This is a genomic window from Curtobacterium sp. 179-B 9B NHS, from assembly GCF_045370965.1.
Taxonomy (GTDB): domain Bacteria; phylum Actinomycetota; class Actinomycetes; order Actinomycetales; family Microbacteriaceae; genus Curtobacterium.
This window is the reverse complement of sequence record NZ_JBIQDQ010000016.1, coordinates 1-56,782: the sequence shown is the minus strand read 5'-3', so window position 1 is coordinate 56,782 and position 56,782 is coordinate 1. Positions and strand designations below refer to the sequence as shown.

52 protein-coding genes (1 of these 52 cut by a window edge) are annotated in these 56,782 nt (G+C 73.0%); 38 read left to right on the top strand and 14 right to left on the bottom strand.

All coding sequences use genetic code 11. From position 1 onward, the window contains the following. From ACH0A8_RS13165 to ACH0A8_RS13150, 4 genes are all read left to right on the top strand, one after another. Window positions 1-230: the 3' portion of a bifunctional 3'-5' exonuclease/DNA polymerase gene (locus ACH0A8_RS13165; protein WP_066657263.1), read on the top strand. The gene continues 1,456 nt to the left of window position 1, outside the view; the window shows 230 of its 1,686 coding nt (coding positions 1,457-1,686); its start codon lies off the left edge, out of view; its stop codon occupies window positions 228-230. Window positions 231-368: 138 nt separating this feature from the next. Continuing rightward, window positions 369-1,253, top strand: coding sequence for a phosphatase PAP2 family protein (locus ACH0A8_RS13160; RefSeq protein ID WP_400340101.1), 885 nt, complete (start codon window positions 369-371; stop codon window positions 1,251-1,253). A 10-nt stretch (window positions 1,254-1,263) separates the two neighbouring features. Next, window positions 1,264-2,976, top strand: coding sequence for a serine/threonine-protein kinase (locus ACH0A8_RS13155; protein ID WP_406907344.1), 1,713 nt, complete (start codon window positions 1,264-1,266; stop codon window positions 2,974-2,976). A gap of 78 nt (window positions 2,977-3,054) precedes the next feature. Further along, window positions 3,055-3,246 carry a hypothetical protein gene (locus ACH0A8_RS13150; protein ID WP_406907343.1) on the top strand — a complete coding sequence of 64 codons (192 nt, stop codon included), beginning with the start codon at window positions 3,055-3,057 and terminating at the stop codon, window positions 3,244-3,246. A gap of 128 nt (window positions 3,247-3,374) precedes the next feature. Here the strand turns inward: ACH0A8_RS13150 and ACH0A8_RS13145 are convergent, their stop codons facing one another. Genes ACH0A8_RS13145 through ACH0A8_RS13135 form a run of 3 tightly spaced genes read right to left on the bottom strand, consistent with a single transcriptional unit; the run spans window position 3,375 to window position 7,320 of the window. Continuing rightward, window positions 3,375-5,237, bottom strand: a complete 1,863-nt coding sequence (locus ACH0A8_RS13145) for a methyltransferase domain-containing protein (protein WP_406907342.1) — start codon at window positions 5,235-5,237, stop codon at window positions 3,375-3,377. Then, a complete protein-coding gene (locus ACH0A8_RS13140; protein ID WP_406907341.1) occupies window positions 5,234-6,136 on the bottom strand; it encodes a hypothetical protein in 903 nt (300 codons plus the stop codon). Before ACH0A8_RS13140 ends, ACH0A8_RS13145 begins: the two co-directional genes overlap by 4 nt. Next, entirely contained in the window at window positions 6,133-7,320 is a 1,188-nt protein-coding gene (locus tag ACH0A8_RS13135; RefSeq protein WP_406907355.1) for an ABC transporter ATP-binding protein, read from the bottom strand. The genes ACH0A8_RS13140 and ACH0A8_RS13135 overlap by 4 nt, the downstream gene beginning before the upstream one ends. A 232-nt stretch (window positions 7,321-7,552) precedes the next feature. On the opposite strand from ACH0A8_RS13135, the gene ACH0A8_RS13130 reads away from it, so the two are divergent. Continuing rightward, window positions 7,553-7,756, top strand: coding sequence for a hypothetical protein (locus ACH0A8_RS13130; protein WP_066657251.1), 204 nt, complete (start codon window positions 7,553-7,555; stop codon window positions 7,754-7,756). A gap of 224 nt (window positions 7,757-7,980) precedes the next feature. Here ACH0A8_RS13130 and ACH0A8_RS13125 read toward each other — a convergent pair whose 3' ends face one another. The 5 genes from ACH0A8_RS13125 to ACH0A8_RS13105 form a co-directional block, all read right to left on the bottom strand. Then, a complete protein-coding gene (locus ACH0A8_RS13125) occupies window positions 7,981-8,919 on the bottom strand; it encodes an aldo/keto reductase family oxidoreductase (protein ID WP_209684849.1) in 939 nt (312 codons plus the stop codon). Window positions 8,920-9,063: 144 nt separating this feature from the next. Continuing rightward, on the bottom strand, window positions 9,064-12,417 hold the full coding sequence (gene car / locus ACH0A8_RS13120) for a carboxylic acid reductase (RefSeq protein WP_406907340.1): 3,354 nt from the start codon (window positions 12,415-12,417) through the stop codon (window positions 9,064-9,066). A gap of 47 nt (window positions 12,418-12,464) precedes the next feature. Further along, window positions 12,465-13,124 (bottom strand): 4'-phosphopantetheinyl transferase, encoded by a 660-nt coding sequence (locus ACH0A8_RS13115; protein ID WP_406907339.1) that lies wholly within the window; start codon window positions 13,122-13,124, stop codon window positions 12,465-12,467. 73 nt (window positions 13,125-13,197) lie between these two features. Continuing rightward, entirely contained in the window at window positions 13,198-13,809 is a 612-nt protein-coding gene (locus tag ACH0A8_RS13110) for a CG0192-related protein (protein ID WP_066657243.1), read from the bottom strand. A gap of 110 nt (window positions 13,810-13,919) precedes the next feature. Further along, window positions 13,920-14,675, bottom strand: a complete 756-nt coding sequence (locus ACH0A8_RS13105) for an SDR family NAD(P)-dependent oxidoreductase (protein WP_400428695.1) — start codon at window positions 14,673-14,675, stop codon at window positions 13,920-13,922. A gap of 34 nt (window positions 14,676-14,709) precedes the next feature. Between ACH0A8_RS13105 and ACH0A8_RS13100 the strand changes: the two genes are divergently transcribed. Beyond that, a complete protein-coding gene (locus ACH0A8_RS13100) occupies window positions 14,710-15,585 on the top strand; it encodes a putative RNA methyltransferase (RefSeq protein WP_406907338.1) in 876 nt (291 codons plus the stop codon). A gap of 38 nt (window positions 15,586-15,623) precedes the next feature. On the opposite strand, the gene ACH0A8_RS13095 is transcribed toward ACH0A8_RS13100, so the two are convergent. Next, the gene (locus ACH0A8_RS13095; RefSeq protein WP_066657230.1) at window positions 15,624-16,043 is read right to left on the bottom strand and encodes a VOC family protein; all 420 of its coding nucleotides are present in this window, start codon (window positions 16,041-16,043) and stop codon (window positions 15,624-15,626) included. A 62-nt stretch (window positions 16,044-16,105) separates the two neighbouring features. Between ACH0A8_RS13095 and ACH0A8_RS13090 the strand changes: the two genes are divergently transcribed. Then, window positions 16,106-17,053 (top strand): helix-turn-helix transcriptional regulator, encoded by a 948-nt coding sequence (locus ACH0A8_RS13090; RefSeq protein ID WP_406907337.1) that lies wholly within the window; start codon window positions 16,106-16,108, stop codon window positions 17,051-17,053. On the opposite strand, the gene ACH0A8_RS13085 is transcribed toward ACH0A8_RS13090, so the two are convergent. Then, window positions 17,043-18,047 carry an Abi family protein gene (locus ACH0A8_RS13085; protein WP_406907336.1) on the bottom strand — a complete coding sequence of 335 codons (1,005 nt, stop codon included), beginning with the start codon at window positions 18,045-18,047 and terminating at the stop codon, window positions 17,043-17,045. The two genes, ACH0A8_RS13090 and ACH0A8_RS13085, sit on opposite strands and share 11 nt — an antisense overlap. 359 nt (window positions 18,048-18,406) lie before the next feature. Here ACH0A8_RS13085 and ACH0A8_RS13080 point away from each other — a divergent pair, with 359 nt between their 5' ends. The 14 genes from ACH0A8_RS13080 to ACH0A8_RS13015 all read left to right on the top strand — a co-directional run bounded on the left by ACH0A8_RS13080 (window position 18,407) and on the right by ACH0A8_RS13015 (window position 34,324). After that, window positions 18,407-18,496 carry a potassium-transporting ATPase subunit F gene (locus ACH0A8_RS13080; RefSeq protein WP_058729515.1) on the top strand — a complete coding sequence of 30 codons (90 nt, stop codon included), beginning with the start codon at window positions 18,407-18,409 and terminating at the stop codon, window positions 18,494-18,496. Continuing rightward, window positions 18,496-20,178: a potassium-transporting ATPase subunit KdpA gene (kdpA, locus tag ACH0A8_RS13075; protein WP_311205597.1), complete on the top strand. Its 1,683-nt coding sequence runs from the start codon at window positions 18,496-18,498 to the stop codon at window positions 20,176-20,178. The genes ACH0A8_RS13080 and kdpA overlap by 1 nt, the downstream gene beginning before the upstream one ends. Further along, window positions 20,178-22,307 (top strand): potassium-transporting ATPase subunit KdpB, encoded by a 2,130-nt coding sequence (gene kdpB, locus ACH0A8_RS13070; RefSeq protein WP_406907335.1) that lies wholly within the window; start codon window positions 20,178-20,180, stop codon window positions 22,305-22,307. The genes kdpA and kdpB overlap by 1 nt, the downstream gene beginning before the upstream one ends. 3 nt (window positions 22,308-22,310) lie before the next feature. Beyond that, complete coding sequence (gene kdpC / locus ACH0A8_RS13065) at window positions 22,311-22,916, top strand: potassium-transporting ATPase subunit KdpC (protein ID WP_209684858.1); 606 nt, start codon at window positions 22,311-22,313, stop codon at window positions 22,914-22,916. Window positions 22,917-23,117: 201 nt separating this feature from the next. Then, window positions 23,118-25,610: an ATP-binding protein gene (locus tag ACH0A8_RS13060; protein WP_271826571.1), complete on the top strand. Its 2,493-nt coding sequence runs from the start codon at window positions 23,118-23,120 to the stop codon at window positions 25,608-25,610. Next, window positions 25,607-26,308, top strand: a complete 702-nt coding sequence (locus tag ACH0A8_RS13055; RefSeq protein WP_066657220.1) for a response regulator — start codon at window positions 25,607-25,609, stop codon at window positions 26,306-26,308. The genes ACH0A8_RS13060 and ACH0A8_RS13055 overlap by 4 nt, the downstream gene beginning before the upstream one ends. A 46-nt stretch (window positions 26,309-26,354) precedes the next feature. Next, window positions 26,355-27,032 carry a response regulator transcription factor gene (locus tag ACH0A8_RS13050; RefSeq protein ID WP_066657217.1) on the top strand — a complete coding sequence of 226 codons (678 nt, stop codon included), beginning with the start codon at window positions 26,355-26,357 and terminating at the stop codon, window positions 27,030-27,032. Next, on the top strand, window positions 27,025-28,362 hold the full coding sequence (locus tag ACH0A8_RS13045; protein WP_251155163.1) for a HAMP domain-containing sensor histidine kinase: 1,338 nt from the start codon (window positions 27,025-27,027) through the stop codon (window positions 28,360-28,362). The genes ACH0A8_RS13050 and ACH0A8_RS13045 overlap by 8 nt, the downstream gene beginning before the upstream one ends. 89 nt (window positions 28,363-28,451) lie before the next feature. Continuing rightward, window positions 28,452-29,102 (top strand): PepSY domain-containing protein, encoded by a 651-nt coding sequence (locus tag ACH0A8_RS13040; RefSeq protein WP_406907334.1) that lies wholly within the window; start codon window positions 28,452-28,454, stop codon window positions 29,100-29,102. Between the two features lie 101 nt (window positions 29,103-29,203). After that, on the top strand, window positions 29,204-29,725 hold the full coding sequence (locus ACH0A8_RS13035; protein ID WP_209684861.1) for a helix-turn-helix domain-containing protein: 522 nt from the start codon (window positions 29,204-29,206) through the stop codon (window positions 29,723-29,725). Beyond that, the gene (locus tag ACH0A8_RS13030; protein ID WP_209684862.1) at window positions 29,712-30,197 is read left to right on the top strand and encodes a GNAT family N-acetyltransferase; all 486 of its coding nucleotides are present in this window, start codon (window positions 29,712-29,714) and stop codon (window positions 30,195-30,197) included. The genes ACH0A8_RS13035 and ACH0A8_RS13030 overlap by 14 nt, the downstream gene beginning before the upstream one ends. Before the next feature lie 56 nt (window positions 30,198-30,253). After that, the gene (locus tag ACH0A8_RS13025; RefSeq protein ID WP_406907333.1) at window positions 30,254-32,413 is read left to right on the top strand and encodes an ArnT family glycosyltransferase; all 2,160 of its coding nucleotides are present in this window, start codon (window positions 30,254-30,256) and stop codon (window positions 32,411-32,413) included. Window positions 32,414-32,474: 61 nt separating this feature from the next. After that, on the top strand, window positions 32,475-33,605 hold the full coding sequence (locus ACH0A8_RS13020) for a bifunctional GNAT family N-acetyltransferase/class I SAM-dependent methyltransferase (protein WP_311205592.1): 1,131 nt from the start codon (window positions 32,475-32,477) through the stop codon (window positions 33,603-33,605). Further along, complete coding sequence (locus ACH0A8_RS13015) at window positions 33,602-34,324, top strand: alpha/beta hydrolase (protein ID WP_209684865.1); 723 nt, start codon at window positions 33,602-33,604, stop codon at window positions 34,322-34,324. Before ACH0A8_RS13020 ends, ACH0A8_RS13015 begins: the two co-directional genes overlap by 4 nt. A 76-nt stretch (window positions 34,325-34,400) precedes the next feature. On the opposite strand, the gene ACH0A8_RS13010 is transcribed toward ACH0A8_RS13015, so the two are convergent. Further along, complete coding sequence (locus ACH0A8_RS13010; protein WP_406907332.1) at window positions 34,401-35,750, bottom strand: APC family permease; 1,350 nt, start codon at window positions 35,748-35,750, stop codon at window positions 34,401-34,403. Window positions 35,751-35,915: 165 nt separating this feature from the next. Here ACH0A8_RS13010 and ACH0A8_RS13005 point away from each other — a divergent pair, with 165 nt between their 5' ends. The 3 genes from ACH0A8_RS13005 (at window position 35,916) to ACH0A8_RS12995 (ending at window position 40,238) form a co-directional block, all read left to right on the top strand. Further along, window positions 35,916-36,677, top strand: coding sequence for an HAD family hydrolase (locus ACH0A8_RS13005; protein WP_406907331.1), 762 nt, complete (start codon window positions 35,916-35,918; stop codon window positions 36,675-36,677). 85 nt (window positions 36,678-36,762) lie between these two features. Beyond that, window positions 36,763-39,273 (top strand): glycoside hydrolase family 65 protein, encoded by a 2,511-nt coding sequence (locus tag ACH0A8_RS13000; protein WP_066657193.1) that lies wholly within the window; start codon window positions 36,763-36,765, stop codon window positions 39,271-39,273. Window positions 39,274-39,470: 197 nt separating this feature from the next. Beyond that, window positions 39,471-40,238, top strand: coding sequence for an SDR family NAD(P)-dependent oxidoreductase (locus ACH0A8_RS12995; protein WP_066657191.1), 768 nt, complete (start codon window positions 39,471-39,473; stop codon window positions 40,236-40,238). Between the two features lie 16 nt (window positions 40,239-40,254). On the opposite strand, the gene ACH0A8_RS12990 is transcribed toward ACH0A8_RS12995, so the two are convergent. After that, window positions 40,255-40,770 carry a DUF1697 domain-containing protein gene (locus tag ACH0A8_RS12990; RefSeq protein ID WP_406907330.1) on the bottom strand — a complete coding sequence of 172 codons (516 nt, stop codon included), beginning with the start codon at window positions 40,768-40,770 and terminating at the stop codon, window positions 40,255-40,257. Window positions 40,771-40,881: 111 nt separating this feature from the next. Here ACH0A8_RS12990 and ACH0A8_RS12985 point away from each other — a divergent pair, with 111 nt between their 5' ends. The 3 genes from ACH0A8_RS12985 to ACH0A8_RS12975 all read left to right on the top strand — a co-directional run bounded on the left by ACH0A8_RS12985 (window position 40,882) and on the right by ACH0A8_RS12975 (window position 43,435). Then, complete coding sequence (locus tag ACH0A8_RS12985) at window positions 40,882-41,454, top strand: transcriptional regulator (RefSeq protein ID WP_066657186.1); 573 nt, start codon at window positions 40,882-40,884, stop codon at window positions 41,452-41,454. Further along, window positions 41,451-42,719, top strand: coding sequence for an MFS transporter (locus ACH0A8_RS12980; RefSeq protein ID WP_406907329.1), 1,269 nt, complete (start codon window positions 41,451-41,453; stop codon window positions 42,717-42,719). The genes ACH0A8_RS12985 and ACH0A8_RS12980 overlap by 4 nt, the downstream gene beginning before the upstream one ends. 236 nt (window positions 42,720-42,955) lie before the next feature. Further along, entirely contained in the window at window positions 42,956-43,435 is a 480-nt protein-coding gene (locus tag ACH0A8_RS12975) for a hypothetical protein (protein WP_406907328.1), read from the top strand. 139 nt (window positions 43,436-43,574) lie between these two features. On the opposite strand, the gene ACH0A8_RS12970 is transcribed toward ACH0A8_RS12975, so the two are convergent. Then, on the bottom strand, window positions 43,575-45,047 hold the full coding sequence (locus tag ACH0A8_RS12970) for an NCS2 family permease (RefSeq protein ID WP_209684873.1): 1,473 nt from the start codon (window positions 45,045-45,047) through the stop codon (window positions 43,575-43,577). A 147-nt stretch (window positions 45,048-45,194) separates the two neighbouring features. Here ACH0A8_RS12970 and folE point away from each other — a divergent pair, with 147 nt between their 5' ends. From folE to ACH0A8_RS12940, 6 genes are all read left to right on the top strand, one after another. Beyond that, on the top strand, window positions 45,195-45,800 hold the full coding sequence (folE, locus tag ACH0A8_RS12965; RefSeq protein ID WP_406907327.1) for a GTP cyclohydrolase I: 606 nt from the start codon (window positions 45,195-45,197) through the stop codon (window positions 45,798-45,800). Next, window positions 45,797-46,735, top strand: coding sequence for a dihydropteroate synthase (gene folP, locus ACH0A8_RS12960; protein WP_066657176.1), 939 nt, complete (start codon window positions 45,797-45,799; stop codon window positions 46,733-46,735). Before folE ends, folP begins: the two co-directional genes overlap by 4 nt. Next, window positions 46,732-47,487, top strand: coding sequence for a pyrimidine reductase family protein (locus ACH0A8_RS12955; RefSeq protein WP_406907326.1), 756 nt, complete (start codon window positions 46,732-46,734; stop codon window positions 47,485-47,487). The genes folP and ACH0A8_RS12955 overlap by 4 nt, the downstream gene beginning before the upstream one ends. A gap of 43 nt (window positions 47,488-47,530) precedes the next feature. After that, the gene (locus ACH0A8_RS12950; protein WP_406907325.1) at window positions 47,531-48,235 is read left to right on the top strand and encodes a hypothetical protein; all 705 of its coding nucleotides are present in this window, start codon (window positions 47,531-47,533) and stop codon (window positions 48,233-48,235) included. A 208-nt stretch (window positions 48,236-48,443) separates the two neighbouring features. After that, window positions 48,444-49,097, top strand: a complete 654-nt coding sequence (locus ACH0A8_RS12945; protein ID WP_406907324.1) for an HAD-IA family hydrolase — start codon at window positions 48,444-48,446, stop codon at window positions 49,095-49,097. A gap of 89 nt (window positions 49,098-49,186) precedes the next feature. Further along, entirely contained in the window at window positions 49,187-49,732 is a 546-nt protein-coding gene (locus ACH0A8_RS12940; protein WP_066657169.1) for a type 1 glutamine amidotransferase domain-containing protein, read from the top strand. Between the two features lie 111 nt (window positions 49,733-49,843). On the opposite strand, the gene ACH0A8_RS12935 is transcribed toward ACH0A8_RS12940, so the two are convergent. Further along, window positions 49,844-50,341 carry a molybdenum cofactor biosysynthesis protein gene (locus ACH0A8_RS12935; protein ID WP_271826596.1) on the bottom strand — a complete coding sequence of 166 codons (498 nt, stop codon included), beginning with the start codon at window positions 50,339-50,341 and terminating at the stop codon, window positions 49,844-49,846. A gap of 371 nt (window positions 50,342-50,712) precedes the next feature. Here ACH0A8_RS12935 and ACH0A8_RS12930 point away from each other — a divergent pair, with 371 nt between their 5' ends. The 5 genes from ACH0A8_RS12930 (at window position 50,713) to ACH0A8_RS12910 (ending at window position 56,626) form a co-directional block, all read left to right on the top strand. Continuing rightward, window positions 50,713-52,257 carry a DNA-3-methyladenine glycosylase 2 family protein gene (locus ACH0A8_RS12930; protein ID WP_251155280.1) on the top strand — a complete coding sequence of 515 codons (1,545 nt, stop codon included), beginning with the start codon at window positions 50,713-50,715 and terminating at the stop codon, window positions 52,255-52,257. Continuing rightward, complete coding sequence (locus ACH0A8_RS12925; RefSeq protein WP_209684879.1) at window positions 52,254-52,772, top strand: methylated-DNA--[protein]-cysteine S-methyltransferase; 519 nt, start codon at window positions 52,254-52,256, stop codon at window positions 52,770-52,772. Before ACH0A8_RS12930 ends, ACH0A8_RS12925 begins: the two co-directional genes overlap by 4 nt. Before the next feature lie 213 nt (window positions 52,773-52,985). After that, the gene (locus ACH0A8_RS12920; protein ID WP_058729653.1) at window positions 52,986-53,843 is read left to right on the top strand and encodes an alpha/beta fold hydrolase; all 858 of its coding nucleotides are present in this window, start codon (window positions 52,986-52,988) and stop codon (window positions 53,841-53,843) included. 82 nt (window positions 53,844-53,925) lie between these two features. Then, on the top strand, window positions 53,926-54,798 hold the full coding sequence (locus tag ACH0A8_RS12915) for a hypothetical protein (protein ID WP_081985143.1): 873 nt from the start codon (window positions 53,926-53,928) through the stop codon (window positions 54,796-54,798). Window positions 54,799-55,150: 352 nt separating this feature from the next. Further along, entirely contained in the window at window positions 55,151-56,626 is a 1,476-nt protein-coding gene (locus ACH0A8_RS12910) for an APC family permease (protein WP_066657154.1), read from the top strand. Window positions 56,627-56,782 lie beyond the last annotated feature (156 nt).

The following is a 56,782-nucleotide window of genomic DNA, read 5'->3' as shown; positions in this document are numbered from 1 at the left end:
GGACCCGGCTCGCGACCCGGTTCCCCGGCCCGCTGACGGCCGGGCCGCACCTGGTGTTCTTCGTGCACGACGAGATCGTGGTGCACACGCCCGTCGAGCACGCCGCGTTCGTGGCGGAGCAGGTCCGGGCCGCGGCGGTCGACGCCGGACGGCTGCTCTTCCGGGACTTCCCGGTGGTCTTCCCCCTGACGGTGTCGACGGTGCGCGACTACGGGGCAGCGAAGGACTGAGCCGGGCCGGCGCGTGCGGGTGCTCGCCCGCCGTGAGGACTGCGTCCGGGCCGGTACGGGCGGGTGCTCGCCCGCGGTGAGGACTGCGTCCGGGCAGGCGCGTGCGCGCTCGCAGCCTGGGACGGGCAGGGTGGGTCGATGGAGCGACACCACGACGAGGACCCCTCGGCTGCTGGTCGGGTCGACCGTGCGGAGCAGGCGGCGGTCGTCGAGGACCGGCGCGTCGGCGACCTCGACCTCACGACGTGGCGGTCCCGGGCCGGCCACACGGTCGCCGAGGGCTGGGCGGCACTCGGCCGTCGCTACGGCGCCCTCCCCCTGCTCGTCCTGACGCTGGCAGTCGGTGTCGGCATCGCCGCGACCGCGACCTGGGCGGCATCGGAGGTGTACGACGCCGTGCGGGCGTCCGACGACGTCGCGGTGCTCGACCGCCCCGTCCTCGACTGGATGCTCACCCTGCGCTCGCCGTTCGCCGACCAGGCGGTCACGTGGTGGACCGACATCGCCGGGACGATCGGGATGCCGATCGTCGCGGTCTGCTTCCTGATCGGCTTCACGGTGCAGCGCCGCGCCTGGACCCCGCTCGTGCTGCTCGTCGCGGCGAGCGGCGGCTCGCTCCTCATGACCATCGCAGGCAAGGACCTGATCGGCCGTGCCCGACCGCCGCTGTCCGACGCGGTGCCGCCGTACGAGCACTCGCCGTCGTTCCCGTCCGGCCACACGCTCAACGCCACGGTCGTCGTCGGCACGATCGTGTACCTGCTCATCCTGCGGCAGTCACGCACGGTCACCCGGGTGTGGACGATCGTCGTCGGCACGCTCTTCGTGCTGTCGATCGGCGTCTCGCGGGTGTTCCTGGGCCACCACTGGACGACGGACGTGCTCGCCGCGTGGGCCCTCGGTCTTGCGTGGCTGGCGCTCGTGATCACGGCGCACCGGCTGTACCTGACCGCCCTCCACCGGGGTGCCGACCCGGTCGTGCGCGGCCGCGGACCGGCACGCCCGGTCAGGTCGTCACGGTAGGTTCACCCGCATGGAAGAACGGGTCTTCGGCGGCAGGTACCGCGTCACCGGCACGCTCGGTCACGGCGGCATGGCCTCCGTCTACCGCGCCGTCGACGAGCAGCTCGGCCGCGAGGTGGCCGTCAAGGTCTTCCGGATCGGCGCGGTCGACCACGGCGAACGTGCGCGCGCCGAGGCCGAGATGCACACGCTGGCCGCGCTCCGCAGCCCCTCGCTCGTCACGCTCTACGACGCCGCACTCGACGACGGCAACGGCGACTCGTACCTCGTGATGGAGCTCGTCCCCGGCAGCGACCTGGACACCCGGCTGCGCGAGGGCCCGCTCGACACCACGACGACCGCGCGCACGGGCGCCCAGGTCGCGGAGGGACTCGCCGCCGTGCACGCGCAGGGCATCGTGCACCGCGACGTGAAGCCCGCGAACGTGCTGCTCGAGAGCGACGGCCAGCACGTCAAGCTCGCCGACTTCGGCATCGCGCTGCTCCGGGACGCCGCCCGCGTGACCGGGACCGGCACCGTCATCGGCACCGCCGCCTACATCTCACCGGAGCAGGTCCTCGGGCGCGAGGTCACCGGTCAGGCCGACGTCTACGCCCTCGGGCTCGTCCTGCTGCAGTGCCTGACGGGTGAACGACCGTTCCCCGGCACCGCCGTCGAGTCCGCCACCGCGCGGCTCACGCGGGGCCCCGACATCGACCAGCACCTTCCCACCGCGTGGCGGACGCTGCTGCACGTGATGACGGCGCAGGACCCGGCCGAGCGCCCGACCGCGGCCGAGGCGGCCCGACGTCTCCGTGCGCTCGAACGCGACGGGACGGCACCGGCGACCCAGCTGCTCCCGGGCGGACCCGGCACGCTCACCCGTGCTGCCGGCGGAGCGGCCGGTGCCGGAGCCGGTCTCGCCGGTGCCGCGCTCGGTGCCGGGGGACCGGACGCAGCCCACGCCGACCAGGCCACCCAGGCCGTGCCGGGCGCTGCGGACGGCGACCAGGCCACGCGGGCGATGCCGACCGCCGGCGGTGCCGACGCCGCGACCCGGGCGTACGACCGGACGGGCGCGCAGGACGACGTCGCGACGACGGTCCTCGGTGCCCAGCGGGGCGCCGGTGGAGCGGGCGCCGCCGCTGCTGCAGGCGGTGGTGCGGTGGCCGGTGGTGCCGCGTCGCGAGGAGCCGGTGGTCCAGCGGGGGCTGCCGGACGGGGCGGTCCCGGTACGGACGGACCGAAGCGACGGCGTGCGGGGATCATCACCGCGGTGGTCGTCGGGATCCTCGTCCTCGCGGGGATCGGCGTCGCGCTGATCGCGCTGGGCGGAGGAGACGACTCGACGCCTGCGCCGACCGACTCCAGCGAGCCCTCGTCGCCGACGGAGAAGCAGACGAGCGAGCCGGAGCAGCAGCCCAGCCAGGAGGAGCAGCAGCCGAGCGAACCCGCGCAGGAGCCGAGCGAGCCGGCGCAGGAGCCCAGTCAGGAGCAGCAGCCGAGCGAGCCCGCGCAGGAGCCGAGCCAGCCCGCCGACGACCCGAGCGTCGGCCCCCAACCGGGCGGTCCGGCGTCCAACCCCGTCGAGGCCCCGCAGGGCGGCGCGGGCAACAACGGCAACGGCAACGGTCCCGGGAGCAACAGCGGCAAGGGCAAGGGATCCGGTGCGGCGGACACGACGGTCGACACCACCGTCGGGTCGCTCACCCAGGGGCCGGCGACGGGCCCCGGCCGCGGCTGACGCGGTCGCTGCCGACCCCGGCGCGGTGGACGGACAGCGTCGAGCCGACGCCCACCGTCGCGGGAGCACGCTCGGAGCATGTCGATGAGCACACCGTTCGATCCGCAGCAGCCCGGCGCCGACCTCCCCGTGGACGGGAGCGGCCAGCCCGAGATCGAGGTCGAGGAGGACCGCGGCGCCGACGTCGGCCCTGACTCGGTCGACCCGAGCACCTCGCCGGCACCGCACCAGGACGAGGACGAGGCCGGCGGCGGCCCGGTCGCCCGGTGACCCGAGACGGCTGACCGATCTCGCCCTGACGGCCCGCAGGGGGACGACGGACGACCCGCTGACGACCGCTGACGCGACGACGGGCTGCCCCCGGACGATCCAGGGGCAGCCCGTCGTGGTGCTGCGGCTCAGACGCCGCCGCGCCGGAGCCAGCGGGTCGACCGCCACGAGCGCGACCGCAGCACCGCGTCGATCGCGTCGCGCAGGATCTGCTCGTCGGTGGCCGGGTCGACGAAGGCCGACGCCCGCACGGGGCCGCTCGTCCCGCGGAGGCGCGAGACGGCCCGGAGCGGAGCGCTCACGCGCCACGACCGCGACTCCAGCAGGGAGATGAGCCGCTGCGCCAGGGCGAAGCGCTCACCGTGGTCGACGGACGACTCCTGCGCCACGGGTGCGGGGAGCGGAGCCGGCTGCTCGGCGAGCTTCACCAGCTCGCGGATGCGCCGCGTCTCGCCGGCCGGCAGCAGGATCGGCAGGGCGTCGATCTTGCGGTCGACGGAGTACTGGTTCAGCAGCCACTCCGCGATGTCGTGGTCGGTGCGCGAGCCGTCCTGCGACACCCACGTGTGGTATATCGCGGTGAGCTGCAGGGAGTCCGCGACACCGACGAGCGACGCGGCACGGAGCAGGTAGTCCCAGTCCTCGGTCGTGGTCAGCGACTCGTCGAAGCGCAGTCCGAGGTTCGTGAAGAGCCCGCGCGGGAACGCCGCCGTCATGAACGGCGTCTGGTTCAGCACGAGGTGCTTCACCATCGAGAACTCGGCGTCGTAGGGCCGGGTGATCGGCCCCTCGGTACGGACGCCCCAGTGGCCGCTCGTGCTGACGACGTCGGCCGCCTGCAGGGACCCGACGCTGCGGAGCACCATCCCCGGGTGCTTGCGGTGTACGTCCCGGAAGGCCGAGACCCAGTGCGCGAAGACCAGGTCGTCGTCGTCCAGGGCCACGACGTACTGCCCGGTCGCCAGTCGGAAGCCCTCGTTGAGGAGCGTGGCGCGCGAGCCGTGGTCGACCTTGACGAAGCGGGTGCGGCCGGCGATCGACGGCGGCTGGCGTTCGATCAACCGCTCGAGCACGATCTGCGTCGCGACGTCGACGTGGTGGCCGATGATGAGCACCTCGAAGTCCTGGTCCGTCTGGCCCGCCAGGCAGGAGAACACCTCGGCGAGCTGCTGCGGACGACGCCCCTGCGTCCGGATCACGACCGTGAGGAACGGGTCGTCCTCGGTCGACGTCCGGGTGACCGCGGCGGCGGGGACCGGCCCGGGCAGGCAGGCCCAGACGAACTGGTTCACGCGGGCGTTCGGCGCGGCCTGGTCACGCAGCGCGTTCATCCACTGGTTGACGGTGGTGCCACGCATGAGCGCCGGGTGGTCGAGCGGGAAGTGCTGGTCGCTCTTGCTCAGCAGGAAGTCCTCGCGGTCCGTGCGGTGCAGACCGGCGGCACGGAGCGTGCGCTCGAGCTCGGGCTCGCTGTAGAGGTGGACGTGGGTGTCGTCGAGCAGCCCGGTGTCGGTGTACTCCCATGCGCCGAACGCCAGCTTGAACCCGACGTCGCGGTGGGTGTTGTTCGGCACGCTGAGCACGAGCGGAGCGCTGTGGTCGCGGAGGAACGTCGACACCTCGGCGAGCACGGCCCGTCCGGCGGGCAGGTGCTCGAGCCCGTCGAGCATGGTGACCCCGAGCACGCGGCGGTCGCCGACGACGTCGCGCAGCAGTACGCGCACCGCCTCGGGATCGCCGACGTCGCCCACGTGGGCCTCGAAGCCGCCCTCGCGCAGCGCCGTCACGGCGTCCGCGTCGACGTCGACCCCGACGTACGTCGCGCCGAGCTGGTCCTCGACCGCCGCGGCGATGGCCCCGTAGCCACAGGCGAGGTCGAGGACGACCGCCGGCTCGCTCGACGTGACCACGGAGCGTCGCAGGAGGCGGAGGACGGCCCCGTAGGTGTTCTCCTCGGAGTAGGCGTTGTCGTAGCGTGCCTCGTCGTTCACAGTCCGTACCGGTGTTCCGCGTAGTTGCCGCCGGTGAATTCGGCGGTCGTGTGGTCGGGGTCGTGGCGGTCCGCGAGCAGACCGGCGTCGCGCCGCCGCCGGTACTCGGCGCACGCACGCGTGGCCTCCGGCTCCGGGTTCGCGTCGAAGAACCGCAGGATGTCCTCGCTGATGTCGGGCCGGGACCACTTGTCGGCGAGCAGCAGGGCGGACTCCACGGAGTAGTACCGTTCGGCGGACGTCGGCTCGAGGACGCCGCTCGTCGACCCGATGCGCTTGTCGTGGAACGCGAGGGCTGCGGGGACGATCGCCACGCCGAAGCCGCGCTCCCGGATGCGCCAGGACAGGTCGACGTCGTCGCAGTACATGAAGAACGACTCGTGGTCGTACCCGCCGAGCTCGTCGAAGAGCGCGGAGCGGACCATGCAGAAGGCCCCGGCGACCCACGAGGTGATGCCGCTCCGGACGTCGTAGTCCTTGGGGTGCTCGAGGGGGAGCTGCTTCGCCTCGACCGCGCCGATCGTGGTGTCGTCCATGCGCTCGACCAACTGGCTGAGCGTGTCCCCGGTGATGATCACGTCGGGGTTCGCCATGATGCGCAGCTCGGAGTCGTCCTCGGCCGCGAGGCGGTTCTGCGCGCCGCCGTGCCCGAGGTTCTCGCCGAAGGACACGTAGTCGAGCGAGGCGAGGTTCGGCGTCGCCCGGCGCCAGCGCTCGAGCAGGGCCGGGTCGACGGTCGCCGCCGGTGAGCAGTCGCCGTAGCGCACGCGGACCCCGGCGACGCGGTCGTCGAACCGTGCCCAGCGTGCGGCGTTGTCGAGGCTCTCGAGTGCGCGCTCCACCCGCTCCGTGTCGGAGTGGTAGAGCACCGACTGGATGGTCACCATCGGTCGGGTCATGCGGTGTGGTCCTCGCTGATCAGGGTCGGGATGCGGTGGGTGCCGAGGTGGGTCGGGTCGTCCTCCATGACGAACCGGGCGGCGTCGCGTCGGAGGGCGATGTACTCACCGCGCTCGTCCGACAGGAAGGCGTGCACGAAGTGCGGTCCGTTCCCGAACACGACGGCGTCCAGGTCGAACCTGACCGTCGCGGAGCCGTCGAGCGGCGAGAGGACCTTCTCCACGCGACCCGTGTCGGTGCCGTACACGAGGTTGCCGAGCGAGTTCTCGATGAGGAACCCGGCGTTCCAGCGGTCGAGCGGCGTCGCGTGCTCGTAGCGGACCGTGATGCGCAGCGGGTCTCCCGGGCGGACGATCTCCTGCGGCTCGCGTCCTGGGACGCGGACGTCGACGTCCGTGACCCTGCCCGGCGTGGGGTCCTGGTCGGGGTCCTCGGCCTCGGCCTCGGCGAGTCGGCGGCCCTCGAGGATCTCGCGGAAGTTCTGCACCGCCTCGCGGGCGGGCCCGTGGTACTTGACCTCGCCGTGGTGGAGGACGACCGCGGTGTCGCAGAGTTCCTGGACCTGGCCGAGCGAGTGCGACACGAGCACGATCGTGCGGCCCTGCGCCTGGAACTCCTTGATCTTGTCGATGCACTTCTTCTGGAACTGCTCGTCGCCGACGGCCAGCACCTCGTCCACCAGCAGCACGTCGGGGTCGGTGTTGATCGCGACGGCGAAGGCGAGCCGGACGTACATGCCCGACGAGTAGAACTTCACCTGCGTGTCGATGAAGTCACCGATGCCGGAGAACTGGAGGATCGCCTCGAACCGGGCGTCGACCTCGTCGCGGGGGATGCCGAGCACCGACGCGTTCAGGTAGACGTTCTCGCGGCCGGTCAGGTCGGGGTGCATCCCGGCGCCGAGCTCGATGAGGGCGGCGAGGCGACCGCGGCGCTCGACGACGCCGGTCGTGGGCTCGAGGATGCCGCCGATCATCTTCAGCAGCGTCGACTTGCCGGAACCGTTCGGTCCGATGAGGCCGACCGTGCTGCCGGCCGGGATCTCGAGGTCGACCCCCTGGAGCGCCCAGAAGTCCTCGCTGTGCCGGCGGCCTGCACGGCCGAAGGTGACCACCCGCTCCTTGAGCGAGTTGTCCTTGCGGATCGTGAACCGCTTCGACACGTCCCGCACGGAGACGACCACGGGTGCGCCGGGGCCGCCCCTGACCTCCTCGGACCGTCCGCGGAGTCCTGCTGCTCGGCTGCCCTGCCGCTCGTCCAATCAGGACTCCTCTGTGTTGCGTTCCGAAACCGAGGAGGATCGTAATGCGGATACGATGAAATGTCAGGCGTGTCCCCCGCTCTGGGGAGGGGGTGCCGGTGCCGCCGACGGCGCTCACGGCGTCCTGTCGGTCGGGGACGGCAAGCTCGTGCGCATGTCGTTCGCGAACGCGTGGGACCCGTCGAAGGGTCGCGCCATCCCAGAGGACCAGGTCACCGAGGACGGACTCGAGCTCGACGAGGACACCGCCGCCGAGCTCGGCATCTCGTTCGACGTCGTCGGCGGCGCGTCGGCCGACCCGTCACGGGTCTCACCCGTCGACGTGCGGGTGCCGAGCGCCCCGACCACCGACGACTGACCGGCCGCCCGCTCCCGACCGAGCCGAGCCGAGCCGAGCCGAGCAGCCTGGGGGCACGACGTGCGTCAGCACAACGGGGAGCACGCGACACCACGGACTTCCGTGGCGCGACGTGCTCCCCGTTGTGCCGAGCCCGGCACGGTCAGGGCCCAGCCCCGGAGCCCGGCACGGTCAGGGCCGACCCCCAGAGCCCCGGAACGGTCAGGCCCAGCCCCGCAGCACGGTCAGGGGACGGTGTGCCCCGCCGCCGTCAGGACGCGGTACCACTCCTCGCGCGAGAGCCGGACGTCGGAACCCGCGGCCGAGTCCCGCACCCGCTGCGGGTTCGTCGTGCCCAGGACGACCTGGAAGTGCGCGGGGTGTCGGGTGATCCACGCGACCGCGATCCCCGTCGGGGTGACGCCGTGTGCCGAGGCGAGCTCCTCGAGCACGTCGTTGAGCTCGGCGTACTGCTCGCGGTCGCCGAGGAAGACGCCGTCGAAGAAGCCCTTCTGGAACGGCGACCAGGCCTGCAGCGTGACGTCGTTCAGGCGGGCGTGGTTGAGGATGTCGTTGTCGCGGTCGATCGACTGGTCGAGCCCGGCCATGTTCGCCGTCAGGCCCTGCGTGATCACGTTGGCGTGCGTGATGCTCAGCTGCACCTGGTTGAACGCGAGCGGCTGCCGCACCGACCGCTTCAGCAGCTCGACCTGACCGGGGGTGTGGTTCGAGACACCGAAGTGGTGCACCTTGCCGGCGGCGTGCAGCTCGTCGAACGCCCGGGCGACCTCCTCGGGCTCGACGAGGGCGTCGGGACGGTGCAGGAGCAGCACGTCCACGTAGTCGGTCCGCAGCGCCTCGAGGGACTCGTGCACGGACTCGATGATGTGCTCGTACGAGAAGTCGAAGTACGCGCCGTCCGGCGTCGGGCGGATGCCGACCTTGGTCTGCAGCTGGATGTCGGCGCGCTCGGACGGCGACAGGGTGACGGCGGAACCGAAGCGCTGCTCGCACCCGTGCCAGACGCCGTACACGGCGGCGTGGTCGAACATCGTGACGCCGGCGTCGCGCGAGGCGGTGTACAGCTCGCGGATGTCCTCGTCGCTCATGTCGTTGATCCGCATGAGGCCGACGACGACGTCGGACGCGGTGAGGTCGGTCTGTGGCAACTCCAGTGTCTTCACGCGCTCGATCCTGCCAGCAGCTCGCCGTGCGCAGAGAGGCCCTGCCGGTGCCCGTCGGGCCGCGCCCGGCAGTCACGCCCGATGCGACCGGGTGACGGACGGGAGGCGCGGTGCCGGACCGGCACCGCGCCTCCCGTCCGGTGCTCAGCGCGTGGGCGACGCGGCCGGGCCGAGCAGACCGAGGAACGTCAGGTCGTCCGCCACCTTGGTGACGAGCGCGTGGTCGAGCGACGGGATGTCCGGTGAGCCGAGCGGACGCACCGAGCGGACCGCGGCCGCGAACGCGTCCGCGGGGATCGCGGACCCGGCGTGCGGCACCTCCGGGGTCGCGAACGCGTGCAGCAGCGGCAGGACCGAGCGTGCACGGTCCTCGTCCGGCAGCGCCTCGAGTGCGGACCGGAAGCGCTCGACCCACTCGGCGTGGTCCGCGACCCGCTCGATCGCGTACCCGTCCTCGACCAGCCAGTCGACGAAGGTGTCCAGCGAGACGCCGTCGTCGTGCGGGTTGACGACGTTGAACGTCCGGTGGCCGTCGACCACCGACGCGCCGATGGCGTCGATCGCGGCGGCCGTGAAGTCGGCGGGCAGGCCGTCGTAGTGCGAGCGCTGCACCCGGCCGTCCGGGGTCCGCTGCACGAAGGACACGGGTGCCAGCCCGGTCGCGAGCACGCTCCAGACCAGACGGGTGAACACGTCGGGCAGGTTCACCTGGCCGCGCCAGCGCGGGTGCGCCAGCACCATGTCGGAGCGGAACACCGCGACGGGGACGCCGTGCTGCTCGTGCGCCTCGCGGAGCAGCACCTCGCTCGCCCACTTGCTCGCGCCGTACCCGTTCGCGTACTCGCCGGCGATCGTCCACTCGGGGATCGTCGACCGGAGGTCCGCTCGCTCGTCGAGTGCCGCGGGGGCGTCGGGGGCGACGTCCTCGGTCGCGCTCGGGCGGGCTCCACCGGCGACGGCGACGCTCGACACGAAGGTGACGGGCACGCTCCCGGCGGCGATCGCGAGCCGGACGACCTCGGCGGTGCCGACGACGTTTGGCCCGAACAGCGCGGTGTACGGCAGGACGTGGTTCACCAGGGCGGCGGCGTGCGTGACGAGGTCGACCCGCGCGGCGAGGTCCTCCCACCGCGGTTCCTCGAGGCCGAGCAGGTGCTCGCTGACGTCCCCGGCGACCACCTCGAGCGACCCCGAGAGCTCGGCGAACCGGTCGGCGAACGCGGGATCGGCCGCGAAGGCCGCGTCCAGTCGACGGCGGGCAGCGGCGTCGTCCGACCCGCGCACGACGCAGACCAGCGTGCCGCCGACCGGTGCGAGCCGCTCGAGCCAGTCCATCGCGGTGAAGCGGCCGAGGTAGCCGTTCGCGCCGGTGAGCAGGACGGTGCGCGGCCCGTCCGCGGTGGGGCGGGGTGCGCGTGCCACCGGCGCGGGGACCGCACCGAGCAGGCGGTCCACCCGCAGGTCCGACGCTCGCAGCACCGTCGGGTCGGCGCCGTGCACGCGGGCGACGGTCGGCCGGTCGTCGGCGGCCGAGCGCTCGACGTACGCGGCCACGGCCGCGAGGTCGTTCGTCGGGTCGGTGATGACACCGACGGGCACCTCGGTCTCGAAGACGTCCTCGAGGACCCCGGAGAACGTCAGGGCCGACAGCGAGTCACCGCCGAGGTCCGAGAACCGGGCGGCCGAGGCGGTCTCGGTGCTGACCTCGGCACCGAGCAGGTCACGGGCGGCACGGACGACGGTGTCGACGGTCGGTTCGTCACCCACGTGCTCGCGCAGGGTCGCGACGAGGGTGCCGCTCTGCTGCTCGGCGACCGCGTCGTAGAGCGCCGCGAACCGGTCCCCGTAGCGGGCGGTGACCCGGGGGCGGAGGAGCTTGCGGGCATCGGAGAGCATGCCGTTGTCGACCGTGAAGGGGTCCGGTTCGACGACGATCGCTCGGGGCACCTCGTACGGCGCGAGCCCGTGGGCGCGGGCGGTGCGCTGGAGGGCGGCGAGCAGGTCGCCCTCCGTGGCCTCCGGGTCGACCGGCACGACGACCGCGACGAGGAACGCGTGCCTGCTGTCCCCGTGCAGGGCGATCTGCCGGACCTCCGGCGTCCCACCGAAGGTCGCCTCGAGGGCCGAGACCGCGACGAACTCGCCCTGCGAGAGCTTGATGACGTTGTTCCGGCGGTCGAGGTACTCGTACGTGTCCGGACCGGTCTGCGCCATCACGTCGCCGGTCCGGTAGAACCCGTCCTCGTCGAACACCGCGGCGGTGACGTCCGGGCGGCGGAAGTACCCGGGGATCACCGCGGTGCTCTTCACGAGCAGCTCGCCGCGCGGGTGCGGTCGGTCGGTGGTGCGGTACCCGAGCTCGGGGACGTCCACCAGCTTGTGCTCGGTGACCGGTGGCTGCTGCACCACGCCGTCGCGCAGGATGCTGCCCGCCTCGGTCGAGCCGTACAGGTCGTGCAGCGGGACGCCGAGGCACTCCTCGAGGTACGTGCGGAGCTCGGGCGTGAGCGGGGCGCTGGCGCAGACGGCCTGCCCGACGCGACCACCGAAGGCACGTGTCCGGAGGTCGTCCTGCACCTGAGCACGCACGGCCGGGGCGTCGGTGGCTCCGGCCGCGAGCCGGCGCTGCTCCTCGCGGGCGCCCTCCTGGCGGACCATCTCGGCGATCCGCGGGACGAGCACGAGCTCGGTCGGTGCGTAGACCCGCAGGTCCTCGAACAGGGCCGACAGGTCGGTCGAGGTCGCGAGCGCCACGGTGCCGCCGCGGCCGAGCGTGGCGAGCAGCGCCGCGCGACCGGTCAGGTGGCTCAGCGGGAGGTAGGCGTAGCCGACGGTCACGGCGTCCGGGTGGTCCGGCGGGAGTGCGTGCCAGAGCCGCTCGACCATGGACCGCGTGTACATCGCGCCCTTCGGGGTCCCGGTGCTGCCCGAGGTGTACAGCAGCAGGGCGAGCGGGTCCTCGTCGGGCGCCGGTCGCCACGGGGTCGGCTGGGGCAGGTCGCGGCCCCGTGCCACGAGGTCGGCGAGCGTCGGCAGCGCCGCCGCACCGTCGGTGCCCTCGGCCCCGGTCGCCCCGCCGGCCGCACCCGTCGTGTCGAGCAGGACGGTGTGCACCTCGGTGGCGGCCGCGTCGGTGACCGCCCGGGCCGTCGCGGCCTGGTCGGCGGTGACGCCCAGCCACACCGGCGTCGTCTCGTCGACGATCGCACGGAGCTGCTCGACGGCCGCGCTGGTCTGCAGCGGCACGCTCACCGCGCCGAGCACCGAGCACGCGAGCTCGAGGGTCACGACGTCGGCGCTCGGCGGACCGAGCACCGCGATCCGGTCACCCGGGGCCACGGACCCGCCGAGCACCGCCGCGAGGGCCCGCGCACGGTCCCGGAGCTCCCGGAAGCTCGTGTCGGTGACGACCTCGCCGTCCCGCTGTCGGATCGCCGTTCGGTCGGCGTACCGGTCGAACACCGCCTCGACGGAGGTGTCCTCGTCCTGCTGCACCATGGTGGTTCCCTTCCTCGTTCGTCCGACGCGCCCCCGCGCGCGGCCTCTCAGCGCGCGGCGAGCACGATGCCCGCACGCGCCGTCCCCCGGTCCACTGCCCACCGTCCCGTCGCCGCGAACGCCGGGCCGCGACGCGCGCTCGCCGTGAAGGTCCCGTCCGGGCGCAGCTCCACGTGGGCACCGTCGATGCCGAACCAGCCGTCGTGCGCGGCCGAGCGGGCCTTGGCGACGGCCTCGGCCGCGGCGAGCAGGACGCTGTCCGGACTCTCAACCCCGGTTCGTCGGAGTGCGGCGAGACCCCGTGCGACACGGTCGTCCGAGACGTCCGCGATGCGTCGGAGCACTCCGGGCGGCAGGGGTCGCGCAGGGGTGGCGTCGATGCCGATGCCGGCGTGGTCGTCGCGCCGGGCGACGGCGCAGGCGCGCAGACCGGGGCAGTGGGTGATCGTACCGACCACGCCCTCGGGCCAGCGGGGAGCCCCGCTCCGACCCACGGGCAGCGCCGTCACCGGGGTGCCGATCGCCGTCAGGGCGCGGCGGGCGAGCAGGCGGCCGGTCCGGAACTCGGCACGCCGCGACGGGACGGCACGGGCGATCGCCACGCGTTCGTCGTCGGCGAGGGGGCCGCTCAGGTCGTGGTCGGCGGCGGCGGTGACCACCGAGGCGGGGAGCAGCCCCACCCAGTCGGTCCCGCCTTGAAGTTGCACATTGCAATCAGACGCCCGGAAGCTCCGAGTCCCCCGGACGGGGCACGTCGCGGAGCGGCCGCGACCGGGTCCGTCAGGCGGGCAGGACCGCGACGACGGCCGAGCGGTCGCGCCAGGTCGCGGTCAGTGTCTCGCCGTCCGGCACGGGCAGCCCGATCACCCGCAGCACGACGAGGTCGCCGTGGTCGGTGCGCACCGTCGTCTCGGTCCCGTCGGTGCTGGCTGTGGCCGACGTCACCGTGGGGGAGTCCGGCGCCGACCCGCTGCCGACCGCCGTGCCCTCCTTGTCGAACCGTCCGGAGCCGTCGGCGCGCTCGAGCTCCGCCTCGTGCCCGCCGGTGGCGATCGCACGACGCAGGACGTCGGCGTACACCGGGTCCGCGACGGCGTCGTACACCCAGCGCTGCCCGAGCACGGAGTGGTGCATCTCGCACACCAGGGAGCCCCGGGCGCCGTCGAGCGGAGCGCCGCGGTAGGTCAGCGGCGTGTGCAGGAGCCGTCCCTCGGGCGTCCGCACGACGATCTCCTCGACACCGACCTCGCCCTCGGGGTCGTCGAACCGGAAGCGGGTGACGATCTCGACGGCGGCACCGGCGGTGAGGCCGCTCCACGGCTGCGCTGGCAGCCAGGCGGCGAGGGCCTCGGCCTTGGACGGTCGGAGTTCTGCGCGGTGGATGACGGCCATGCACCGACGCTACCGAGCAGACCTCGGCTTCCACCGTCGGCCCGCCGCACGGCGGTCAGTGCCCGGCGGTCAGGGCGCGGAGGTCAGGGCGCGGAGGTCAGTGCACGGGGTCAGTGCACCGAGAAGCCGCCGTCGACCGCGATCGACTGGCCCGTGACGTACGCGGACCCCGGTCCGGCCAGGAACACCGCCACGGCCGCGAAGTCCGACGGCTCGCCGTTGCGTCCGACGAGCGTGCGCGCGGCGAGCGCCGCGACCCGCTCGGGGTCGGCGGACAGTCGCCTGTTGAGCGCGGTCTGCACGAAGCCGGGGACCAGGACGTTCGAGGTGACGCCGCTGCCCGACCAGGCCTCCGCCTGGGAGCGTGCCAGTGCCTCCAGGCCGGCCTTCGACACCCCGTACGCGCCGCTCGCGGCGAAGGGGCGGTGGGCCTGCTGCGAACTGATGCCGATGATCCGGCCGTACCCGCGTGCGGCCATGCCGGGCGCGAGCCGCTGGCCGAGCATGAAGGGTGCGTCGAGGTTGACGGCCATCGTCGCGTCCCACGTGCCCTCGTCGAGGTCCGGCATCGGCGGTCGCAGGTTGATGCCGGCCGAGTTGACGAGGACGTCCACCTCGCCGACGGCGTCCGCGAGCGCGTGTGCGCCCGCCCGGGTCGACAGGTCCGCGACGACACCGGCGGCCGATCCGCCGTCGGCGGTGATCGTCGCGACGGTCTCGTCGATCGCCTCCCGCGTGCGCGCGGCGACCAGCACGTGGGCACCCGCGTCCGCGAGGGCGAGCGCGATCGCCCGACCGATGCCGGAGCTGCCCCCGGTGACCAGTGCACGGCGTCCGTCGAGGCCGAAGAGCTGCTCCAGTGCCATCGGGCCAGGCTACCGACGCCCGTACGCTGGGTCGGTGCGCGACGACCTGCTCCCCGTGCTCGCCTGCCCCGTCTGCGCCGAGCCCCTCGCCCGTGTCGACGGCGGGCAGGTCGGCTGCGCCGGCGGCCACCGGTTCGACGAGGCGAAGCAGGGCCACCTCACGCTCCTGCCCGCAAAGCGCCGCGCCCTGACCGCGGACACCCCGGACATGGTCGACGCGCGGATCCGGTTCCTCGGGCGGGGGCACTACGCACCGGTCGAGCGGGCGCTCGCCGCGGTGGTCGCCGCCACGGAGGCGCCGGGCGTCGTCCTCGACGTCGGCTCCGGCCCCGGCACCTACCTCGCGCACGTGCTGGACGCGGACGGACCGGACGAGACTGCGTCGGCCGGGAGGCCCGGCTCGGCCCCGGCAGGCCCCGTCGCTGCCCGCCTCGGGGTCGCGCTGGACCTGTCACCCGTCGCCATCCGGCGGGCGGCACGCGTCCACCCGCGGGCCGGCGCCGTCGTCGGGGACGTGACCGAGCGCCTCCCGGTCGTCGACGACGCGGCGGCCGTCGTGCTGGACGTCTTCGCCCCGCGCAACCAGCGGGAGTACGCGCGGGTGCTCCACCCGGACGGCGTGCTCGTCGTCGTGACGCCACGGACCGGACACCTGGCGGAACTCGCCGAGGCGACCATCGCGGTGGACCCGGAGAAGGAGCGGCGGCTGCGGGAGTCGCTCGAGCCGACGTTCGCGCTGCAGGGGTCCGAGGACCTCACGTGGACGATGGAGCTGTCCGCGGAGGACGTGCACGACGTGGTGCACATGGGCCCGAGCCACCACCACGTCGATCCGGACCGGGTCTTCGCGCCGGCGGCCGTGACGGCTGCCGTGACCGTGAGCACGTGGACGGTCGCCAGGCAGCACTGAGGCGCTGCCGTCGGCCGTCCACGTGCCGGGGTCGGGTGTCAGCCCTGCGGCACCGCCACGTCGAACTGCCACACGACGCCGAACCGGTCGCGCAGCTGCCCGGCGAGCGGGGCCCACGGCGAGGGCGCGAGCGGCTGTCGCACCTCGGCACCCTCGGACAGCGCCTCCCAGTACCGGGTGACCTCGTCGGCGTCGTCGCCGTGCACGAAGACGTAGCAGGCGTTCGTGCCCTGGTCGTACGGCTGGTCCGGCCAGACGTCGAACGCCATGATCCGGAAGCCGGCCTCGGTGTTGACCTGACCGAACACGATGCGGTCCGCCCAGGCGGGGTCCTGGGACGCGCCCATCTGGCCGTAGGTGGCGGCGGTCACGGTGCCGCCGAACGCGGATGCGTAGTGGTCCAGGGCCTCGCGGGCCTGTCCGTCGAAGTTGAGGTGGGTCGTGGTCTCGATGCTCATGGATCGAGTGTCGCGAGCGTTGCGGTCAGATCGTGACCGCTTCTCCGACGAGGATGGACGACGTGTCCGGACCCTCCTCGCGCATGCTCGCGCTGCTCTCCCTGCTGCAGGTGCACCGGGAGTGGACGGGCGACGAGCTCGCCGGTCGCCTGACCGTGAGTCCGCGCACCCTCCGCCGCGACGTCGACCGCCTCCGGGACCTCGGCTACCGCATCGACTCCGTCCGCGGTCCGGCCGGCGGCTACCGACTCGCCGCCGGATCGGACCTGCCGCCGCTGCTGTTCGACGACGACCAGGCGGTGGCGATCGCCCTCGCCCTCGCGGTGGCGCCGGCATCGGGTGCCGACATCGCCGAGGCCGCCACCCGCGCGCTCGCGACGGTGCGACAGGTCATGCCCGAACGGCTCCGGAACCGGGTGGACCTGGTGGATGCCGTCGTGGGATCGTCCGCCCAGCGGGTCGATCCGGACGTGCTGGTGGCCGTCAGCGAGGCCGTGCAGCGCCACGAGGTGTTCCGGTTCGGGTACGGCACGGACGACCGTCCCCGCAGGGTCGAACCGCACGCGGTGGTCGCCCGGCACGGTCGGTGGTACCTGCTGGCGTGGGAGCCCGAGCACGACGACTGGCGGACCTACCGGGTGGACCGGATCACCCCGCGGATGCGGACGCGGCTGCCGTTCGTGCAGCGACCCGTACCCGGTGGGGACGTGGCAGCCTTCGTGGCGGCCCGCTTCAAGGGGTCCGACCGCGACGACGCGTGGCCGTGCACCGGGTCGGTCTCGCTGACCGCTGCCGACGCCGCGCGGGTCGCCCCGTTCCTGCCGGAGGACGCCGTGCTCGAGGATGCCGACGACGACCGTCGACGGCTGACGCTCGGGTCCTGGTCGTGGGACGGTCTCGCCGGCGCGATCGCCGGGCTGACGGTGCCGTTCGTGGTCGAGGGGCCGGAGGAACTGCGTGCTGCTGTCGACGCGCTCGCCACCCGACTGCGCCGATCGTTCAGGGACTGACCGGACCGTCCTCCCTCAGGCGTCGGCTCCAGATCGGCTCGTCGAGCCAGGCGGGGACGAGACCCATCGAACCGACGTCGATCCCGTCGACCGCCGGGAACGCGGACAGGAGTTCTGCGGTACGGACCTTCCAGTCGACGTTCGACGGCACGGAATCGAGCAGGTACGCCAGGACTGCCAGGACCTCGTACACGCCGAAGCGTTTCGGTGCCCGGCCGACCACGAGGTGTGCGAGCGCTGGGACCTGCTCTGCGCTCGCCCGCTTCGGTGCGGCGACGAGCTTGCGGTTGAAGAGTCGCGAATGGTGGGCCGCGACGTTGCGGACGTAGTTGACCGAGGCGAGCCAACTCCGCATCAGCTGCTTCGTCGGGACGGCGAAGGATGCAGCGACCTCCGTCGCGAGGTCGTTCCGCAGTCCTCCGTAGAGGCGTGACACCTGGCCGAGCTCGAGCAGCTCGACGATCACCCAGATGGGCATCCGACCGTCGTAGTGTTCGCGGAAGTGCGCGACGAACGACTCGTCCGACCGGGTCTTCCGGTCCTCCAGACGGTCGAGCCACCGAGCGTGCTCGCTCCTCGGGTCGTCCCCGTTCCGCGGTGCGCAGAAGGCCGTGTTGAAGATCGCTGGATCTTCGTGGGCGAACGGAGACACCGCCCCGAGGACGTGTGCAAGGCACGTCCGGAAGGCGACCTCGAAGCGCTCGACCGCCTCGAGGACGAGCAGGCGCAGCGACCGATCGAAGGTGAGCAGCTCGCAGGCTGCGTCCAGGTCGGCACCGGGACGGTACTGCTCGAGCACGACGGTGGTGTGGCGTCCGCTCTCGTCGATCTCCGTTCCGGAGACACGGAACGGGTGGAGGTAGCCGCTCAGGCGGTAGTAGCCGCTCTCGCGGAGCGCTGCTGCCGCGCGGTCGTGGTCCTCGATGGACAGACCCCGCTCGCGCAGCAACGCGATCTGCTCGTCGATCGACAGCCACGGTTTCGCGTACGACACCTCGTCCTCCCACCCCGAGACAAGAAAATCGGCCCGAGCCGTGAGGCGAGCGGGCCGATCGTGATGCTCCGAGGATAGCCGAGCCGTCCACGGCGGGCAACGGTGAAGCTCCCTCGTGCCCTGCGCGTTAGGGCGGTGCATGCGTCCGTCAGGACGGCGTGAGGATTCCGTGAGGACCGGCCTGGAGGCACACGGCCGGAACCAGCATCGGTACCGCACCCCACGTGGTGCGGTCCGCGCCGCCCGGCGTCGGACCCGCAGCAACCAACGGAGTCCTTCGTGTTCGACGTCTTCGTCGTCGCCGGTGTCCTCGCCGTGTTCGGTGTCGTGGCACTCATCGCCAAGGGGGTGGAGCGGCTGTGATCGTCGTCACCATCGCCGCCGCCGTCCTCGGCATCGCCTCGGTCGTCTACCTCGTGTGGGCGCTCGTGCACCCGGAGCGGTTCTGATGAGCGCTGCCGACACCTGGGCCGGGATCGCCCAGGTCGCCACCCTCGTCCTGCTCCTCGTGGTCGCGTACCGCCCGGTCGGTGACTGGATGGCGCGTGTCTACACGCCCACGGAGCACGCCCGCATCGAGCGCGGCGTCTACCGCGTGATCGGTGTGGACCCCGACGCCGAGCAGTCCTGGCCCGCGTACCTGCGCGGCGTGCTGCTCTTCAGCGCCGTCGGCGTGCTGCTCGTCTACCTGCTGCAGCGCATCCAGGTCGTGCTGCCCGGTGACCTCGGGCTGCCGAACGTCGGCCCGTCGCTCGCGTTCAACACCGCCGCGTCCTTCGTCGCGAACACCAACTGGCAGTCGTACTCGCCCGAGGCCACCGTGGGGTACTCCGTGCAGATGGCAGGGCTCGCGGTGCAGAACTTCCTGTCCGCCGCGGTCGGGCTCGCGGTCGCCGTGGCCCTGGTGCGCGGGTTCGCACGGCGGAGGAGCGGCACGCTCGGCAACGTCTGGGTCGACGTCGTCCGCGGCACCGGCCGGCTCCTGCTCCCCGGGGCGTTCGTCTTCGCGATCGTCCTGGTCGCCGGCGGCGTCGTGCAGTCGTGGGGCAGCGGCACGGACATCGCCACGCTCGCGGGTGGCACCCAGCACATCCCCGACGGCTTCGTCGCGTCGCAGGAGGCGATCAAGGAGCTCGGCACGAACGGCGGCGGCTACTTCAACGCGAACTCGGCGCACCCGTTCGAGAACCCGCAGGCGTGGACGAACCTCGTCGAGGTCTTCCTCATGCTCGTCATCCCGTTCTCGCTGCCCCGCACGTTCGGGCGGCTCGTCGGGGACGACCGACAGGGGTACGCGATCCTCGCGGTGATGGGCGCGATCTTCCTCGTGTCGCTCTCGGTGATGTCGATCGCCGAGCTCGCGGGCGGCGGCAGCGCCACGCAGGCGGCCGGTGCGGCGATGGAGGGCAAGGAGATGCGCTTCGGCATCCTCGGCACGACGCTCTTCGGCACGACCTCGACCGCCACGTCGACGGGCGCCGTGAACGGCATGTTCGACAGCTTCACGCCGATCGGCGGGATGATGGCGCTCCTCAACATGATGCTCGGCGAGATCAGCCCCGGCGGCGTCGGCTCCGGCCTGTACGGCATGCTCGTGCTCGCCGTGATCACGGTGTTCATCGGCGGACTGCTCGTCGGCCGGACCCCGGAGTACCTCGGCAAGAAGATCCGCGCCCGTGAGATGACCTTCGCGGCGCTGTACATCCTCGTCACGCCGACCCTGGTGCTGCTCGGCACCGGACTGTCCCTGGTGATCCCGGGTGTCCGTGAGCAGGTCCTCGGCACGAGCATCTTCAACCCCGGCAACCACGGGCTGTCCGAGCTGCTCTACGCCTTCACCTCCGGCGCGAACAACAACGGCTCGGCGTTCGGCGGTCTCACCGCGAACACCACGTGGATGAACTCGGCGCTCGGCGTCGTGATGCTGCTCGGCCGGTTCATCCCGATCGCGCTCGTCCTGGCGCTCGCCGGCTCCCTGGCCGCACAGGACAAGGTGCCCGCGACCGTCGGCACCCTGCCGACGCACCGGCCGCTGTTCATCGGCCTGCTCGGTGCCGTCGCCGTGATCGTCACCGCACTCACCTACTTCCCCGTGCTCGCCCTGGGCCCGCTCGCGGAGGCCCTCTCCTGATGGGAACCGAACCCGTGTCCACCCCGACCCCCTCGTCCACCGTGACCAGCGCGCCGGAGGCGAGCAGCGCCTCCCGGCCGGTCACCCGATCGTCCGCGTTCGGTCCCCGTCAACTGGCGGCGGGCCTCCCGGGCGCCCTCCGCAAGCTCGACCCGCGCCTGATGTGGCGCAACCCGGTCATGTTCATCGTCGAGGTCGGCGCCGCGCTCACCACCGTGACCGCGTTCGTCGAGCCGTCGGTGTTCACCGCCGCGATCGCGGTGTGGCTCTGGCTGACCGTCGTCTTCGCGAACCTGGCCGAGGCCGTCGCCGAGGGCCGGGGCAAGGCGCAGGCCGACACCCTGCGGAAGACCCGTTCGACGACCAGCGCCCGCCGGGTGCTGCGATGGGACGCGTCCGACGCCGCCGCACTGTCGAACGACACCGAGGAGGTCGCCTCGGTGGACCTCGCGAAGGGCGACGTCGTGGTGGTCGTCGCCGGCGAGGTCATCCCCGGCGACGGTGACGTGGTCGAGGGCATCGCCAGCGTCGACGAGTCCGCGGTCACGGGCGAGTCGGCGCCCGTCATCCGCGAGTCCGGTGGCGACCGCAGCGCCGTCACCGGTGGGACGCGGGTGCTGTCCGACCGGATCGTCGTGCGCATCACCTCGACGCCCGGCGAGACCTTCATCGACCGGATGATCCGGCTCGTCGAGGGTGCCGCGCGGCAGAAGACGCCGAACGAGATCGCGCTGAACATCCTGCTGGCGTCGCTGTCGATCGTCTTCGTGATCGTCTGCCTGACGATGCAGCCCATCGCCGGCCTCGTCGGTGCGACCGTCAGCGTGCCGGTGCTCATCGCCCTGCTCGTCTGCCTCATCCCGACCACCATCGGCGCGCTGCTCTCGGCGATCGGCATCGCCGGCATGGACCGGCTCGTGCAGCACAACGTGCTCGCGATGTCCGGGCGCGCGGTCGAGGCGGCCGGGGACATCACCACGCTGCTCCTCGACAAGACCGGCACGATCACGTACGGCAACCGGCAGGCATCGCGCGTGGTGCCCGTCCCGGGCGTCACGGTCGCGACGCTCATGGAGGCCGCAGCCCTGTCGAGCGCCGCGGACAGCACGCCGGAGGGCCGCTCCATCGTCACGCTCGCCGAGCAGGACGGCATCACGCCCGGCACCCCGGCGGGTGCGGTCGAGGTGCCCTTCACCGCGCAGACCCGCATGTCCGGGCTCGACCTGGCCGACGGATCGCAGATCCGCAAGGGTGCAGCGGCCGCCGTGCTCGCCTGGGCGGGGTCTGCCGACGCCGCCGTGGTCGCCGCGGTCGACACCGCGGTCGCCGAGATCTCCGACCAGGGCGGGACGCCGCTCGTCGTCGGCCGTCGCTCGGCCTCGGGCGCCGTCGACCTGCTCGGGGTCGTGCACCTGAAGGACGTCGTGAAGGACGGCATGGCCGAGCGCTTCGCGGAGCTGCGGTCGATGGGCATCCGCACGGTGATGATCACCGGCGACAACCCCCGCACCGCGGCCGCGATCGCCGCCGAGGCCGGCGTCGACGACTTCCTCGCCGAGGCCACGCCCGAGGACAAGCTCGCCTACATCCGGAAGGAACAGGAGGGCGGGAACCTCGTCGCGATGACCGGTGACGGCACGAACGACGCCCCCGCCCTGGCGCAGGCCGACGTCGGCGTCGCGATGAACACCGGCACCACCGCTGCGAAGGAGGCCGGCAACATGGTCGACCTCGACTCCGACCCGACGAAGCTCATCGACGTCGTCCGGATCGGCAAGCAGCTGCTCATCACCCGCGGGGCGCTCACCACGTTCTCGATCGCCAACGACGTCGCGAAGTACTTCGCGATCATCCCGGCGATGTTCCAGGCGGCGTTCCCCGGCCTCGCGGCGCTCAACGTCATGGGGCTGCACAGCCCGGCGTCGGCGATCCTGTCGGCCGTCGTGTTCAACGCGCTCGTCATCGTGGCGCTCATCCCGCTGTCGCTGCGGGGTGTGCGCTACCGCGCCGCCTCGGCATCGTCCGTGCTCGGACGCAACCTGCTCGTCTACGGGCTGGGCGGCGTCATCGTCCCCTTCATCGGTATCAAGGCGATCGACCTCGTGGTCGGTCTCATCCCGGGGTTCTAGACCATGGCTTCCTCATCACGCTCCTTCCTCCGTTCCACCGGTGTGGCGATCCGTCTCGCCCTGCTGTCCACCGTCGTCCTCGGCGTCGCCTACCCGCTCGCGGTGTGGGGCGTCGGGCAGGCGGCCTTCCACGACCAGGCGAACGGCTCGATGGTCACCGACTCCTCCGGGAAGGTCGTCGGCTCGTCCCTGATCGGGCAGTCCTTCGCGGGTGCCCAGGCCGACCGCTGGTTCCAGTCGCGTCCGAGTGCCGCGGGCGAGGACGGCTACGACGCGAACGCCTCGTCCGGCTCGAACCTCGGGCCGAACAACCCCGACCTGCTCAAGAGCATCGAGGAGCGGCGGGCCGCCGTGGCGGAGGCCGACGGGGTCAGCGCTGCCGACGTGCCCGCCGACGCGGTCACCGCCTCGGGCTCGGGGCTCGACCCGGACATCAGCCCGGAGTACGCGCTGCAGCAGGTGGCCCGGGTGGCCGACGCCCGGGGTCTGTCGGAGTCGACGGTCCGCACGCTCGTCGAGCAGCACACCGAGTCCCGGCAGACCGGGTTCCTCGGCGAGCCGGTCGTGAACGTCCTCGAGCTGAACCTGGCCCTGGCCGCCGAACGCTGACGCCGGCCGGCCGGCCGGTCCGGCCGGTCTGGCTCGGCCTGGCCGTGGCCGGCCCGGTCCGGCCCGAGGGCGGAGCCGCCAGCACAACCGGAAGCACCTCGCGCCGCGGAACCGCGTGGTGCGACGTGCTTCCGGTTGTTCGGCAGCACGTCGCACCACGCACCACCACCACACCACACCGAACCGCGGGAGGATGAGCAAGTGAAGCGCGGGAAACTCCGGGTGCTGCTCGGCGCCGCTCCGGGTGTCGGCAAGACGTACACGATGCTCGAGGAGGGCCACCGGCTGCGTGCCGAGGGCCGGGACGTCGTCGTCGCCGTCGTCGAGACCCACGAGCGAGCCGCCACCGCAGCCCTGGTCGACGGTCTCGAGCTCGTGCCCCGCCGCGTCGTCGAGCACCGCGGCGTCGCACTCGACGACATGGACCTCGACGCGGTCGTGGCACGGGCACCCGACGTCGCCCTCGTCGACGAACTCGCGCACACGAACGCCCCGGGCAGCCCGAACGAGAAGCGCTGGCAGGACGTGGAGGAGCTCCTCGCCGCCGGCATCAGCGTCATCTCGACCGTGAACATCCAGCACATGCAGTCCCTCGGCGACGTCGTCCGCGAGATCACCGGCACGGTGCAGCGCGAGACCGTCCCCGACACCGTGGTCCGCGCCGCCGACCAGATCGAGGTCGTCGACCTGTCGCCGGCGTCCCTGCGCGAACGGCTCTCGGACGGGCTGGTCTACCCGGCCGCCCGCATCGACGCGGCGCTCTCGAACTACTTCCGCCTCGGCAACCTCACCGCGCTCCGCGAGATCGCCCTGCTCTGGCTCGCCGACGAGGTCGACGACGCGCTCAAGGCCTACCGCGCCGAGCACGGCATCGACCACCGGTGGGAGACCCGAGAGCGCGTCCTCGTCGCGTTGACCGGCGGTCCCGAGGGCGAGACCCTGCTGCGCCGCGGTGCCCGCATCGCCGCCCGCAGTGCCGGTGGAGAGCTCGCGGCCGTGCACGTCACGACGAACGACGGGCTGCGCGAGCGCCACCCCGGCGCGCTCGGCAAGCAGCGCGCCCTGCTCGAGCAGCTCGGCGGGACGTACCACCAGGTGGTCGGCGACGACGTGCCGAGCACCCTCGTGCGCTTCGCGAAGTCGGTCGACGCGACCCAGATCGTGATCGGCGTCAGCCGTCGCAGCCGCCTCGCCGCCGCACTGACCGGGCCGGGCATCGGCAACACGGTGGTCCGTGAGTCCGGCGACATCGACGTGCACGTCGTCACGCACGAGCGCGCCGGCGGCGGGTTCGCCCTGCCGAAGCTCGGCGGCAGCCTCTCGCGCGGCCGGATCGCCGCGGCGTTCGCGGTCTCGCTGCTGCTCGGCCCGCTGCTGACCTGGCTGCTGTCGCTCGGCAGCGACCCCGACTCGATCACGGTCGACGTGCTGTCGTACCAACTGCTCGTGCTCGTCGTCGCCCTGACCGGCGGGATGTGGCCGGCGGTGTTCACCGCGGTGCTCTCCGGGCTGAGCCTCGACTACTTCTTCGTGCAACCCCTCTACATGGTCACCGTCCAGCAACCGTGGCACCTGGTGGCCCTCGTGATGTACGTGATCAGTGCCGTCCTGGTCAGCTTCGTGGTCGACCGGTCCGCCCGCCGCAGTCGAGCCGCCCGTCGCGCGGCCGCCGAGTCCGGGCTGCTCGTCGGGATCGCCGGCAGCGTCCTCCGCGGCGACGACGCCCTGCAGGCACTCCTCGACCGCACCCGCGAGGCGTTCGGGTTCACCGGCGTGCGGATCCGGCAGGGCGACGAGGTCCCGGCCACGTCGGGGACGTTCGCCGACGGACCGGACGCGACCACGAGCCTCCCGTCCGGCGCCGTCCTGGAGTTCTCCGGCGCTCCCGACGACCCGACCCAGCGCCGGCTGCTGCGCGTCGTCGAGCAGCAGCTCGACGCCGCGGTCGAGCACCGCCGACTCACCCGCACCGCAGTCGACGCCGAGCGGATCGCGGCGGCCGACCGGGTACGGAGCGCCATCCTCGCGGCCGTCGGCCACGACGTGCGCCGGCCGATCGCGGCGGCCTCCGCCGCCGTGCAGACGCTGCGGGCGTCCGACATCCAGCTGTCGGCACCCGACCGGGAGGCACTGCTCGCCACCGCCGACGAGAGCCTCGGTCAGCTGGCGGTCCTGCTGGCCGACCTGCTCGACGTCAGCCGGGTCCAGGCCGGGGTGCTCGCCGTCACCCCGCTGCCCACCGCGCTCGAGACGGTCGTCGCCCCCGCGCTCGACGAGCTCGAACTCGGGCCGGACGACGTCGACCTCGACCTGCCCGCCGACCTGCCGCCGGTCCTCGCCGACCCGGTGCTCCTGCAGCGCGTCGTCGTCAACCTGCTCGCGAACGCGCAGCGCTACGCGCCGGAGGGCACCCGGGTCCGGGTCGCCGCCAGCGCCTTCGGCGGCGGGGTCGAGCTGCGTGTCGCCGACCACGGACCCGGCATCCCCGAGGACCGCCGCGGCGAGGTGTTCCAGCCCTTCCAGCGGCTCGGGGACACCGACAACGAGACCGGCCTCGGCCTCGGGCTGGCCCTCGCCCGCGGGTTCACCGAGGGCATGGGCGGAACCATCGAGGTCGACGACACCCCGGGCGGCGGGCTCACCGTCGTCGTGCGGCTGCCGATCGCCGGACACCTGGGAGTGGATGTCAAGTGAGCACGAAGGTCCTCATCGCCGACGACGACGCACAGCTCGTCCGCGCCCTGTCCGTCACGCTCGCCGCGCGCGGGTACGACGTCGCCACCGCCCGTGACGGTCGGGCCGCCATCGACGCCGTGATCACCGAGCGCCCCGACATCGTCATGCTCGACCTCGGCATGCCCCGACTCGACGGCATCGGGGTGCTCGAGGGCATCCGCGCGTGGTCGCAGGTGCCGGTGCTCGTGCTCTCCGGGCGGACCGACTCGTCGGACAAGGTCGACGCGCTCGACGCCGGAGCGGACGACTACGTCACGAAGCCGTTCCAGATGGACGAGCTGCTCGCCCGACTCCGAGCCCTCGGACGGCGGCAGGCGTCGGCCGCGGCGACCGCGGGGGTCACGCCGACGGTGACGATCGGCGATCTGGTCGTCGACCTCGTCGCGAAGCAGGTCACCCCGCCGACCGGCCCCGCGATCCGGCTCACCCCGACCGAGTGGCGGCTGCTCGAGGTCCTCGTCACGAACCCCGGGCGGCTGATGACCCGCGAGATGCTCCTGACCGAGGTGTGGGGTCCGACGCACGGCAACGACTCCGGGTACCTGCGGCTCTACATGGCGCAGCTGCGGCGGAAGCTCGAACCGGAGCCGTCGCACCCGCGGTTCCTCGTGACCGAGTCGGGCATGGGGTACCGGTTCGACCCGAGCGGGGCCTGAGCCCTCCCTTCAGCGCCGGTTCAGGCCGCGCCGCCATGCTCGGACGATGCGTGTGCTGGTCGTCGACGACGAGGTGCGGCTCGCGGACGGCATCCGCGCCGGGCTGCAGGCCGAGGGCTTCGCCGTCGACGTCGCGCACGACGGGGTCGACGGGCTCTGGTACGCCCGTGAGCACCCGTACGACGCCATCGTCCTCGACCTGATGATGCCGGGCATGAGCGGCTGGAAGGTGTGCGAGACGCTCCGCGCCGAGCAGGACTGGACCCCCGTGCTCATGCTGACCGCGAAGGACGGTGAGTGGGACCAGGTCGACGCCCTCGACGCCGGTGCCGACGACTACGTGACCAAGCCGTTCTCGTTCCCGGTGCTCGTCGCGCGTCTCCGTGCGCTCGTCCGCAGGGGGTCCCGGGAACGACCCACGGTCCTCCGGGCCGGCGACCTGCGTCTCGACCCGGCGGAGCGACGGGTGTGGCGGGGCGAGGAGCTGCTCGACCTGACGAGCCGGGAGTTCACGGTCCTCGAGTACCTCATGCGGCACGCGGGTCAGGTGCTGTCGAAGCGCGACGTCATCGCGAACGTCTGGGACGACGACTTCGCGGGCGACCCGAACATCGTCGAGGTGTACGTCGGGCACCTGCGCCGGAAGGTCGACCGGCCGTTCGGCCGGACCGCGATCGAGACCGTCCGCGGGGCCGGCTACCGCCTGGACGCCGACGGTGGCTGACCGGTCGCGGCGGGTCCGACGGCCGCGCAGCATCCGTGCACGCGCGACGGGAGGCGCGGCGGTCGTCGTCCTCGTCGCGCTCGTGATCGGGGCGGTCGCCTTCGTCTGGGTCCTCCGGAGCTCGCTGTCCGACGGCGTCCGGTCGTCGGCCGAGCAGACGCTCGACGGCCTCTCCGCACGGGTGGAGGCGGACGGTGTCGCCGCCGTCGAGGCCGAGGGCGACGACGTGCTCGCCCAGCTGCAGGACGGCACCGGCCGGGTGCTCGCGCGGGCCGAGGACAGTCCCGACGCGGCCCTCTCCGGCGCCGAGGAGTCCCGGTACCGGCACGACGGCGAGCGCTGGTCCCTCGTGTCCGACGACGTCGAGCTGCCGGACGGCACCGAGGGCGTGCTCGTCGTCGGGCTGCCGCTCGAGGACGCCGACGCCGCCGTGCGGACCGTGTCCGTGCTGCTCGTCGTCGCCGTCCCGGTGGTCGTGGCCCTCATGTCGCTCGTGACGTGGTTCGTCGTCGGTCGAGCGCTCCGTCCGGTCGACCGGATGCGCCGCGAGGTCGACGACGTCGAGGGCACGAACCTGCACGCGCGCGTGGCGGAACCGGGCTCGGGGGACGAGGTCGACCGTCTCGCCGCCACGATGAACCGGATGCTCGCGCGGCTCGAGGCGTCGCAGCAGGCCCAGCAGCGCTTCGTCTCGGATGCGTCGCACGAGCTGCGGTCCCCGCTCGCGACGATCCGGCAGCACGCCGAGGTCGCCCGGGCGCACCCCGACGTCACCGGGACGGCCGAGCTGGCCGCGGTCGTCCTCGACGAGGGTGCCCGTCTGCAGGACCTCGTCGAGTCGCTCCTCCTGCTCACCCGTGTCGACGAGCGGGGCCGTACCCGTGACCGGGCGGTGGACCTCGACGACCTCGTGTTCGCGGAGGGGTCGCGGTCCGCGGGGGCCGGGGTCGTCCGCGTGGACGTGTCCGGTGTCGCTCCCGCGCGGGTCGGCGGGGACGACCGGCTGCTCGCCCGGGCGGTGCGGAACCTCGTCGACAACGCCGTCCGGCACGCCGTGAGCACCGTGACGGTCACGCTCGTCGGGACCGGCGACGACGCGGTCCTCACCGTCGACGACGACGGGCGGGGGATCCCGGAGCAGGACCGGCAGCGCGTGTTCGACCGCTTCGTGCGGCTCGACGAGGGCCGTGCCCGGGACGCGGGTGGGTCGGGGCTGGGGCTCGCGATCGTCGACGCCGTCGTCCGGGCGCACGGCGGCAGCACCGCGATCTCGACGGCCCCGGCGGGCGGAGCCCGGTTCACGGTCCGGCTCCCGCTGCTGCACGACTGATGCGCTGCCCGAGGGGCGTGCCGGACGCCCCCGGCGTCACCCCAGGTGGCTTCAGGCCTGCTTCAGTGCCCGTTCCGCAGGCTTGCCGCATGCAGACCACGACGAAGACCACCGCCCGCCGCATCGCCCTCCTCTCCGCGCTCCCGCTCGTCGGGGCGCTGGCGCTCGCCGGCTGCGCCGGTGACGACGACCGCGACGACACGGCCGCCCCGGCTGCCTCGGCACCCTCCGTGACGGCGACCGACGGCGGCGCGAGCGGCAGCACGGGCAGCGGCCGCACGGGCAGCGGTTCCGACGCCGCCGGGAACGACGCCCTCGGAGCCGCTGCGGAGACCGCACGGGAGGCCGTCGGCTCGGGTACCGTCACCTCGATCGAGCAGGAGGCCGGCGGTACCTCGTGGGAGGTGCTCGTCGTGACCGCGGACGGCAACGAGCAGGAGGTCCACGTGGCCGCCGACGGGGAGCGCACCACCGCCGGTCCGACGGAGGACACCACGGACGCCGAGGACGTCGCGGAGAACCAGCGGTTCGTCGACGCCGCAGACCTGTCCGTCGAGCAGGCAGCATCCACGCTCGTCGAGACGGTGCCCGGCACGGTCACCGAGCTCGGACTCGACGACCACGCCGGCACGGTCGTCTGGGAGGGTGACGTCCGCGACGACGCCGGGACGAAGCACAGCATCCGGATCGACGCCGGCAGCGGCGAGGTCGTCACGAACACGGTCGACACCGACGACTGACCCGCAGAAGGGCGCCGACGCCCGGGTGGCGGGGCACTGGCGGGTGCGTGTCGTGTCCGTGTCGTGGTGCTGTCGCCCCGGGCGTTCCTAGGCTCGGCACCATGAACGAGATGCGGATCGCCACCCTCCGACGTGAGCGCGGCTGGACCCAGGAACGGCTGGCCGAGGCGAGCGGCGTGGCCGTCCGGACCGTGCAACGACTCGAGGGCGGGAACGACGCGAGCCTCGAGACCCTGTCCGCGATCGCCCGGGCGCTCGAGGTCCCGGTGCGGGAGCTCTTCGCGCAGGACGACCCCGCGGAGCTGGAGCCGGGCGTGCGCGGGCTCGACGAGCGGACCGAGGCCGCCGCGGCTGCAGCTGCGTCGGAGCAGGCCGCGCGTGACCGGTTCGTCGGCGGGTTCTGGTCGCTGTACTCCGCGGTCGGGATCGCCTTCGGGATCGTCACGGTCCTGCTCCTCGTCCTGCACGTGTGGTCCCCGCTGGTGTTCCTGCTCGTCGGGGCGTACTGGGCGGTCGGGCGGTTGGCCGGACGGTTCCTGCTCGACTCGGTGCTCGGCCCCTGGCTCGACCGGCGCTGGCCGCTGTCGTCGGCGACCGACGTGCCGGTCCGTGCCGCTCGCTGAGCCGACGCCGGTCCGCGTCGGGCCGGACGACGTCGACGAGGTGCACGCCTTCCTGTCGGCGTGCGACCTGACGGTCGCGGGGCTGTCGGACCCGGGCGTCCGGCTCTGGGCGCTCCGTGGTCCGGGCGGCGCCGTCGTCGGTACCACCGGGTACGAGACCGGGCCGGACGGGAGGCACGCCCTCCTCCGCAGCGTCGCCGTCGGACCGGCGCTGCGCGGCTCGGGTCGCGGTGCGGCGCTCGCTCGGTTCGCGATGGCGGAGGCGACGGCGGGCGGGGCGCGACGGGCGTGGTTGTTCAGTCGGCGGTCCGGGCCGTTCTGGCAGGGCCTCGGCTTCGCGCCGGCCGATCGCGCGGAGCTCGCGACCGTGCTCGCCGGCACGACGCAGGTCGAGCTGTTCCGCGCGACCGGGCAGCTCGGGGACGAGGTCGCGTGGAGCCGGCTGCTTGTCCCGCCCGTACCGGTCCCTTAGGGGCGTCCAAGGCTGCGCCGACGATCCGCGCACGTCGGGATCGCACGCTCGGGGGCATGACCCAGACGATCCCCGCCGAGCGCCCGCGCCTGCTCCCGCCACCCATCCGTCCGCACGGCGTCCGCGACCGCCTGGTCGGTCTCGTCCGCGGCCGTGCGGACACCGCGCGGTGGGAGCGCCCCGCGTTCCTCGGGCTGCTGCTGGTGACCGCTGTCCTCTACGTCGTGAACCTCGGCGTGAACGGCTGGGCGAACGCGTTCTACTCGGCAGCGGTGCAGGCGGGGAGCCAGAGCTGGGAGGCGTTCTTCTACGGCTCCTCCGACGCAGCGAACGCGATCACGGTCGACAAGCCGCCGGCGTTCCTCTGGGTGATCGGCATCTCCGTCCGGTTGTTCGGGCTGAACTCGTGGTCGATCCTCGTGCCGCAGGCGTTGATGGGCGTCGCGTCGGTGGCGGTCCTGTACCGGATCGTCCGGCGCCGGTTCCCGGCCGGTGCCGCCCTGACCGCGGGTGCGGTCCTGGCCACGACCCCGGTCGCGACCCTCATGTTCCGCTACGACAACCCGGACGCCCTGCTCGTGCTGCTCACCGTCGGGGCGATCGCCCTGACGCTGCGCGGGGTCGAGTCCGGGCGGATGCGGTGGGTCGTCTGGGCCGGCGTGCTCGTCGGGCTCGGCTTCCTGACGAAGCAGCTGCAGGCGTTCCTCGTGCTGCCGCCCCTGGTCGGGGTGTACCTCCTCGCGTCGCCCCGCCCGGTGCTCCGGCGGATCGGGCACCTGTCCGCGGCGGCGCTCGCCGTGGTGGTCTCCGCCGGGTGGTGGGTCGCGATCGTCGAACTCGTGCCGGCCTCGGCTCGGCCGTACGTCGGCGGGTCGCAGACGAACAGCTTCCTCGAGCTGACCTTCGGCTACAACGGGCTCGGCCGGGTCACGGGCGACGAGACGGGGAGCGTCGTGCCCGGCGGGACGACCGGGGCGGGGTCGTGGGACTCGACCGGCCTGACCCGGCTGTTCGGCTCGGAGTTCGGCACGCAGGTGACCTGGCTGCTGCCGACCGCGCTCGTGCTGCTCGTCGTGTCCCTCGTGGCGCTCGGGGTCCGTCGCCGCCGTGACCCGCGGCTCGCGACCGTGCTGGTGCTCGGCGGCTCGTTGCTCGTCACCGGGCTGGTCTTCAGCTTCATGGGCGGGATCTTCCACCCGTACTACACGGTGGCGCTCGCGCCGTACATCGCGGGCGTGGTCGGCATCGGCGCCGGGCTCCTGTGGGAGCGCCGCACGTTCCTCGCCTGGCGCATCGTCGCCGCCGGCGTCGTCGCCCTCTCCGGAGCGTGGTCGTCCGCGCTGCTGTCCCAGGCGTCGTCGTGGCAACCGTGGATCCGGTGGGTGGTCCTCGTCGTGGCCGTCGTCGGGACCGTCCTCGTCCTGCTGCCGCCGCGCGGTCGGGGCCTCGCGGGGGCGACGGTGGCGACCGTGCTCGTCGCCGCGCTGCTCGGGCCGACGGCGTTCTCGGTGCAGACCACCACGGTCGGGCACACGGGTGCGCTCCCGTCGGCCGGGCCGAGCGTCACGACGAGCGGGTTCGGCGGGGGTCGCGGCGGCGCGCCCGGTGGTCAGGGTGGTCCCGGCGGCCAGGGAACGCCCGGCGGCCAGGGAGCGCGCGGCGGTCAGGGCGGCCCCGGCGGAGCACCGGGCGGCCAGACCGGCCAGAACGGGACCGGCCAGAACGGGACCGGCCAGAACGCGACCGGCCAGAACGGGACGCGCCAGAACGGGACGAGCCAGAACGCGAACGGCCCGGGGACCGCAGGCGGCACCGACGGCCGCACGAACGCCCCCGGCGGCGGCACGAACCTGCTCGGCGGTTCGACCGAGGTGTCCGACGAGGTCGTCGCCGCGCTGTCCGCGGACGCCGACGAGTACACCTGGGCCGCCGCGACCGTCGGGTCGAACAGCGCCGCCACGTACCAGCTCGCGACGGGCGACCCCGTGATGGCGATCGGCGGCTACAACGGCACCGACCCGGCCCCGACCCTGGCGGAGTTCCGGACACTCGTCGCCGCGGGGAAGGTGCACTGGTTCGTCGGTGGCAGCACCAGCACCAGCACCAGCAGCAGCGGGAGCGATGCCGCAGCCGAGATCGCCGAGTGGGTCGCCGCGCACTACGAGCCGACGACGGTCGACGGCGTGACGATGTACGACCTCACGCCGGCGTCCTGACCACGGACACCGCCGGTACCGCCCGCGTCCCCCGGACACGAGCGGGCGGTACCGTCGATCCGTGACGATCGAGCTGCGCCGGGTGACCGCCGAGGACTGGGCCGTCTGGCGCCCGGTCCGCCTCGCCGCCCTCACCGACGCGCCTCAGGCGTTCGGCTCCCGCCTCGAGGACTGGCAGGACGCTCCGGAACACCGCTGGCGCACCCGGTTGTCGCTGCCGGGCGCGGTCGACCTGCTCGCGGTCGAGGAGGGCGACACCGTCGGGATGGCGAGCGGGGTCCCCGACCCGGACGACCCCGCGCTGGCCGAGCTGATCTCGATGTGGGTCGCGCCGCGCGCCCGCGGTCGGGGGCTCGTCGCACGCCTCGTCGACGAGGTCGCCCGCGTGCTCGTCGCGCAGGGGACCGAACACCTCGAGCTCTCGGTGATGCCGGACAACGACCGCGCACGCCGGGCGTACGAGCGCATCGGGTTCAGCGCGACGGACACCCCCGGTGACCGGCTTCCGGACGGCCGGACCGAGACCGTGATGCGCCGCGACCTCAGCGCCGAGCGCACGCTCCTCGCGTACGAGCGCGGCGCCGACCGCTGGACGGAACGGACCGACGACCACCGCGCGGGACTCGTCGACGACCTGCTCGGCCTCGTGCCCGGCGGCGCCCACGTCCTGGAACTCGGCTCCGGCCCAGGTCGGGACGCGGACGCGCTCGAGGCAGCGGGCCTCCGTGTCGACCGGACCGACGGCACCACGGCGTTCGTCGACCGGCTCCGCGCCGCCGGCCACGAGGCCCGCGTGCTCGACGTCCGCCGCGACGGCTGGGGCGGCCCGTACGACGCCGTCGTCGCGAACGCGGTCCTCCTGCACGTCGCGCGGTCGGACACCCCCGCCGTGCTCGAGCGCGCGCGCCGGGCGGTCCGCCCCGGTGGCGTCCTCGCGGCGACGGTGAAGCGGGGCGACGGTGACGGCCAGGGTGACGGCTGGAGCGACCGGAAGCTCGACGACCCCCGCTGGTTCACCTACTGGGACGAGGACGCCCTCGCGGCAGCCGTCACGACCGCCGGGTGGCACGACGTCCGGGTCCGTGAGACCACCCGCCCCGGCGCCGAGGAGCGCTGGCTGACCGTGACGGCCCGTCGGCCCGAGGAGGACCAGCCCGACGAGGACCGGCCCGACGAGGAGGACCGACCGTGAACCGAGCACTCCGATGGACCGCCTGGGTCGTCACCGTGGTGGTGCTGCTCGCGGTGGTCTTCCTCGTGTACGCGAACATCGTCATGCAGGGCACCAGGAGCGCTGCGCTGCAGGTCTGGCGGGACGACCGTGTGGCCGTGCGCGACGTGGGCGACAGCGTCGTGATGACCCCGACGGGCAGCGACGACGGCAAGGGCATCGTCTTCATCCCGGGCGCGAAGGTCGACCCCTACGCGTACCTGGCGACCTTCCGCCAGGTCGTCGCCTCGGGCACCACCGTCGTCATCACGAAGCCGACGCTGAACCTGGCGTTCTTCGACACCCGCCCGTTGGCGACCTTCGAGGCGCACGCACCCGGTGTCCGCACCTGGGCGGTCGGCGGCCACTCGCTCGGCGGCGTCCGCGCGTGCCAGCTCGCGCAGGACGCGGACGGTCTGCTGCTGCTCGGCAGCTACTGCGCGAACGACATCGCTCGTTCGTACGTCCAGGTCCTCAGCGTCTCCGGCTCTCGCGACGGCCTCTCGACGCCGGAGAAGGTCGCCGCTGCCCGCGACGAGCTCCCCTCCACGGCGCGGATGGTCGAGATCGAGGGTGCGAACCACGCCGACTTCGGCGCCTACGGCGACCAGCCCGGCGACCGCACGGCGACGATCTCACGCGAGGACGCGCGGGCGCAGATCAGCGCGGCCGTCCAGGACTGGGTGCGCACCCTGGGCTGACGCGACCACACGACAGACCGGAGGCTCGGTGCCAGCCGGCACAGAGCCTCCAGACCGTCGGCTGATCGGGGAGTGATCAGTGGATGCGGCCCGCCTCGTGGTCGCGACCGGTCCGGCGGCCCGTCGCACGGGCGACGAAGTACAGCACCACGCCCACGGCCAGCAGCAGGGCGGCGTACAGCCAGACCTGCCCGCTCTGCTGCGTGAGCAGCAGGATGCAGGACGCCACCCCGAGCACCGGCACCCACGTCCACACACGGAAGTGGTCGTGCTCGACCCTGTCCTTCCGCAGCACCAGCACGGCGACGTTCGTGCTGATGAAGACGAACAGCAGCAGGAGCACGACGGTCTCGGCGAGGGTTCCGACGTCACCGACGAGCGTCAGGAGCATCGCGACGACGGTGGTCGCGACGATGGCGACCCACGGGGTCTTCCGGTTCGGCAGGACCTTCGCGAGCAGGGCGGGCAGGAGCCGCTGCTCCGCCATGCCGTACGTGACGCGGCTCGCCATGATCATCGTGAGGAGCGCGCCGTTCGCGACGGCGACCAGGGCGATGAGGCTGAACACCCAGTCGGGGATCGGCACGCCGGTCGCCGACACGACGGCCAGCAGGGGGCCGCTCGACCCGGACAGCTCCGAGGCCGGCAGGGCGATCGAGCTCGCGAGCGCGACGAGCACGTAGACGACGCCGGCGGCGGCGAGGGACCCGAACAGCGCGCGGGGGTAGACGCGACGGACGTCGCGGACCTCCTCGGCGATGTTCGCCGAGGTCTCGAAGCCGACGAACGAGTAGTAGGCGACGATCGCGGCGCTCAGGGTCGCGAGTGCGGGGTTCGCCTCGGCGGGGAAGGCGCCGATGCGCGAGACGTCGCCGCCGCCACCGCCCAGCATGACCGCGACGACCACGATGACGATGACCAGGCCGGAGACCTCGATGATCGTCATGACGACGTTGCTGCGCAGCGAGTCGGAGATGCCCCGGGCGTTCAGGCAGGCGACGAGTGCGAGGAACACGATCGCCGTCGGCACCGGCGGCAGGTCCACGAAGGTGCCGAGGTAGTCGCCCGCGAACGCCAGTGAGAGCCCCGCGGCGCTCGTGACACCGGCGGCGAGCATGCTGAAGCCGACGAGGAACGACACGATCGGCGTCTTGTACGCCCGCTCGGCGAACACCGCGGCGCCACCGGCCTTCGGGTACTTCGTCACGAGCTCGGCGTACGAGCCCGCGGTCAGCAGGGCCAGGAGCAGCGCGAGGACCAGCGGTGCCCAGAGCGCGCCGCCGACGTCCTTCGACAGGGTGCCCATGAGGGCGTAGATGCCGGCGCCGAGCACGTCGCCGAGGATGAAGAGGAACAGGAGCGGGCCGGTGATCGCCTGCTTGAGCTTCGAGCCCGAGCCGTCCTGGGCCGTCGTGGTGGTGCTCATGTGGTGCCTTCCGTCACGCCCAACCTCGACGGGGAGCGGTCCGAGCGCTCCCGGAAGGTCCGCTCGGCGCGGTCGACACGGGTCCTCCCGAGCCTGAGCGTCCGAGCCGGGGCGGTCCTAGACTCGATCGGAGCCGAACCGACCACCGAGACCAGAGGAACTCCGATGACGATGCCGGACCGGCGCACGCCCGCACGACTCGCCGACACGCGGGCACTCCTGTTCGACCTGGACGGCGTGCTGACGCCCACCGCCGACGTGCACATGCGCGCGTGGAGCCGCCTGTTCACGCCGTTCCTGTCCGAGCACGGCGCTGCGCCGTACACGGAGCAGGACTACTTCGACCACATCGACGGCAAGCCCCGCTACGACGGGGTCCGTTCGTTGCTCGCGTCCCGGGGCATCGAGCTCCCGCAGGGCGCGCCGGACGACGCCCCCGGGAGCGACACCGTGTGCGCGCTCGGCAACCGCAAGAACGCCGAGTTCACGGCCGAGCTGACCGAGCACGGCGTCGAGCCGTACCCGGGGTCGCTCCGGTTCCTCGTCGCCGCGATCGCCGCCGGCATGCAGGTCGCCGTCGTGTCGAGCTCGGCGAACGCGACGCAGGTCCTGCGCACGGCGGGCATCCTCGACCACTTCCCGGTGGTCGTCGACGGCCTGGTCGCGCGTCAGGACGGCCTCGCCGGCAAGCCCGCGCCGGACACCTACCTCGACGCCGCCGGGCGCTTCGGGCTGGCCCCGGCCGAGTGCGTCGTCGTCGAGGACGCCACGAGCGGGGTCGAGGCCGGTCGGAACGGCGCCTTCGGGCTCGTCGTCGGCGTGGACCGCGGCGCCGGAGCCGACGCGCTGCGCGAGCACGGCGCGGACGTCGTCGTCCAGGACCTCGCCGAACTCGTCGACCAGCTCCCGGCCCCGCGCACCAGCTAGCCTCCCGTCCCACCGGAACGGCCCCGACGGCGTGGCCAGACCGTCCGACCACCGCACGACTCCTCCCTCCCACGGAGCACACGCCATGAACCCCATCACCTCCGACCCCCTCGACCGCGTCCGCTACCCGGTCGACGAGTGGGCGCTCGTCGAGACCGAGTACGCCCCGGACGAGCAGGGCGTCGCGGAGACGAACTTCGCGGTCGGCAACGGCTACCTCGGCCTGCGCGGCAACCTCGACGAGGGCCGCGGCGGCGTGCAGTACGGCACGTACGTCAACGGCTTCCACGAGACCTGGCCGATCCGGCACGCCGAGGACGCCTTCGGCTTCGCCAAGACCGGGCAGACGATCATCAACGCGCCCGACGCCAAGGTCATCCGGTTGTACGTCGACGACGAGCCGCTGGTCCTGGCCGAGGCCGACATCCTGCGGCACACCCGTCGGCTCGAGTTCCGCGGCGGCTACCTGTACCGCGAGACGGAGTGGTCGACGCCGTCCGGCAAGCGGGTGCTCATCCGTGCCCGTCGACTCGTGTCGTTCACCGACCGGCACCTCGCCGTCATCGACTACGAGGTCACCGTGCTCGACGGGGACGCCTCGATCCTGCTGTCGAGCCAGATCCTCAACCGGCAGGACGTGCAGGACGAGTACCACGCGGGCATGCGGGCTGCGGCGAACGCCTTCGACCCCCGCAAGGCCGAGGCGTTCACCGAGCGGGTGCTCGAGCCGAAGCTCAAGCGCAGCACGGGCGGCCGTTCGCTGCTCGGCTACCAGGCGTCGAGCTCGGGCATGACGATCTGCGTCGGTGTCGAGCACCACCTGGAGACCGAGAACTCGTGGGACGAGGCGTCGTCGATCGAGGACGACCTCGCGAAGCACGTCTACCGCGTGCAGGCCCGCGCCGGGGTGCCGATCCGACTCGTGAAGCACATGGTCTACCACACGTCCCGCGGGGTGCCGGCGCGGGAGCTCGCCGACCGGTGCGAGCGGACGCTCGACCGTGCGCGCGCCGAGACGGTCGAGGAGACCTTCGCCAAGCAGCGCGCGTGGATGGACGACTACTGGACGCGCAGCGACGTCGAGATCCCGGGGCAGCCCGCGATCCAGCAGGCGGTCCGGTGGAACCTGTTCATGCTCGCGCAGGCCACCGCCCGCACCGACGGGCACGGCATCGCGGCGAAGGGCGTCACGGGCTCCGGGTACGGCGGTCACTACTTCTGGGACATGGAGATCTACGTCCTGCCGTTCCTGTCGTACACGGCGCCGATCGTCGCGCGGAACGCGCTGCGCTTCCGCTACAACATGCTCGACGCCGCTCGGTCGCGGGCGCGGGAGCTGAACCAGCGCGGAGCGCTCTTCCCGTGGCGGACGATCAACGGCGAGGAGTCGAGCGCGTACTACGCGGCCGGCACCGCGCAGTACCACATCGATGCGGACATCGCCCATGCGCTCATGCAGTACGTGCGGGCCTCGGGCGACACCGACTTCCTGAAGCGCGGGGCGATCGACATCCTGGTCGAGACCGCCCGCCTGTGGTCCGACCTGGGCTTCTGGCGGTCGAACGGCGACCGGAAGTTCCACATCGACGGGGTCACCGGGCCCGACGAGTACACGACGGTCGTCGACGACAACCTCTACACGAACGTGATGGCGCGGGCCAACCTGTGGTTCGCGGTGAACGCCTGCCGGCAGCTCGCGACCGACGACCCGGAGGAGTACGGCCGCATGGTCCGGCGCACCGGGCTCGTCGACGACGAGGTCACCGAGTGGGAGCACGCCGCCGAGTCGATGGAGATCCCGTTCGACCCGCACCGCGGCATCCACCCGCAGGACGCCCAGTTCCTCGACAAGGAGCTCTGGGACCTCGAGAACACGCCCGAGTCCAAGCGGCCGCTGCTGCTGCACTACCACCCGCTGGTGATCTACCGGTTCCAGGTGCTCAAGCAGGCCGACGTCGTGCTCGCGCTGTTCCTGCAGGGCCACGAGTTCACCGCGGCCGAGAAGCGTCGCGACTTCGACTACTACGACGCCCTGACGACCGGTGACTCGACGCTCTCCGCCGTGGTCCAGTCGATCATGGCGGCCGAGGTCGGGTACCACGACCTGGCGGCGCAGTACTTCCTCACGGCGCTCTACGTCGACCTCGCCGACCTGCACGGCAACACCGCGGACGGCGTGCACATCGCGTCGACGGGCGGCATCTGGGGTGCGCTCGTGAACGGCTTCGGCGGCATGCGCGACCACGGTGGCCGGATGACGTTCAACCCGCGCCTGCCGAAGGACTGGGAGCGCCTGACCTACCGCATCCAGGTGCACGGCTCGCGCGTCCGGGTCGACCTGGAAGAGGACGCGATGACCTTCACGGTGGAGACCGGCGAGGGCTTCACCGCGTGGGTGCACAACCAGCAGTGGGACGTCACCGCGGGGGCGCCGACGGTCGTGCCGCTCGCCCACCACGGGCCGCGGATGAGCGGGCACGCGCCCACCACGAGCGACATCCAGGGCACGCTCCGGGCGGACGGCTCCGTCATCACGGCGTCGATCCCGATGATCTCGCTGGACCGGAACCTCGACCTCGACGAGACCACCGCCTGATCGTCCGGCCGGGAGGCGCGGTGCGGGTCCGCCCCGCGCCGCGCCTCCCGTCGTCTCCGTACCCTCCACCCCGGCACCGGTGCCGCCTCCGTCCCGCCTGCACACGCGCCCAGGCGGGTGCGGGCACCGTGGTCGTCCGTGCCCCCGGGCCGACGGCGTCTCCTGCGGCACGAGCAGTGCATCGAGAGGAGACACACATGGACAAGCGGTTCGAGGGCAAGGTCGCGATCGTCACGGGAGCCGGGTCGGGCATCGGCGAGGCCACCGCGCGGGCGTTCGTCGACGAGGGAGCTGCCGTGCTGCTCGTCGACAGTGTCGAGGACAAGGTCCGTGCCGTCGCCGACAGCCTGCCGACCGGTCGTGCGGTCGCGCTGCAGGCCGACGTGGCCGACCCGGCGGCGTGGGAGACGATCGTGTCCGGCGCGGTGGACCGGTGGGACCGCGTCGACGTGCTCGTGAACAACGCCGGCACCTTCACCTCCGGCGACATCACCGACATCGAGCCCGACGAGTGGCACCGGGTCATCGAGACCGATCTGTCGAGCGTGTTCTACGGCACGCGGGCGGCGCTGCCGTTCCTGCGGGAGACCAAGGGGTCGGTCGTGAACACGTCGTCGGTCTCCGGGATGGACGCCGACTGGCGGATGAGCCCGTACAACGCGGCGAAGGGCGGCGTCTCGAACTTCACGAAGGCCGCGGCGCTCGACAACGGGCAGTTCGGTGTCCGGGTGAACGCGGTCGCGCCGGGCCTCATCTGGACGGACATGACCCAGCAGCAGGCCGAGGACGAGGAGCTCCAGCACGCGTTCGCGGAGCGTGTCTCGCTCGGTCGCGGCGGGCGCTCGGAGGAGGTCGCTGCAGCGGTCCTGTTCCTGGCCAGCGACGCTGCGTCCTACATCACGGGAGCGATCCTGCCGGTCGACGGCGGGACGACCGCGAGCAACGGGCAGCCCGCGCAGTCCTGACCGTCCGACGCGCGGCTCAGAGCAGCTTGCGCAGGGTGTTCGTGTTGCGGGTCGTCGTCGTGCGCCGGAAGCGCGCGGCGGCGGCCCGCTTCGCGAACGCGGTGTCGGTGCTCGAGCCCTTCGGGCAGGACCAGTAGACGACACCGTCGCCCCGGGCCACCCGCTCGACACCGTCGTCGAGCGACAGGTCGGCGACCAGGCCGTCGAGGGCGGCGTCGTCGGAGCCGAAGACGACGTGGTCGTGCCGGTCGGGGGCGGAGTCGAACGGGAAGCCGTCGACGACCTCGGCGAGTCGCTCGTGCGGGACGAGGACGATCCGGGCGTCGTACCCGAAGCGGTCCCCCAGGGCCTGCTCGACGGCGGTCTGCACCGCCGACGCGTCGCCCGGTGCCGTGAACACGACGTTGCCCGAGGCGAGCACCGTCCGCACGTCGGTGTACCCGAGGCCCCCGAACAGCGCCGCGAGCTCGGCGTTCCGGATCGTGATCCCGTTGACGTTCACCCCGCGCAGCAGCGCGACCCACCTGGACATGCCGGAACCGTAGCCTGCCCGGCGGCGGTGGGGCGAGCCTCCCGGCCGATCCGCAACGACGATTGCGCAATAGCCATTGCGCAAGAAGTCTTGTGCACCTATGGTCGAGCCATGGACGTGCAGCGACTCGACGACGCGGCGCAGATGCGCGCGCTCGCCCACCCGACCCGGCTGCGGCTCGTCGGGCTGCTCCGGACCGGTGGCCCGCAGACCGCGGCGATGCTCGGCGAGCAGGTCGACGAGGCACCGGGGACGATCAGCTACCACTGCAAGCGCCTGGCCGACGCCGGCTTCATCGAACCCGCACCCGAGCTCGGCACCGACCGACGTGAGCGCTGGTGGCGGGCGGTCGCGCAGCACACGTCGTGGGACCTCGCGGACGGCTTCGACGACCCCGACCGGATGGTCGCCGGCACCGCGCTCGACCGGACCGTCGCGCAGGCGTACGCCGACGAGTACACGGCGTTCCTCGACCACGTCCCGGCCTTCGGGCGCGAGTGGGTCGCGGCGTCGAACAGCGGCGACCGGACCCTCCGGCTGACGATCGACGAGCTGCGTGCCCTCGGGTCGGAGCTGCAGGGCGTCCTCGACCGGTGGGAGGCGCGGAGCGCCGAGCACGAACCCGGCGACGGTGCCGAGCGGGTCACCGCGGTCGTCCAGAGCTACCGGTCGGCGCGCCCGTGAACGCGCACTGGCGGCTGCGGTCGCTGCTCGCCGTCCAGGTGGTCTCGCGGACCGGGAACGTCGCGACGACGCTCGCGGTGCCGTTCGTGGTGCTCTCCCGCGGCGGGTCGGCGACGGACGTCGGCATCGCGGCCTTCGCGGCGACGATCCCGATCGTGCTCGGCGGGGCCTTCGGCGGCGTGCTCGTCGAGCGCTTCGGGTTCGTCCGGTCGAGCGTGGCGTCCGACCTGGTCAGCGCCGCGACGCTCGTCGCGATCCCGCTCCTGGCGTGGACGGTCGGGCTGCCGGCCTGGGCGCTGCTCGTGCTCGTGTTCCTCGGCGGCCTGTTCGACACCCCGGGGGAGTCGGGCCGGCGGGTGCTCCTGCCGGGACTCGCGACGGCGGCGGGGATCCCGCTCGAGCGTGCCGTGGGCCACTTCGAGGCGTCGGTGCGCTTCTCGGTGCTGCTCGGCGCCCCCGCGGCGGGACTGCTCGTGGGCGCCGTCGGGCCGTTGCCCGCACTGGCCGTGACCGCCGCCGTGTTCGGGGCGGCAGCGGTGCTCGCCGCCGTCACGCTGCGGGGTGTCGTCGTCGCTCCCGCGACCGACGCGGGCGCCGCCGAGCCGTCCGCCGGGTACTGGCGCGACCTCGGCGCCGGGCTGCGCTTCTGCGTGCGCGACCCGCTCTTCCGGCTCGTCATCACGCTCGTGCTCGTGACGAACCTGCTCGACGCGGCGCGCTCGACAGCGCTGCTCCCGCTCTACGCCGACCGAGTGCTCGACGGCGCGCAGTCGCTCGGGATCGTCAGCGGGACCTTCGGTGGTGCGGCGTTCCTCGGATCCCTCGCGTTCGGGTACGTGGCGCACCGGGTGCCCCGGCGGATCACGTTCGTGGTGTGCTTCGTCCTGGCCGGCGGGCCGTCGCTCGCGGTGCCGGCGCTCGGGCTCGGGCTGCCGTGGGTGCTCGGCGCGTGCGTGCTGTCGGGCTTCGCGGCGGGCGCGCTCAACCCGATCCTGGGGGCGGTCGAGCTCGAGCGCATCCCGTCACACATGCGGGCCCGGGTGTTCGGGCTCCTGTCGGCGGGGTCGTGGGCGGGCATCCCGCTCGGCGGACTCTTCGGGGGCATCGCTGCGGACGGCATCGGCGTGACCGGGACGTTCGCGATCGTGGCCGTGGTCTACACGATCGTCACGCTGTCGCCGCTGCTCGGTGGGTCCTGGCGGCTCATGGAGCGCCCGACGGCGACGGCGCCCGCGGCCGTGCCGCCGACGGTCCCGGTCCCGTAGCCCGGTCGGCAGCGCTCGCGGGCGGCCGGCCGCGGCGCTCGCGGCGGCGCGGTCGGTCGGTCGTCACGCCGCACCACCGGAAGCACGTCGCACCACGGGATTCCGTGGTGCGACGTGCTTGCGGTCGTGCGCGAGCGAGTCGAACCAGCGCACGACCGCACCACCCGAACGCGACGAAGGAGCCCGTCCCGCACTTGCTCGGAGCGACCCGAGCGACGCTCCGGTAGACGAGGAGCATGACGGACGAGCGCAACGCAGACGGCCAGGCAGCAGACGGACAGGGACCGGACGACGCACACGTGGTGCCCGAGGGGGTGTCCGAGGCGACGGTCGAGGCGCTCGGCACGCTGTCGGCCGCACTCGAGGTGCTCGAGCACGCACGGGGCCTGCTCTACGGGTTCCACCGACTCACCGGGACCGCGGACCTGAACCTCGGCGAGGCCGTCGAACAGCTCCGGAAGGCCGGCCACACCGAGCTCGCCGAGCGGATCGACACCGAGCTGGTCGGCCGCAACGTCATCGACGGGCGGTGGACGTTCCAGATCGTCGAGGACTACGACGACAACTACTACGCCCTCGCGAAGGAGCTCGAGCAGACCGCCCGCGACCAGCTCGTCGGCGGGAAGCGCCACCTGTTCGAGGCGAGCATGAAGGAGGACCGGCGCACCCCGGGCCGACGCCGCCACGAGGCCAAGCCGGCCGACCTGCGGGACTGACCCAGCGCCTCCCGGCCGGACGTACCGGACGCACTCTCGCGGAACGCACCGTGGGCGGCCCCTCGCAGCGGGATGTCGCTGCGAGGGGCCGCCCACGGTGCGTCGTGCGGAAAGCGCGGGACGCGGAAGCGGGAGCGCGCTACCCGACGCCGAGCAGCGCCTCGAGCGGCCCGCGCGCGAAGTACAGCAGGAAGCCCGCCGCCACGACGTAGAGGAGCCAGGAGACCTCGCGGCCGCGGCCGGACAGCAGCTTGATGAGCACCCAGCTGATGAAGCCGGCGCCGATGCCGTTCGCGATCGAGTAGGTCAGCGGCATCACGACGATCGTCAGGAACGCCGGCAGCGCAGCCCCGAAGTCACTCCACTCGATGTCCTTCACCTGCGCGACCATGAGCGCACCGACGACGACGAGTCCGGCGGCCGCGACCTCGAGCGGGACGACCTGGGTCAGGGGCGTGAGGAACATCGACGCCAGGAACAGCAGGCCCGTCACGACCGAGGCCATGCCCGTGCGGGCGCCCTCGCCGATGCCCGACGCCGAGTCGATGAACACCGTGTTCGACGACACCGAGGCGCCACCACCGGCGATGGCGCCGGCACCCTCGACGACGAGCGCCGACTTCAGGCGGGGGAAGGTGCCGTCGGGCTTCGCGACACCGGCGGCCTTCGCGAGCCCGGTCATCGTGCCCATCGCGTCGAAGAAGTTCGTGAAGACGAGGGTGAAGACGAGCATCGACGCGGCGACCGGGCCGATGCGGGTGAACGCTCCGAAGACGTCGGCGTGCCCGACGAGCGACAGGTCCGGCAGCGCGAAGAGGGCGTTCGGCAGGCCGGGGGCGTTGAGGTTCCAGCCGGTGGGGGAGTCGACCGAGGTGGGGACCTTGAAGATCGCCTGCAGGACGATGGCGATCACGGTGGTGCCGATGATGCCGATGAGCAGCGCGCCCTTCACCCGGCGGGCCATGAGCGTGCCGATGATGACCAGGCCGATCAGGAACACGATCGTGGGCAGGGCCGCGACGGAGCCGTCCTCACCGAGCTGCAGCGGCGGCGAGGCGTTCTTCGTGGTGCGGACGAACCCCGAGTCGACCAGACCGATGAACGCGATGAACAGGCCGATGCCGACGGTGATCGCGGCCTTGAGCTGCGCGGGCACGGCCGTGAAGATCATCGTCCGGATGCCGGTCAACGCGAGGATCACGATCACCACGCCGTTGATGACGACGAGGCCCATCGCCTCGGCCCAGGTGACCTGGTGCACGACGCTCACGGCGAGGAACGAGTTGATCCCGAGGCCCGCGGCGATGCCGAACGGCAGGTTCGCGACGAGGCCCATCGCGATCGTCATCACACCGGCGACGAGGCCGGTCGCGGCGGCGACCTGCGCGTTCTGCAGCCAGCCGCCGAGGACGTCCTGCGGCGCCTGGTCCTGGCTGAACCCGCCGAGGATCAGCGGGTTGAGGATGACGATGTAGGCCATCGTCACGAAGGAGACGAGACCACCACGGATCTCACGGGGGATGCTCGACCCGCGGTGCGTGATCGAGAAGAAGCGGTCGAGGCCGGATGCGAAGCGGTTCCGGGGCGGGGTGTCGGTCTGCTGGGCGCTCACCGAACGAGTTTACAGAACGCTGGGAGTCCGAGCGGCTCGTGTGTCGCTGCAGGGCACCGGCCTGGAGGCGCGGGTCACCGACCCGGGGGACGGTGCGTCCGACAGGCGGCCGCGTTCTGCGGCCATCCGACGGTGTTGGATGAGAGCGTGAACGAACGTCTGGACCGCGCGCGGGTCGAAGCCGCCGTGCGTGAGCTCCTCCTCGCCGTCGGCGACGACCCTGACCGCCCCGAGCTCGAACGGACCCCGGCACGCGTCGCCGACTCGTACGCCGAGTTCTTCGCCGGCATGGGGGTCGACGCCACCGCGATCGCCCGCTCCGGCGCCGTGCACTCCGAGGACGGGGAGCGCGGGCAGCTCGTGGTCGTCCGCGACGTGCGGTTCCGTTCGATGTGCGAGCACCACCTGCTGCCGTTCATCGGCGTCGCCCACCTGGCGTACGCGCCGGGCGAGCAGCTCATCGGCCTCGGGACCCTGTCGCGCGTGCTCGACGCCGTGGCCTCGCGTCCGCAGCTGCAGGAGCGGCTCGGCGAGCAGGTCGCGTCGGCGGTGGCCCAGGGGCTCGACGCCGACGGCGTGCTCGTCGTGCTCGACGCGACGCACCAGTGCGTGACCGCCCGCGGCGAACGGCAGTCGGGCTCGTCGACGGTGACCGTCGCCGCGACCGGCAGCCTGGCCGAGGCCTCGGGGCGGGCCGAGGCGATCGCGCTCATCGGGACGGGCGCCGGGACCGACCACGGGGTGGACGCATGACGAGCGAGCAGCCGACCACGGGCCTCCAGGCCGTGACACCCGCACCCGGCTGGGTCGTGCCGGCCCTGCGCGACCCGGTCCGCACCATCGGGCGCCGCACCTTCGACTTCGACCACCGCATCGCCGTCATGGCGATCGTGAACCGCACACCCGACTCCTTCCACGACAAGGGTGCGACCTTCGCACTCGACCGGGCCGTCGAGGCCGCCGTCCGCGCGGCCGACCAGGGGGCGGACTGGGTCGACATCGGCGGGGTGAAGTTCGCGCCGGGGCCCGAGCTGTCCGCCGACGACGAGATCGACCGGGTGCTGCCGGTCGTGTCCCAGCTCGCCGAGCAGTCCGACGTCGTGATCTCGGTCGACACCTTCCGGCCCGAGGTCGCTGCGGCGACGATCGCCGCGGGGGCCAGCGTCGTCAACGACACCACGGGGTTGTCCGACCCGCGGATGGCGTCCGTGGTCGCCGACTCCGACGCGACCGTCGTGATCACGCACTCGACCGCCCCGCCGCGCCAGCAGCTGCCGACGCCGCCGACGTACGCTGACGTGACCGCCTCGGTCGTGGACTTCCTGCGCGAGCGGGTCGACCGTGCGCTCGCAGCGGGGATCCCCGAGTCGCGGATCATCGTCGACCCCGGGCACGACCTCAACAAGAACACCGTGCACACGCTCGAGCTGACCCGACGGCTGCCCGAGGTCGTCGCGCTCGGGTTCCCGGTGCTCGCAGCGGTGTCGAACAAGGACTTCGTGGGGGAGTCCCTCGGACGTCCCCGTGGTGCTCGCCTGTCGGGGTCGCTCGCCGCAGCGACCGTCAGCGCGATGCTCGGCGCCCGGATCGTCCGCATGCACGACGTCGTCGAGAGCGTCGACGCGATGCGCATGGTCGAGGCGGTCCTCGGCTGGCGCGAACCCGTGGAAGCGAGGCACAACACGTGAACAGCCCCTCCCTGCCGGCGTCGATCGCCGACCTGTCCGACGACGAGCTGCTCGACCGGTACACCGCGGACGTCCCCGACGGCCCCTGGCTGCGGGTGAACTTCGTCGCGACGCTCGACGGTTCGGCGTCCGCGTCGGGTCGCACGGCGTCCCTCGGCGGGGACGACGACCTGCGCGTGTTCGACCTGCTCCGCCGGGTCGCCGACGTCGTGCTCGTGGCCGCCGGCACCGTGCGCGACGAGGAGTACGGCCCGATGGTGCTGCACGACGAGGACGTCGCCTGGCGCCGCGCGCACGGGATGCCCGACCACCCGGTCTTCGCGATCGTCACGAACTCCGCGTCGGTGGACGCGGGCTCGCGGGTGTTCACCGAGGCTCCGGTGCGGCCGATCGTGCTGACGTCCGGGTCCGGTGCCGCGTCGTCGTCCGGGCAGGCCCTGGCGTCCGTCGCGGACGTCGTGGACTGCGGCTCGGATGCTGTCGACGTGGGTGCCGTGCGGGACGCCCTGGCCGCTCGGGGCCTCGACCGGATCCACTGCGAGGGCGGTCCGTCGTTCCTCGGGGCGCTCGTCGCCGCCGACGCGGTCGACGAACTGACGCTGACGATCGACCCGACGCTCGAGGGCGGCGAGGGTCCGCGCATCGCGACCGGGTCCTCGCCGGAGCTGCGCCGGATGCGGCCCGCGCACGTGCTGCTCGGCGACGGCGGTGTGCTGCTGACCCGGTGGGTGCGCGACCGTGACGAACGGTGACGGGCTCCGGTACTGAAACCTGACATGCCAGTAGGCTCCTGGCATGGTCTCGATCTTCTTCCCCACGCCCCTGACCGCCCGGCCACTCGTCGCGACGGGAGCCGTCGTCGTTGCCCTCGTCAGCGGTCTCGTGACTGCGCCCGACCCAGCGGCCGCTGCCCCGAGGTCCTCGACGACCTCGACCGAGCGGGGCATCCGCGACCTCGTCGAGCAGGCGCAGTCGTGGGAAGCGCTCACCGACAGCGAGACCACGGCGGCGGTGGCGGTCTGGTCCGGTTCGGGACGGACGTCCTCGAGCGGGCTCCCCCTCGACCTCGCACGAGCGCAGGCTTTCGTGACGGTCGACGGGACGGTCCTCCGGCTGCCCTTCGCTGAGGGTGCCGACGTGTTGCCCGAGTCCAGCGTCACGGCCGTCCTCGACGGCGGGCGCATCAGGACCTGGAGCGAGCTGGTCCTGACGCCGAAGACGGCTGACTCGGGTCGCCTGCAGACCTGGATCAACGGGATCGCCGGTCTCGATCGTGACGTCGCAGCCGGACCGGCGGCGCGCTCGACCTGGTGGAGCCGGTTCTCGTCGTGCCTGAACAGTGCCGGGGTCGCAGCATGGGCCATCACGGCCCTCACCATCGCGTGTTCTGCAGCATGCCTGGTCACGGCGGGCGTCGGCTGCATCGCCTGCATCACTGCTGCCGGCGCGGCGACCAGTGGGACGATCTCCTTCTGCGCGGGGAAGGCGAGCCGAGGGTGAGTCGCCGATCGACCCGGCGCGGCTCGATCGTCGCTGCCGTGCTCTGTGGTTGCGCTGCGGTCGTCATGGTGAGCGGCCACATGGTCCCCGCGCTCCGAGAGGGCCCAGCGGTGGTGTGGATCACGACCCTGGCGCTGATCGTCGCTGCGGGTGCTGTGATCGTTCGAGACCGGCGGCCGGGCGACCGGTAGCGGCTAGGGTCGGACGCGTGATCGACGTCGTGGTGTCCGGGGTGCTGTTCGACATGGACGGGACGCTCGTCGACTCGACCGCCGTGGTCGAGGAGGCGTGGAGCCGCTTCGGTGCGGAGCACGGCATCGACCCCACCGAGATCCTCGGCTTCTCGCACGGGCGGCAGACGATCGACACCGTGCAGCGCTTCCTGCCGCACCTGGCCCCGGACGAGCAGCGGGCGATCGTCGCGACGATGATCGCCGCCGAGATCGGGTACACCGAGGGCATCGTCGAGGTGCCGGGAGCGGGCGCGTTCGTGCAGCGCCTGCTCGACACCGGTGTGCCGGTCGCCCTCGTCACGAGCGCGCCGCGGGAGCTCGCGGTGGAGCGGATGCGGGCCGCGGGGGTCCCGGTGCCCGAGGCACTCGTGCCCTCGGAGGACGCCGAGCGGAGCAAGCCGCACCCCGAGGGCTACCTGCGTGGTGCCGCGCTGCTCGGGGTGCCGCCGGAGCGGTGCCTGGCGTTCGAGGACGCCCCCGCCGGGGTCGAGGCAGCCGTCGCCTCCGGAGCCACGACCGTCGTCGTCGGGACGCTCGAGGCACCGGTCACCGCAGGGCTGCCGCGCATCACGGGGTACGACGGCATCGAGGTCGTCCGCGAGGGGTCCGCTTTCCGCATCCAGGGCTGAACGTCTGCTCCGGACTGCGAACGTCCCCAGGCCGTCCGGACGACCGTGGACATCGCGCCGGGAGACCCCCGGCAGCGGAAGGAGCGACCATGGCAGCCCTCGACGGCAAGAAGATCCTCGTCATCGCGACGAACTACGGCGTGGAGCAGGACGAGATCGTCGTCCCCACCGACCAGCTCCGCGAACGCGGTGCCGACGTCACGGTGGCGGCGCAGGAGTCCGGCTCGATCGAGACCCTCGTCGGCGACAAGGACCCGGGCAAGTCGGTCTCCGTCGACACCACCATCGGCAGTGTCAGCGGCGCAGGCGACTACGACGCACTCGTCGTCCCCGGTGGCACCATCAACGCGGACACCATCCGCCAGGACTCGGACGCGGTCGCACTCGTGAAGGCCTTCGCCGAGGCGGGCAAGCCCGTCGCCGCGATCTGCCACGGCCCGTGGACCCTCATCGAGGCCGGTGTGCTGCAGGGCAGGACCATCACCTCGTTCCCCTCGCTGCAGACCGACGTGCGCAACGCCGGCGCCGAGTGGGTCGACCAGGAGGTCCAGGTCGACGGCGGCCTGATCACGTCGCGCAACCCCGACGACCTGCCGGCGTTCGTCGACGCGATCGAGCAGGCGCTCACCGCCTGACCCGCTCGCACCACGCACCGTGGGCGGCACCTCGCAGGGCTACGGCGCTGCGAGGTGCCGCCCACGGTGCGTTTCCCGGAACGGCCGGAACGGGCGGGGAGCGCCCGTCCGTCAGAGCGCGACGGGGCGCGCCGTGCGGAGCACCGCGGGCCCGAGGGTGAGCACGCCGTCGGACTCCGGGTCGCAGCGCACCCCGCCCAGCCCGCGCATCGCCCGGAACGCGCCGGGAGCCACCTCGTGGTCCATCCAGGCGCACGGGTTCGCCGGCCGGTACCCGCGGAAGGACACCGGACCGCCGGACCCCGGGCTCTCGAGCGAGAACGGCGAACCCCGGAGTGCCTCGACGTCGGCACCCCGCAGGTACACGTTGCGCCGGGTCGCCGCGGGGTCGACGGTGGCACCCACCGCCTCGGCCACGGCGTCGAGCCCCTCGAGACCGATCACCGTGACGGTGGCGTGCACGTGTGCCCGTGCGGCGAAGTAGCGGTCACCGACGATGCCGAGTCCCGCCCGGAGCTCGATCCGGTCGCGGAGCTCCGGGCCCGCGGCCGGCAGCGCCCCGTCCGCCGGGCGCCCCTCGTAGCGGTGGTGCGGGGAGACGAGCAGCATCGCGACCTCGACGTCGGTGCGGAAGGGCAGGTCGCCGGGGCCGGCCACGTCGTCGACGGAGGTCACGGCGCCCACGGTAGTCGTGCCTCCCGGCCGGCACCGCTGCCCCGCTGCCGTGGTGAGACGCCGGCGTGCGCGCGCGACGCCGCGAAGGTTGTGAGACGCCGCCGGATCCCGCGGCGTCTCGGAGCGAACGGTGCGTCTCGACGCGACGCCGCCGTCTCGACACAGCCGCCGACCGCCGGTGCACACCGCCGCCCCGCTGCCGTGTCCGATTCCCGCCAGTACCTGTCGGCGGCCCGTGCCAGGCTGACCGCGTGACGAACCCCGCAACCCGCACGGAGCCGCAGCCCGACGCGCAGCCCGACGAGCTGCACGCCGAGCGCCACCGCGCCGTCGCCTCCCGCGACGCGCGGTTCGACGGCCAGTTCGTCACCGCCGTGCACTCCACCGGCATCTACTGTCGCCCGAGCTGTCCCGCCCGGACCCCGCGCGCCGAGGGCGTCACGTTCTACCGCACGAGTGCCGCCGCCCACCTCGCCGGCTTCCGCGCGTGCAAGCGCTGCCTGCCCGAGGCGACGCCGGGCAGCCCGGAGTGGGACCTCCGTGAGGACGTCGCCGGCCGTGCCGTCCGACTCGTCCTCGACGGCGTCGTCGAGCGCGAGGGGGTACCCGGCCTGGCCGCCCGCGTCGGGTACTCCGAGCGGCAGCTGGGCCGGATCATGACCGAGGAGCTCGGGGCCGGACCGAAGGCCCTCAGCCGGGCGCACCGTGCACAGACCGCGCGGACGCTCCTGACCTCGTCGGACCTGCCGGTGGCCGACGTCGCGTTCGCCTCCGGCTTCACGAGCGTCCGGCAGTTCAACGACACCGTGCGCGAGGTCTTCGCCCTCACCCCCTCCGAGCTCCGCGCGCGCCGGACCGACCGCCCGGCGTCGGCCGACGACGGCTGGCTGCACGTCCACCTCCCCGCCCGCGCGCCCTTCGACCTGCAGGGCCTGCTCGACTGGCACGCGCTCCACGCGCTGCCGGGGCTGGAGCACGTCGAGCGGGACGCCTCGGGCCGCGTCACGGCCTACGGTCGCCTCGTCGCCCTGCCGGGAGGCCCGGCCCGCTTCACCGCCTCGGCCCCCGCCACCGACGGGGTCGGCAGGGGCGCGGGGCGCGTCGGGGTCGCCCTGCGCGTCCGGCTCACGACGCTCTCCGACCTGCCGACCCTCGTGGCGCGGGTGCGGGCCCTGTTCGACCTCGACGCCGACCCCGAGGCGGTCGACGCCGTCCTCGCCACGGACCCCGTCCTCGCCCCGGCGGTCGCCCGGGTCCCCGGCATCCGCCTCCCCGGCGCCGTCGACGCACACGAGGTCGTGTTCCGCACCCTGATCGGGCAGCAGGTCTCCGTGGCCGCCGCCCGCACCGCACAGACCCGGCTCGTCGCAGCCCTCGGGGAGTCGGTCGACCCGGGGCTGGCCGAGGACGGGCTGCTGTTCCCGACCGCGACGACGATCGCGACCCGCGGGCACGAGGTCCTGCGGGGACCCGCGGCACGGGTGGACACGATCCTGCGCGTCGCGGCGGCGCTCGCCGACGGGTCGCTCGTCGTCGACGCGGGACAGTCCCTCGCGGAGCTGCGCGCCGGGCTCCTGGCGGTGAAGGGCATCGGGCCGTGGACGGCGGACTACGTGGCCCTGCGGGTCCGGCACCACCCGGACGTGTTCCTGCACAGCGACCTCGCCGTGCGGAACGGTGCACAGGAACTCGGACTGCCCGGTGGCGCCCGCGAGCTCTCCCTACGGTCGGAGCAGGTGGCGCCGTGGCGGAGCTACCTGACGATGCACTGCTGGCGTCCGATCGTCGACCGCGCGAGCGCGACGGCGGAGGCAGCAGCGGCGACGGACCACCAGGAGGAGACAGCATGACCGAGCCCACGACGACCATCCAGACGCTCGACACCCCCGACGGCCCCTTCACGGTGCTCGAGGACGACGAGGGGTACGTGCTCGCGTCGGGGTGGACCGACGACTCCGCACGGTTGCTCGCGCGGCTGGCCGACCGGCACCGCCCACGACGGCTGACCGACGGCCGGGTGCGTGCGGCCGAGGCGGTCGAGGCCTTCTACGCCGGCGAGGTGGAGGCGGCGATGCGGGTCCCGGTCCGGCAGCACGGCACCGACCTGTTCGCCGAGGGCTGGCGGCAGCTCCGCGCGATCCCGGCCGGCACCGTCCTGACGTACACCGAGCTCGCGGCGGCCATGGGGCGACCGGACGCCGTCCGCGCGGCTGCGAGCGTCTGCGCGCGGAACGCCCCGGCGCTCTTCGTGCCGTGTCACCGGGTGCTGCGGTCCGACGGGACGCTCGGCGGCTTCGCGTGGGGGCTCGACGTCAAGCGCTCCCTGCTCGAGCGCGAGTCGGTCGGCGTGACCGCGCTCGCCTGAGCCGCTCCGTGCGCGGGAACCGAGCGGCGACCGAGCGGGAACCGAGCGGCGATCGAGCAGGTTCGACCGAGCAGAGTGCACAGGGAACGTGGAGCGCTCCCCCTGGTTGCGGGTGGTGACGCTCACGGTCCGGACTGTCATGCTCTGGGTACCGACCCGCACGGTCCCTCCGCAGGACCCGACGCAGCGCCGTCGCGCACCTCGGAAGGACCCATGCCCCCCGACCAGCACGCCCCGCCCGGACAGCAGCCGGGGGACCCCGCGCACGTCGACCGCACGGTCGTGTCCGCGGACGGCACACCGCTCGCGGTCGCCGAGAGCGGCTCCGGGCCCGCCCTGGTGCTGGTCGGCGGCGCCTGGGACCACCACGGCAGCCCGGCGGTCGACCGGATGGTCGCGGCCCTCAGCGACCGCTACCGTGTCGTCACCTACGACCGGCGGGGTCGGGGTGCGAGCGGGGACACCGCGCCGTGGTCGGTCGAGCGCGAGGTCGAGGACCTGGCGGCGGTCGCGGCGTCCGTCGACGGCCCGGCCGACGCGGTGGGGTGGTGCGTCGGTGCAGGGGTGGTGCTGCGTGGCCTCGCCGCCGGCGTGCCGTTCGGGCGCGCGGTGCTCTGGGAGCCGCCGTACCGCGCCACGGTCGACCCGCAGGGCGACGACGTGCTGTTCGCGGACTTCCTCGACGGGCACGTCGCGGCCGGACGCCGGGCGCAGGCGGTGCGAGCCTTCCTGTCCCGCGTGCTCGGCATCCCGATCCCGCACATCACCGCGGCGCGCCTGAAGCCCGGACTGTGGCGGTCGCTCCTGGCCGACGCACACGTGCTCTCCCGGGACGTCCGGGTGCTCAACGGCCTCTCCGTCCCCGAGCGGGTGGCGGCGTCGGTCGGCGTCCCGGTGCTCGTGGCCTCGGGCGACGGCGGCGCCGAGTGGATGCGGCAGGCCTCGGTCGCGCTGGCCGAGGCGGTGCCCGGCTCGCGGCACCTCGTCGTCCCCGGTCAGGGGCACGTGCCGGAGCCGAAGGTGCTGCGGCACCTGGTCGACCGGTTCGTCGGGCTGCCCGCGCCCGAGTGACGTGCGCGCCCGGAGCCGCTGCGGTCGGTCGTCACCGGCCGACGCGGGAGGGTGGGCATCGCGGGTGCGAGAGGATGGAGGCGTGACTGCTCCCCGCCTCGGCCTGCTGCTCGACGTCGACGGACCCATCGCCAGCCCGGTGACCCGGACGATCGCGATCCCCTCGATCGTGGCGGACCTCGTCGCGCTCGCCGCCGAGGGCGTCCCGATCGTCTTCAACACCGGCCGCAGCGATGCGTTCATCCGCGAGCAGGTCGTCGGTCCGCTGATCGCCGGAGGGCTCGCGGAGGGCGGCCGGGTGCACGCGGTGTGCGAGAAGGGTGCCGTCTGGTGCTCGATCGGCCCGCAGTACGAGGGCGGGATGAGCGACCTGGTGATCGCCGAGGACCTCGCGCTCCCGCGGGACTTCGCCGACGAGATGCGCGACCTCGTCCGTGACGAGTACGCCGACCTGGTGTTCTTCGACGAGACGAAGCACGCGATGGTCTCGATCGAGCAGCGCGTCGAGGTGCCGAACGCCGCGTACCTCGCCCGCCAGGCCGAGTTCGACGCGAAGGCGATGGCGGCGCTGGAGCGGCGCGGGCTCGGTGTCCGCCGGCTCGACGACGTCCGACCGGACGCCGACGGCGCGGTGCAGTGGCGCGTCGACCCGACGATCATCTCCACCGACGTCGAGTCCGACCGGTCCGGCAAGGACATGGGTGCCGAGCGAGCCCTCGAGCTGCTCGCGCAGGACGGGGAGCTGCCGGTGACCTGGCGGACCGTCGGCGACTCTCGTAGCGACTACGCCATGGCGGACTGGTTGCACGCCAACGGGCACGACGTCGCGCACGTGGACGTCCGGCCGGCGGACGGGGTGCCGGCGACGCCGTACCCGGTGCTCACCGCGGACGACGGCGTGATCCACGACGAGGCGGGCGCGCGCTTCCTGGCCGACTGGCGCCGCGGCGCCTGAGCTGCCCGCGTTCGGGCGGGCCTCCCGCGCCGGACCCGCGCCGAGCCTCCAGGCCGGGTGCCCGGGTGCCGAGACGCCGGCGTCTGCACCAGACGCCCTGAGTGCCTCGAGACGGTCCCGGATCCGGCGGTGTCTCGACGCGTCGACGGCGTCTCGCCGGGACGCCGTCGTCTCGCACCCCACGCCGTCTCGCCCGGACGCCAGCGCCGCCCTCACCCGGACGCCAGCGCCGCGCACCGTCCGGACGGCTGGTGCTGCTGGCCCCGTGTCCCGGGGCGACACCGTTTGCGAGCCGGGGTGGTACACCAGTACCCTCACGGGGTCCACCGCCAGCCGTTCGACGGGAACCCCCATGGCATCACCGCTCCGCATCAAGTCGATCGAGGCCTCCCTCGCCGACTCCGAGGAGGAGGGTCGCTCGCTCAAGCGGTCCCTCAAGACGTTCGACATCGCCGCGATGGGCATCGCGGTCGCCGTCGGCGCCGGCATCTTCTCGGTCGGCGCGAACGCCGCCGCGAACTTCGCCGGCCCGAGCGTCATCATCTCGTTCCTGCTCGCAGCCGTCACGTGCGGCCTGGCGATCATGTGCTACGCCGAGTTCGCCTCGACCATCCCGGTCGCCGGCTCCGCGTACACGTTCACGTACGCCACGATGGGCGAGCTGCTCGCGTGGATCGTCGGGTGGGACCTCATCCTCGAGACCCTGACCGCGAGCGCCGTCATTGCGAAGTACTGGGGCATCTACCTGAGCACCGCGTTCGGGGTCTTCGGCATCGACCTCCCCGACACGATCCAGCTCGGCCCGATCGGCTTCACGTGGGGCCCGGTCCTCATCGTCGGCGTCTTCACGCTGCTGCTCGCGTTCGGCACCCGCCTGTCGTCCCGCGTCTCCGCCGTCATCACGATCATCAAGGTCGCGATCGTCGTCTTCGTCATCGTCGCCGGGGCGTTCTTCGTCAAGGCCGCGAACTTCACCCCGTTCGTCCCGCCGGCCGAGGCGTCCAAGGGCGCCGAGGGCGGTGTGCTGACGCAGTCGCTCGTGTCCTTCGTGACCGGTCAGGCCCCGGCGCAGTACGGCGTGTTCGGCCTGCTCGCCGCGGCCTCGCTCGTGTTCTTCGCCTTCATCGGTTTCGACGTCGTGGCGACGAGCGCCGAGGAGACCGAGAACCCGCAGAAGACCCTGCCCCGAGGCATCTTCATCGGCCTCGGCATCGTCACGCTGCTCTACATCGGCGTCAGCATCGTCATCACGGGCATGGTCTCCTACCAGCGGCTCGCCGACGAGGAAGCGCCGTCCCTCGCCTCCGCCTTCGACATCGTCGGACTGCCGTGGGCCGCGGGCATCATCGCGATCGGCTCGCTCATCGGCCTGACCACCGTGGTGATGGTCCTGCTGCTCGGCCTGTCCCGCATCGTCTTCTCGATGAGCCGCGACGGTCTGCTGCCCCGCTGGTTCTCGAAGACGAACCCGAAGACGCAGACCCCGGTGCGGGTGCAGGTCGTCGCCGGTGTCGTCGTCGCGTTCATCGCCGGGTTCACCGCCGTCGAGCGCCTCGAGGGCATGATCAACATCGGCACGCTCTCGGCGTTCGTGCTCGTGTCGATCGGCATCGTGGTGCTGCGCAAGACTCGCCCGGACGCACCGCGAGCCTTCCGGGTGCCGTGGGTGCCGGTCCTGCCGATCCTCTCCGCGGTGCTGTGCTTCTGGCTCATGCTCAACCTCGAGGTCGAGACCTGGCTGCGCTTCATCGCCTGGCTGGCGATCGGGTTCGCGATCTACTTCGGCTACAGCCGACGCAACAGCCGGGTGGGCAAGGGCCTGCAGTAGCGGGCGACGGCCTCGCCGGCGGCTTCGCCGCGCGCACAACGGGAAGCACCTCGCGCCACGGATCGCCGTGGCGCGAGGTGCTTCTGGTTGTGCCGGAGCAGCCCGCGCCGCCGTCCGCCGCCCGCGCCGCCGTCCGCCGCCCGCGCCGCCGTCCGC

What these genes read in the sequence shown, in the direction of transcription:
- ACH0A8_RS13000 (WP_066657193.1), top strand. Translation starts at nt 36,763, where the DNA reads ATGAACCCCATCACCTCCGACCCCCTCGACCGCGTCCGCTACCCGGTC.
- ACH0A8_RS12940 (WP_066657169.1), top strand. Translation starts at nt 49,187, where the DNA reads ATGGCAGCCCTCGACGGCAAGAAGATCCTCGTCATCGCGACGAACTAC.
- ACH0A8_RS12990 (WP_406907330.1), bottom strand. Translation starts at nt 40,770, where the DNA reads ATGTCCAGGTGGGTCGCGCTGCTGCGCGGGGTGAACGTCAACGGGATC.
- kdpA (WP_311205597.1), top strand. Translation starts at nt 18,496, where the DNA reads ATGAGCGCTGCCGACACCTGGGCCGGGATCGCCCAGGTCGCCACCCTC.
- folP (WP_066657176.1), top strand. Translation starts at nt 45,797, where the DNA reads ATGACGAGCGAGCAGCCGACCACGGGCCTCCAGGCCGTGACACCCGCA.
- ACH0A8_RS13035 (WP_209684861.1), top strand. Translation starts at nt 29,204, where the DNA reads ATGAACGAGATGCGGATCGCCACCCTCCGACGTGAGCGCGGCTGGACC.
- ACH0A8_RS13025 (WP_406907333.1), top strand. Translation starts at nt 30,254, where the DNA reads ATGACCCAGACGATCCCCGCCGAGCGCCCGCGCCTGCTCCCGCCACCC.
- ACH0A8_RS13150 (WP_406907343.1), top strand. Translation starts at nt 3,055, where the DNA reads ATGTCGATGAGCACACCGTTCGATCCGCAGCAGCCCGGCGCCGACCTC.
- ACH0A8_RS12935 (WP_271826596.1), bottom strand. Translation starts at nt 50,341, where the DNA reads ATGCTGCTCGTCTCCCCGCACCACCGCTACGAGGGGCGCCCGGCGGAC.
- car (WP_406907340.1), bottom strand. Translation starts at nt 12,417, where the DNA reads ATGGTGCAGCAGGACGAGGACACCTCCGTCGAGGCGGTGTTCGACCGG.
- ACH0A8_RS12950 (WP_406907325.1), top strand. Translation starts at nt 47,531, where the DNA reads ATGGTCTCGATCTTCTTCCCCACGCCCCTGACCGCCCGGCCACTCGTC.
- ACH0A8_RS13130 (WP_066657251.1), top strand. Translation starts at nt 7,553, where the DNA reads ATGTCGTTCGCGAACGCGTGGGACCCGTCGAAGGGTCGCGCCATCCCA.
- ACH0A8_RS13095 (WP_066657230.1), bottom strand. Translation starts at nt 16,043, where the DNA reads ATGAGCATCGAGACCACGACCCACCTCAACTTCGACGGACAGGCCCGC.
- ACH0A8_RS12920 (WP_058729653.1), top strand. Translation starts at nt 52,986, where the DNA reads ATGCCCCCCGACCAGCACGCCCCGCCCGGACAGCAGCCGGGGGACCCC.
- ACH0A8_RS12910 (WP_066657154.1), top strand. Translation starts at nt 55,151, where the DNA reads ATGGCATCACCGCTCCGCATCAAGTCGATCGAGGCCTCCCTCGCCGAC.
- ACH0A8_RS13040 (WP_406907334.1), top strand. Translation starts at nt 28,452, where the DNA reads ATGCAGACCACGACGAAGACCACCGCCCGCCGCATCGCCCTCCTCTCC.
- ACH0A8_RS13005 (WP_406907331.1), top strand. Translation starts at nt 35,916, where the DNA reads ATGACGATGCCGGACCGGCGCACGCCCGCACGACTCGCCGACACGCGG.
- ACH0A8_RS12995 (WP_066657191.1), top strand. Translation starts at nt 39,471, where the DNA reads ATGGACAAGCGGTTCGAGGGCAAGGTCGCGATCGTCACGGGAGCCGGG.
- ACH0A8_RS13010 (WP_406907332.1), bottom strand. Translation starts at nt 35,750, where the DNA reads ATGAGCACCACCACGACGGCCCAGGACGGCTCGGGCTCGAAGCTCAAG.
- ACH0A8_RS12925 (WP_209684879.1), top strand. Translation starts at nt 52,254, where the DNA reads ATGACCGAGCCCACGACGACCATCCAGACGCTCGACACCCCCGACGGC.
- ACH0A8_RS13105 (WP_400428695.1), bottom strand. Translation starts at nt 14,675, where the DNA reads ATGGCACTGGAGCAGCTCTTCGGCCTCGACGGACGCCGTGCACTGGTC.
- kdpC (WP_209684858.1), top strand. Translation starts at nt 22,311, where the DNA reads ATGGCTTCCTCATCACGCTCCTTCCTCCGTTCCACCGGTGTGGCGATC.
- ACH0A8_RS13110 (WP_066657243.1), bottom strand. Translation starts at nt 13,809, where the DNA reads ATGGCCGTCATCCACCGCGCAGAACTCCGACCGTCCAAGGCCGAGGCC.
- ACH0A8_RS13050 (WP_066657217.1), top strand. Translation starts at nt 26,355, where the DNA reads ATGCGTGTGCTGGTCGTCGACGACGAGGTGCGGCTCGCGGACGGCATC.
- ACH0A8_RS13160 (WP_400340101.1), top strand. Translation starts at nt 369, where the DNA reads ATGGAGCGACACCACGACGAGGACCCCTCGGCTGCTGGTCGGGTCGAC.
- ACH0A8_RS12985 (WP_066657186.1), top strand. Translation starts at nt 40,882, where the DNA reads ATGGACGTGCAGCGACTCGACGACGCGGCGCAGATGCGCGCGCTCGCC.
- ACH0A8_RS12975 (WP_406907328.1), top strand. Translation starts at nt 42,956, where the DNA reads ATGACGGACGAGCGCAACGCAGACGGCCAGGCAGCAGACGGACAGGGA.
- kdpB (WP_406907335.1), top strand. Translation starts at nt 20,178, where the DNA reads ATGGGAACCGAACCCGTGTCCACCCCGACCCCCTCGTCCACCGTGACC.
- ACH0A8_RS13140 (WP_406907341.1), bottom strand. Translation starts at nt 6,136, where the DNA reads ATGACCCGACCGATGGTGACCATCCAGTCGGTGCTCTACCACTCCGAC.
- ACH0A8_RS13155 (WP_406907344.1), top strand. Translation starts at nt 1,264, where the DNA reads ATGGAAGAACGGGTCTTCGGCGGCAGGTACCGCGTCACCGGCACGCTC.